General features: G+C 37.9%; 54 protein-coding genes, 1 pseudogene, 1 riboswitch and 2 other annotated features (1 of these 58 running past the window's edge). Of the genes and pseudogenes, 17 read left to right on the plus strand and 38 right to left on the minus strand.

Annotation, left to right across the window (positions count from 1 at the left end):
- Nucleotides 1-234: 234 nt before the first annotated feature.
- Nucleotides 235-687, plus strand: coding sequence for a hypothetical protein (locus tag RG571_RS04090; RefSeq protein WP_258430377.1), 453 nt, complete (start codon nt 235-237; stop codon nt 685-687).
- A gap of 482 nt (nt 688-1169) precedes the next feature.
- Here RG571_RS04090 and RG571_RS04095 read toward each other — a convergent pair whose 3' ends face one another.
- The 4 genes from RG571_RS04095 to RG571_RS04110 all read right to left on the minus strand — a co-directional run bounded on the left by RG571_RS04095 (nt 1170) and on the right by RG571_RS04110 (nt 3032).
- Nucleotides 1170-1736, minus strand: a complete 567-nt coding sequence (locus tag RG571_RS04095) for an N-acetyltransferase (RefSeq protein ID WP_002299952.1) — start codon at nt 1734-1736, stop codon at nt 1170-1172.
- 54 nt (nt 1737-1790) lie between these two features.
- Nucleotides 1791-1970, minus strand: coding sequence for a hypothetical protein (locus RG571_RS04100; protein ID WP_002291570.1), 180 nt, complete (start codon nt 1968-1970; stop codon nt 1791-1793).
- 76 nt (nt 1971-2046) lie between these two features.
- Nucleotides 2047-2556: a hypothetical protein gene (locus RG571_RS04105; protein WP_002323788.1), complete on the minus strand. Its 510-nt coding sequence runs from the start codon at nt 2554-2556 to the stop codon at nt 2047-2049.
- Between the two features lie 95 nt (nt 2557-2651).
- Nucleotides 2652-3032, minus strand: coding sequence for a VOC family protein (locus RG571_RS04110; RefSeq protein ID WP_002287076.1), 381 nt, complete (start codon nt 3030-3032; stop codon nt 2652-2654).
- Nucleotides 3033-3362: 330 nt separating this feature from the next.
- Between RG571_RS04110 and pnuC the strand changes: the two genes are divergently transcribed.
- Nucleotides 3363-4112 carry a nicotinamide riboside transporter PnuC gene (pnuC, locus tag RG571_RS04115; RefSeq protein ID WP_002339041.1) on the plus strand — a complete coding sequence of 250 codons (750 nt, stop codon included), beginning with the start codon at nt 3363-3365 and terminating at the stop codon, nt 4110-4112.
- A 183-nt stretch (nt 4113-4295) separates the two neighbouring features.
- Here pnuC and RG571_RS04120 read toward each other — a convergent pair whose 3' ends face one another.
- Together RG571_RS04120 and pcp are read right to left on the minus strand one after the other, a co-directional pair.
- Nucleotides 4296-5573 carry a hypothetical protein gene (locus RG571_RS04120; RefSeq protein WP_002323716.1) on the minus strand — a complete coding sequence of 426 codons (1278 nt, stop codon included), beginning with the start codon at nt 5571-5573 and terminating at the stop codon, nt 4296-4298.
- Nucleotides 5574-5651: 78 nt separating this feature from the next.
- Nucleotides 5652-6296: a pyroglutamyl-peptidase I gene (gene pcp, locus RG571_RS04125; RefSeq protein WP_002287081.1), complete on the minus strand. Its 645-nt coding sequence runs from the start codon at nt 6294-6296 to the stop codon at nt 5652-5654.
- A gap of 235 nt (nt 6297-6531) precedes the next feature.
- Between pcp and RG571_RS04130 the strand changes: the two genes are divergently transcribed.
- The 3 genes from RG571_RS04130 to RG571_RS04140 all read left to right on the plus strand — a co-directional run bounded on the left by RG571_RS04130 (nt 6532) and on the right by RG571_RS04140 (nt 9818).
- On the plus strand, nt 6532-6990 hold the full coding sequence (locus tag RG571_RS04130; protein ID WP_002323785.1) for a lactococcin 972 family bacteriocin: 459 nt from the start codon (nt 6532-6534) through the stop codon (nt 6988-6990).
- Nucleotides 6991-7078: 88 nt separating this feature from the next.
- Complete coding sequence (locus RG571_RS04135) at nt 7079-9124, plus strand: hypothetical protein (RefSeq protein ID WP_002339043.1); 2046 nt, start codon at nt 7079-7081, stop codon at nt 9122-9124.
- A 7-nt stretch (nt 9125-9131) separates the two neighbouring features.
- Nucleotides 9132-9818, plus strand: a complete 687-nt coding sequence (locus tag RG571_RS04140; protein WP_010829566.1) for a putative bacteriocin export ABC transporter — start codon at nt 9132-9134, stop codon at nt 9816-9818.
- Nucleotides 9819-10006: 188 nt separating this feature from the next.
- On the opposite strand, the pseudogene RG571_RS04145 reads toward RG571_RS04140, so the two are convergent.
- Nucleotides 10007-10951: pseudogene (locus RG571_RS04145) on the minus strand (DUF979 domain-containing protein).
- Between the two features lies 1 nt (nt 10952).
- A complete protein-coding gene (locus tag RG571_RS04150; protein ID WP_002287083.1) occupies nt 10953-11639 on the minus strand; it encodes a DUF969 domain-containing protein in 687 nt (228 codons plus the stop codon).
- 473 nt (nt 11640-12112) lie between these two features.
- Between RG571_RS04150 and RG571_RS04155 the strand changes: the two genes are divergently transcribed.
- From RG571_RS04155 to RG571_RS04165, 3 genes are all read left to right on the plus strand, one after another.
- The gene (locus RG571_RS04155; RefSeq protein WP_002287086.1) at nt 12113-12433 is read left to right on the plus strand and encodes a multidrug efflux SMR transporter; all 321 of its coding nucleotides are present in this window, start codon (nt 12113-12115) and stop codon (nt 12431-12433) included.
- Nucleotides 12434-12586: 153 nt separating this feature from the next.
- The gene (locus RG571_RS04160; RefSeq protein ID WP_002299964.1) at nt 12587-13492 is read left to right on the plus strand and encodes an ABC transporter ATP-binding protein; all 906 of its coding nucleotides are present in this window, start codon (nt 12587-12589) and stop codon (nt 13490-13492) included.
- Entirely contained in the window at nt 13489-14262 is a 774-nt protein-coding gene (locus RG571_RS04165) for an ABC transporter permease subunit (protein WP_002323780.1), read from the plus strand. Before RG571_RS04160 ends, RG571_RS04165 begins: the two co-directional genes overlap by 4 nt.
- Nucleotides 14263-14442: 180 nt before the next feature.
- Here RG571_RS04165 and RG571_RS04170 read toward each other — a convergent pair whose 3' ends face one another.
- Nucleotides 14443-15867 carry a basic amino acid/polyamine antiporter gene (locus tag RG571_RS04170; RefSeq protein ID WP_002323779.1) on the minus strand — a complete coding sequence of 475 codons (1425 nt, stop codon included), beginning with the start codon at nt 15865-15867 and terminating at the stop codon, nt 14443-14445.
- A gap of 210 nt (nt 15868-16077) precedes the next feature.
- On the opposite strand from RG571_RS04170, the gene nrdI reads away from it, so the two are divergent.
- Nucleotides 16078-16524 carry a class Ib ribonucleoside-diphosphate reductase assembly flavoprotein NrdI gene (gene nrdI / locus RG571_RS04175; RefSeq protein ID WP_002287091.1) on the plus strand — a complete coding sequence of 149 codons (447 nt, stop codon included), beginning with the start codon at nt 16078-16080 and terminating at the stop codon, nt 16522-16524.
- A gap of 64 nt (nt 16525-16588) precedes the next feature.
- On the opposite strand, the gene RG571_RS04180 is transcribed toward nrdI, so the two are convergent.
- The 6 genes from RG571_RS04180 to RG571_RS04205 all read right to left on the minus strand — a co-directional run bounded on the left by RG571_RS04180 (nt 16589) and on the right by RG571_RS04205 (nt 24226).
- Nucleotides 16589-18565 (minus strand): glucose PTS transporter subunit IIA, encoded by a 1977-nt coding sequence (locus RG571_RS04180; RefSeq protein ID WP_258430303.1) that lies wholly within the window; start codon nt 18563-18565, stop codon nt 16589-16591.
- A 13-nt stretch (nt 18566-18578) separates the two neighbouring features.
- Nucleotides 18579-19475 (minus strand): N-acetylmuramic acid 6-phosphate etherase, encoded by an 897-nt coding sequence (murQ, locus tag RG571_RS04185; RefSeq protein WP_002287094.1) that lies wholly within the window; start codon nt 19473-19475, stop codon nt 18579-18581.
- Nucleotides 19476-19477: 2 nt separating this feature from the next.
- Complete coding sequence (locus RG571_RS04190; protein ID WP_308947519.1) at nt 19478-20539, minus strand: MupG family TIM beta-alpha barrel fold protein; 1062 nt, start codon at nt 20537-20539, stop codon at nt 19478-19480.
- A 211-nt stretch (nt 20540-20750) separates the two neighbouring features.
- Nucleotides 20751-21278: a histidine phosphatase family protein gene (locus RG571_RS04195; RefSeq protein WP_002296174.1), complete on the minus strand. Its 528-nt coding sequence runs from the start codon at nt 21276-21278 to the stop codon at nt 20751-20753.
- 66 nt (nt 21279-21344) lie between these two features.
- The gene (eat(A), locus tag RG571_RS04200) at nt 21345-22847 is read right to left on the minus strand and encodes an ABC-F type ribosomal protection-like protein Eat(A) (protein WP_308947518.1); all 1503 of its coding nucleotides are present in this window, start codon (nt 22845-22847) and stop codon (nt 21345-21347) included.
- Between the two features lie 257 nt (nt 22848-23104).
- Nucleotides 23105-24226 (minus strand): glycerate kinase, encoded by a 1122-nt coding sequence (locus RG571_RS04205; RefSeq protein WP_002291594.1) that lies wholly within the window; start codon nt 24224-24226, stop codon nt 23105-23107.
- A gap of 124 nt (nt 24227-24350) precedes the next feature.
- On the opposite strand from RG571_RS04205, the gene RG571_RS04210 reads away from it, so the two are divergent.
- Entirely contained in the window at nt 24351-25292 is a 942-nt protein-coding gene (locus RG571_RS04210; RefSeq protein WP_002323776.1) for a 2-dehydropantoate 2-reductase, read from the plus strand.
- A 149-nt stretch (nt 25293-25441) separates the two neighbouring features.
- On the opposite strand, the gene RG571_RS04215 is transcribed toward RG571_RS04210, so the two are convergent.
- A complete protein-coding gene (locus RG571_RS04215) occupies nt 25442-26338 on the minus strand; it encodes a hypothetical protein (RefSeq protein WP_002339050.1) in 897 nt (298 codons plus the stop codon).
- Nucleotides 26339-26606: 268 nt separating this feature from the next.
- Here RG571_RS04215 and RG571_RS04220 point away from each other — a divergent pair, with 268 nt between their 5' ends.
- Nucleotides 26607-27947 carry an amino acid permease gene (locus RG571_RS04220; RefSeq protein ID WP_002296179.1) on the plus strand — a complete coding sequence of 447 codons (1341 nt, stop codon included), beginning with the start codon at nt 26607-26609 and terminating at the stop codon, nt 27945-27947.
- Between the two features lie 217 nt (nt 27948-28164).
- Nucleotides 28165-28608: a DUF305 domain-containing protein gene (locus RG571_RS04225; protein ID WP_002299975.1), complete on the plus strand. Its 444-nt coding sequence runs from the start codon at nt 28165-28167 to the stop codon at nt 28606-28608.
- Between the two features lie 75 nt (nt 28609-28683).
- Here RG571_RS04225 and nhaC read toward each other — a convergent pair whose 3' ends face one another.
- The 7 genes from nhaC to mgtA all read right to left on the minus strand — a co-directional run bounded on the left by nhaC (nt 28684) and on the right by mgtA (nt 38423).
- Nucleotides 28684-30102 carry a Na+/H+ antiporter NhaC gene (gene nhaC, locus RG571_RS04230; protein ID WP_002293307.1) on the minus strand — a complete coding sequence of 473 codons (1419 nt, stop codon included), beginning with the start codon at nt 30100-30102 and terminating at the stop codon, nt 28684-28686.
- Nucleotides 30103-30504: 402 nt separating this feature from the next.
- The gene (locus tag RG571_RS04235) at nt 30505-31728 is read right to left on the minus strand and encodes a M20 family metallopeptidase (RefSeq protein ID WP_308947776.1); all 1224 of its coding nucleotides are present in this window, start codon (nt 31726-31728) and stop codon (nt 30505-30507) included.
- Between the two features lie 30 nt (nt 31729-31758).
- Complete coding sequence (locus tag RG571_RS04240) at nt 31759-32598, minus strand: MetQ/NlpA family ABC transporter substrate-binding protein (RefSeq protein ID WP_002319047.1); 840 nt, start codon at nt 32596-32598, stop codon at nt 31759-31761.
- A gap of 16 nt (nt 32599-32614) precedes the next feature.
- Complete coding sequence (locus RG571_RS04245) at nt 32615-33295, minus strand: methionine ABC transporter permease (RefSeq protein ID WP_002293786.1); 681 nt, start codon at nt 33293-33295, stop codon at nt 32615-32617.
- Nucleotide 33296: 1 nt separating this feature from the next.
- Complete coding sequence (locus tag RG571_RS04250) at nt 33297-34370, minus strand: methionine ABC transporter ATP-binding protein (RefSeq protein ID WP_258430305.1); 1074 nt, start codon at nt 34368-34370, stop codon at nt 33297-33299.
- Nucleotides 34371-34425: 55 nt separating this feature from the next.
- Nucleotides 34426-34664, minus strand: a binding site (T-box leader).
- 42 nt (nt 34665-34706) lie between these two features.
- Nucleotides 34707-34940 (minus strand) — a binding site (T-box leader).
- A 76-nt stretch (nt 34941-35016) separates the two neighbouring features.
- The gene (locus RG571_RS04255; RefSeq protein ID WP_258430306.1) at nt 35017-35688 is read right to left on the minus strand and encodes an HAD family phosphatase; all 672 of its coding nucleotides are present in this window, start codon (nt 35686-35688) and stop codon (nt 35017-35019) included.
- Nucleotides 35689-35774: 86 nt separating this feature from the next.
- Nucleotides 35775-38423: a magnesium-translocating P-type ATPase gene (mgtA, locus tag RG571_RS04260; RefSeq protein ID WP_002329529.1), complete on the minus strand. Its 2649-nt coding sequence runs from the start codon at nt 38421-38423 to the stop codon at nt 35775-35777.
- Between the two features lie 341 nt (nt 38424-38764).
- Nucleotides 38765-38939: riboswitch (M-box (ykoK) riboswitch) on the minus strand.
- A 172-nt stretch (nt 38940-39111) separates the two neighbouring features.
- Between mgtA and ndk the strand changes: the two genes are divergently transcribed.
- The gene (gene ndk / locus RG571_RS04265) at nt 39112-39549 is read left to right on the plus strand and encodes a nucleoside-diphosphate kinase (protein ID WP_002293327.1); all 438 of its coding nucleotides are present in this window, start codon (nt 39112-39114) and stop codon (nt 39547-39549) included.
- 21 nt (nt 39550-39570) lie between these two features.
- Here ndk and RG571_RS04270 read toward each other — a convergent pair whose 3' ends face one another.
- The 5 genes from RG571_RS04270 to RG571_RS04290 form a co-directional block, all read right to left on the minus strand.
- Nucleotides 39571-40437 carry an Rgg/GadR/MutR family transcriptional regulator gene (locus RG571_RS04270; protein ID WP_002293329.1) on the minus strand — a complete coding sequence of 289 codons (867 nt, stop codon included), beginning with the start codon at nt 40435-40437 and terminating at the stop codon, nt 39571-39573.
- A gap of 159 nt (nt 40438-40596) precedes the next feature.
- Entirely contained in the window at nt 40597-42690 is a 2094-nt protein-coding gene (locus RG571_RS04275; RefSeq protein WP_002339051.1) for an LTA synthase family protein, read from the minus strand.
- A 474-nt stretch (nt 42691-43164) separates the two neighbouring features.
- Nucleotides 43165-43788, minus strand: a complete 624-nt coding sequence (locus RG571_RS04280) for a hypothetical protein (protein ID WP_002339052.1) — start codon at nt 43786-43788, stop codon at nt 43165-43167.
- A gap of 158 nt (nt 43789-43946) precedes the next feature.
- Complete coding sequence (locus RG571_RS04285; protein ID WP_002306082.1) at nt 43947-45344, minus strand: glycoside hydrolase family 1 protein; 1398 nt, start codon at nt 45342-45344, stop codon at nt 43947-43949.
- 31 nt (nt 45345-45375) lie between these two features.
- Nucleotides 45376-46347, minus strand: coding sequence for a LacI family DNA-binding transcriptional regulator (locus tag RG571_RS04290; RefSeq protein WP_002299983.1), 972 nt, complete (start codon nt 46345-46347; stop codon nt 45376-45378).
- Between the two features lie 373 nt (nt 46348-46720).
- On the opposite strand from RG571_RS04290, the gene RG571_RS04295 reads away from it, so the two are divergent.
- Nucleotides 46721-47146 carry a hypothetical protein gene (locus RG571_RS04295; protein WP_258430308.1) on the plus strand — a complete coding sequence of 142 codons (426 nt, stop codon included), beginning with the start codon at nt 46721-46723 and terminating at the stop codon, nt 47144-47146.
- A 487-nt stretch (nt 47147-47633) separates the two neighbouring features.
- On the opposite strand, the gene RG571_RS04300 is transcribed toward RG571_RS04295, so the two are convergent.
- The 3 genes from RG571_RS04300 to RG571_RS04310 are packed head-to-tail and all read right to left on the minus strand — an operon-like array spanning nt 47634 to nt 49366.
- On the minus strand, nt 47634-48335 hold the full coding sequence (locus tag RG571_RS04300) for a deoxynucleoside kinase (RefSeq protein ID WP_002293834.1): 702 nt from the start codon (nt 48333-48335) through the stop codon (nt 47634-47636).
- Between the two features lie 15 nt (nt 48336-48350).
- Entirely contained in the window at nt 48351-48791 is a 441-nt protein-coding gene (locus RG571_RS04305) for a nucleoside 2-deoxyribosyltransferase (RefSeq protein ID WP_002306079.1), read from the minus strand.
- The gene (locus RG571_RS04310; RefSeq protein WP_002293608.1) at nt 48791-49366 is read right to left on the minus strand and encodes a TIGR00730 family Rossman fold protein; all 576 of its coding nucleotides are present in this window, start codon (nt 49364-49366) and stop codon (nt 48791-48793) included. Before RG571_RS04310 ends, RG571_RS04305 begins: the two co-directional genes overlap by 1 nt.
- A gap of 240 nt (nt 49367-49606) precedes the next feature.
- Here RG571_RS04310 and RG571_RS04315 point away from each other — a divergent pair, with 240 nt between their 5' ends.
- On the plus strand, nt 49607-49816 hold the full coding sequence (locus RG571_RS04315; RefSeq protein WP_002296192.1) for a phenylalanyl-tRNA synthetase subunit beta: 210 nt from the start codon (nt 49607-49609) through the stop codon (nt 49814-49816).
- 397 nt (nt 49817-50213) lie between these two features.
- On the opposite strand, the gene RG571_RS04320 is transcribed toward RG571_RS04315, so the two are convergent.
- The 5 genes from RG571_RS04320 to RG571_RS04340 form a co-directional block, all read right to left on the minus strand.
- Nucleotides 50214-51311 (minus strand): PTS fructose transporter subunit IIC, encoded by a 1098-nt coding sequence (locus RG571_RS04320; protein ID WP_002339057.1) that lies wholly within the window; start codon nt 51309-51311, stop codon nt 50214-50216.
- 1 nt (nt 51312) lies between these two features.
- The gene (locus RG571_RS04325) at nt 51313-51639 is read right to left on the minus strand and encodes a PTS fructose transporter subunit IIB (protein WP_002293612.1); all 327 of its coding nucleotides are present in this window, start codon (nt 51637-51639) and stop codon (nt 51313-51315) included.
- A gap of 12 nt (nt 51640-51651) precedes the next feature.
- On the minus strand, nt 51652-52521 hold the full coding sequence (locus RG571_RS04330; protein ID WP_002339058.1) for a ketose-bisphosphate aldolase: 870 nt from the start codon (nt 52519-52521) through the stop codon (nt 51652-51654).
- A gap of 15 nt (nt 52522-52536) precedes the next feature.
- A complete protein-coding gene (locus RG571_RS04335) occupies nt 52537-52986 on the minus strand; it encodes a PTS sugar transporter subunit IIA (protein ID WP_002339059.1) in 450 nt (149 codons plus the stop codon).
- A gap of 94 nt (nt 52987-53080) precedes the next feature.
- On the minus strand, nt 53081-53302 hold the full coding sequence (locus tag RG571_RS04340; protein WP_016628078.1) for a CAT RNA binding domain-containing protein: 222 nt from the start codon (nt 53300-53302) through the stop codon (nt 53081-53083).
- Nucleotides 53303-54380: 1078 nt separating this feature from the next.
- Here RG571_RS04340 and RG571_RS04345 point away from each other — a divergent pair.
- Together RG571_RS04345 and RG571_RS04350 are read left to right on the plus strand one after the other, a co-directional pair.
- A complete protein-coding gene (locus RG571_RS04345) occupies nt 54381-54734 on the plus strand; it encodes a hypothetical protein (RefSeq protein ID WP_002306073.1) in 354 nt (117 codons plus the stop codon).
- Nucleotides 54735-55218: 484 nt separating this feature from the next.
- Nucleotides 55219-55395 (plus strand): hypothetical protein, encoded by a 177-nt coding sequence (locus tag RG571_RS04350; RefSeq protein WP_227413391.1) that lies wholly within the window; start codon nt 55219-55221, stop codon nt 55393-55395.
- Nucleotides 55396-55818: 423 nt separating this feature from the next.
- Here RG571_RS04350 and RG571_RS04355 read toward each other — a convergent pair whose 3' ends face one another.
- Both RG571_RS04355 and RG571_RS04360 read right to left on the minus strand, forming a co-directional pair.
- On the minus strand, nt 55819-56142 hold the full coding sequence (locus tag RG571_RS04355) for a hypothetical protein (protein WP_086324531.1): 324 nt from the start codon (nt 56140-56142) through the stop codon (nt 55819-55821).
- 586 nt (nt 56143-56728) lie between these two features.
- Nucleotides 56729-57671, minus strand: the 3' portion of a protein-coding gene (locus RG571_RS04360; protein ID WP_002291132.1) for a sugar kinase. The gene runs 71 nt beyond the window's last position; only the last 943 of its 1014 coding nucleotides appear in the window; its start codon lies off the right edge, out of view — the gene reads right to left on this strand; it ends in the stop codon at nt 56729-56731.

The following is a 57671-nucleotide window of genomic DNA, read 5'->3' on the forward strand; positions in this document are numbered from 1 at the left end:
ATAAAACAGCAACGGACAGCAAAAAACAGCTAGATAAAAAACATTTTTAATCATAAAAAACCTCCATTTATATTTTTATATCCTGATTATATATTGAATTTTTATGCACACCAAACAAAACTTTAATTATATTACTATTTTTTCGCAAATATGGTAAAATATCAGAAAAAAAGAAGGTAAAGGAGAGGGACATATGAAAAAAAGTTATTAAAAAGAACTATTTATACATCGCATTTGTTATTATTATTCATAATCAGCGGTTGCAATTCGAATTACAATAAAATAACTCATGTTACAATAGAAAAAATTACAGCTAATGGAACCTTACAAACTAGAGGAACTTATATTTTAGATAATGGGTATTTAGAAATCAGTAAAGAATTTAAACAAAATATAAATTTAAATACCTCTCCAACAAAATTGTTAAGCGAAACCGATCGACTGTTACTGGCTGAAATGATTAAAGAAGACTTTCCTTCCGAAACTATTTCTACTGAAAATCCAGAGTTACTGCAAAGTTTCAACAGGAAAGTCAAAAATGGAAGAGTGGAAATCGATTCTGATAATAAAAAAACTTATCTAATCGGAAAAGATTACAAAAAGGAATTTACATGGGTAGCTGATAACCAAACAAGATTGAAAGATTCATTCGGAGTCGAATATAGTTTTACAACGGATAGCAAATAGGACTGTGACAAAAATCGTGTCACAGTCCTTTATTTCGAATAAACGGTGTTCAAAAGCCAGTTTCTCGGTATTAAGCCAAATTTATGCAAAAATGTAGAAAGCCATTTTCACAAAATTTTTCTTAATACTCGAAACTAAGCGGCTTTTTCACAACCTCTTCCTTAAACGGTGTTCAAAAGCTTGCATCTGCGGTAATAAGCCCAACCAAACGAAAAATAGGAGGAGCTATTTTTATTTGGCTGTTCTTATTACTTGATGCAGGGCAGCTTTTTCACAACCTCTGATACACGGTGTTCCAGAAGTAGCTTCTTCGAAAAATAAGCCGAAATTTTACAAAAATTTGAGAAGCAATTTTCGTAAATTCCTTCTTATTTCTTGAAGCTGACCACTTCTGTCACAACCTTATTAAAACCTATTCAATTTTTAGTAACGTTCATTCTTCTTTACACCATTATTATTTTTTCACTATTTGACAATTTAAATCAATTTAATTTCTTTTGCATATGATCATAAAGATGACCACTGATCATCCGCTGACCGACAACTTTGAAGTCATGGCGTTCGTATAATTTTTTAGCCTTTGGATTTTTTTCATCCACACTTAGACCGATGACGGAGCGATTAGCTTTCTTCGCCAATTTAGGTAATGCTTCTAATAACCGTGAACCGATGCCTTGTCCTCTAAAATCTTCTGATACGCTGATAGAGTCCAAATACCATTCATCGGGAAACGTTTCTTTATCAATAAACAAACGTGTAGACGCATCTAGCTGATATTTCTCTAAGATAGGTACCAGTGGCTGATCGATGATTGATTCTTCTTCATCTGTATAACCGTAAGCAACTCCTGCAACTTTACCGTCTATTTCTTCTACGATACCTCGTGAATAACTGTAACGATAATTTGGATCAGTGATTGCTTCTTCTAAAATCTCTAAAGTCTTTTGTTCCCCTGTCTGCTTCAAAAATGGCAATTCCATGTCTTTTAGAATCACTAAGATCAATGGGGCGATTTCTGGAGCATCTTCTTTTCTCGCAAAACGAATCATAGTTTCCTCTCCTTTTCTCCATTCTAACATGCAGAAAAAGAAATCGCAAAATCGTTATTTTAAAAAATCTTCAATCTTTTCAGTAATGAAATAACCATGAGTAACGATTCTTGCCGCTTCAGTTCGGCAATAAGGGCAGACGACTGGCATTTCTTTATCATTATGTTCGACTACATTATTGACTTCTTCGTATGCAAATTTTTTTCCGCAATTAGGGCATTTCATTTTTTCCATGTTATCTCAACTTCCTTTCATCTTTACTCTCTTAGCTTACTCTTATATTGTAAAAAAGAGAAGCAATATCCTTCTTCTATGCAGATATCCATACCTGACGGTCCTGTTCTCCATCTATTAATCGGACTTTATAATAAGGACGTTCATCTTTGACTAGAAGTGTCCACTCTTTCACTTTTGCTTTTTTCCCGTAGTAGCTGACTGCTTCCTTCATCGCTGCTTGCGGTTGTTTGAACTCTTCCGTTTTTTCTATATCAAAAAGATGTTCTGCGGCCTTTTTCGTGTCATTTCGTACGGTTGTTTTCCCAGTGGATGGATTGACTGCTATGACTTGTCCTTCACAAAAAAACTGGTATTCATATGTTGCATTCGTAGGATTCTCCAAATCTTTTTCAACTGCAAAATGAATAGCAGATATGTTATGTTCTTTTGTTTCGTTTTTTACGATTGCTGCTGCTTTTTTCAATGAGATCCGATATTCCTGGTCACTAATATCATCCATGTGAAAAGCGGCATTGAGCAGTCCCGTCATACCGGTAATCCCTATTACGATGAGGGCAGCAACACCAAACATCATTTTTTTCATTCTTCATTCTCCTGTTTCTTTTTTTTAAAGAATATCAAGAAATGATCGAATGAAAAATCGAATGAAACGAAAAAAAAGTGACAATTTTGTTATCTTTATTCGTGCAATTCTAATGGCAATCCGTCTGGATCAAAGAAAAACGTCATTTTTTTTCCTGTAAAGGTATCTTCTCTAATCGGTTCTGATTCGATCCCTAAGGACTGCAATTCTGCAATTGTTTCTTCAATATCGTCTACTTTGAAAGCAAGATGACGCAAGCCACAAGCTTCTGGATAGTTTGGTCGTTGTGGTGCATTAGCAATTCCAAAAATCTCCAATTCAGCACTTCCTAGTTTCAGATCTAATTTATAGTCATCTCGTTCTTTGCGGTAATTTTCTCTGATTACTTCAAATCCTAATTTATTAACATAAAAATCACGTGATTTCTGATAATCTGAAACAATGATGGCTATATGATGGATCGTTGTAAGGTTCATATGAGCACTCCTATTCTTCGTTTAAGCTCGGATCTATATTAATCTCCAGTTCCATTGTAAATGTGTCAGATTGAAAAAAATAGCTGTTTTTCCTTTTTATAAGAAAAAAGGCAAAAAAAAACAGAAAGTAGGTCCTCCAAGACACTCTTCCTGTTCCCAATATAATAAATGAAAGTAAGAAATTATATTTTCAAGAAAACAAACAGAAAATTATCATAACACAAATTATTTATAATTGAAAGACTAGTTTTTTTTCAAGAAAAGCATACAATAGATTGTGTTAGTAAATACAGAACACACTACATTTAGTGTCTTAAGGAGTCCTCATACATGAAGTCATATTTTCAGTTTTTAGCTCATCAGCTAAAAGGCTGGCCGCAACAAAATTATTATCTTTTCTTTTTCAGTCTTGGCTGCCAGGTCATGACTCTTGTCAATAGTCCCATCACTTGGCTGTCCGTTATTACATTTATCGGTACCACGCTTGGTGTATTGTGTATTTTATCCATCAATGCGGCAAAATCAGTCAACGGTATTTTAGGTATTTTGTCTGCGATTTGTTTTATTATCGTTGGATTCTCAGCAAAGAACTATTTAAGTATCGGTGAACAGATTGCTTATATGATCACATTGGATATCCCCGTATTGTTAAGTAAAGAATGGAATCATAATATGGCTTCAAAAATCCGAAAATTCACTGGAAAAAGCTGGTTTATCGCAATCATCAGTACTTTCCTTGTCTATCTTGTTTCAGGATTCCTGATTGGTCGTTATACAGATGATCCTCGGCCGTGGGTAGATGCCATTGCTTTTTCTATTAGCTTGACTGCTGGTATCATCAGTTTCTTGCGTTACAACAACCAATATTACTGGTGGTTAGCTTCAGGGCTTGCTCAAATGGTCCTTTGGTATATTTCATTTACGCATGGATCTGCAAGTTTGGCGATGTTCGTGAACAGCTCTGTTTACTTGCTGAATGATGTCCTTGCATTTACCGTTTCACCTTGGTATAACCAAAAAGAACGTGAACGTATGCAAAAAATGGAAGAAGAATACTACAACGCACAACAACGCGCATAAAAAAACTGAGCGTGGGACAAAAGTAAAGAACACTTTTGTCTCACGCTCTAAACACGTATAAACGGCGGAAGCAGAAGCAACTCCTTCGGAAATAAGCTGAAATTCACAAAAATTTGAAAAGCAATTTTCGTGAATTCCTTCTTATTTCTTGGAGTTAAACGCTTCTGTCCCAGCCTCTATTTTTTATAGTAATTCCTTCAGATACTTTCTTGCCTCATCATTGAAACGCAGTGATTCTTCTAACTTCTGATAATATTCCAACGCTTGTTTCTGAGCTTCAGTAAAACGATAATGTTTTCCTTTCCATTTGTCGATTGTCTCTTGCACATTTCCAGATTGGATATCTTTCACTACTAGTTGCCATTTTTCTTTTGAGACTGTACGGTCTTTCTTATCAGCAGATTGTATAGCTTCTCGTTCTTTACGCAATACTTTTAAAAAACCATTTCTGACTATCCGAGGAATGCTGTCGAAGAACCCTTCTGTAAAACCATAGCGACAATATTGCTTCCAAATAAATAGATAGATTTTTGGTTGGATGAATCGTTGGTTTTTCGCAAAATATTCCATCTGAGCAGTGACTTCTGGTGTTCGTTGACGTTTTGTCTTTCTCAACACAGAAATAAATGTTTCAAAATAAGCATTAGGATGTACTGGCACTTCTTCATATACGATGGATTGCCAATCTTTACGTAAAAATGCGCGATAGTTGATCAAGAATTCTTCTACATCCTTTACTAATTCTTCTGCAAAGTCGTCAAATAGTTCTTTTTTTATCTGTCGCTTTTTTGGCTGCCCATTGATGTGTTCACTTATTTTCTTGATTTCATTTTCCAATGCTTGATAATCCGCTATGTAAATCGGCATTTCTACTTGGCGAAATTCTGCGAGCCGCTGAGCTAATTTTATATCCGGTAAATATGGCTGTTTCATCCGACGATTTTGGTACAAGACAAAACAGTATTTTTGCCATAGTCCTTCAGGAAAATCGATATTCTTCTGCTTAAGCCATAATAATTCGTCTAAGGCCAGATCAACTTTTGTCATTCCCTGATGGATCGAAGCTGCCACTGTCGGAGAGACATGCAGGTGATCGGCAAAGTGGTTGATGCCTAGTTTTAGGATCTTTCCGGTTTTTGGCGATTTAACGATGTATTGCACTTTTAATTCTCTACCACACTCACAATACAATTTTTGCTGGCTTCGTTTTGTTCGAAAAAACGGATTGATCTTGAAGTCAGAAAACACCCAATCTGTTGCAGCTAAATAATGTTCTTCCATAAAACGAGAGCTGATTAGATATCGGCGGTGCTTATCGACTAGTTCCCGCTGTTTTTTCGTTAATTTTGCATAGATTTCCCAACGTTGACTGCTTGTGTATTGTTTAGAAATTTTGATGGGATAGCTTTTGCTGATTTCTTTTGGAAACCATTCTTCAAAGACGGATTGCCATTCTTCCACGGCTGTTTCTTTCCTTTCTAATTACAAAAAGCTGGCTACTAACATAACGTTAGCAACCAGCCAGTGTTTCTTGCTAAATTAGTGAGTTGTTCCGGCATTTCCGGAAATATCTTCTTTATTTTCTACTGCTGCTTCAACTGCATAAGTCAAAGAAGAAGCAATGTCTTCTAAAGACATAGAAGGCGTACCCACTGGACGATCGATCACTTGATCGGGTGAGAATGGCACGTGGATGAACCCACCTCGAATTGCCGGGAATTGTGTTTCGATCAAATGAAGCAAACGATACATGATATCATTGCAGACAAATGTTCCTGCTGTATAAGAGATGTACGCTGGTAGACCATGATCTTGTACATTTTTTGTCATTGCTTTGATTGGCAATGAGGTAAAGTAAGCGGCTGGACCGTTTTCTTCTAAAGCCGTATCGAATGGCTGATTTCCTTCATTATCAGGGATTCTTGCTTCTGCTAGATTGATTGCGACACGTTCGAACGAGACTGCTGACCGTCCACCTGCTTGTCCGACACAGATCACGACATCTGGTTGGTGCTGTTGGATGGCTTCTTTGACTACTTGACTGCTTTTTTCGAATACGGTCGGTACTTCCACTTTGATGATTTCAGCACCGCTGATTTCATCTGGCATTTTTTTTACTGCTTCATAGGCTGGATTCACTTTGTCCCCACCAAATGGATCAAAACCTGTTACTAGTACTTTCATCTGTTGTTCCTCCGTCCGATTGATTTAACATATGGTTATCTTTTATCATACCATTTTCCTTGCACAGCGTAAATAAAGGAAACAATAGTTTAAATAACATAACAGATCAAACTTAATATATTCTTATAAAAAAAATAGTGTTCCACTACTTTGAAAACGGATTAATTTGCTATAAAATAAAGATTGTCTGATGTAAATATCACCTATACCATTTATTTAAGAAAGGAAGTAAGAAATGAAAAAAATAACGTTAGTTTGCAAAATAGGACTTCTTTTAGGAAGCACTGTCGTTACCATGGCACAAACAGAAGTCCACGCTGGCACAGTAACAGACTCAAAAAATGAAATACGGATAACCGAACAAATGCCTCGATCAGGCGGGGTCATTTTGGATGATAGTGGGAAAGTGATCGGCACGACAGATCCCTCTCTCATAACGGATGCCCCTTTAGAAAGCAGAGGATCTGTCCATATCCACCGCGGGCATTGGACATACGGGACGCATAGTTGGCCTGCTATGCCAATAGGACAAAAACGTGCTTGGTCAAATTTCAATCATTATGATTTCTATCACCATGCAACAGCAGTTGTTGGCGGTAACAGGCGAACAGCTTATGCTGGAGCGAACCAATATGCCTATGCCACTGTAGTAGGTGATAGCAGACACACTGGCTTAGCGTATTACGGCTGGTGATGAGTCACTTCTAAGTAACCACATCGATGTTTTCATCAGACGTCATTAAAAAGTTGCTACCTATTTTAACAGTAAAGGATCACGTTTCATGAACAATAAACTTATTCGGTTGAATTTATTTGTCCTTTTTCCTATCCTTTCATTTATGATTTTCTTTTATGTCCAAGAGATGGCACAAGAAAGGATCATCGCCAATAGCTATTCGCTCCCTAAACAATACCAATCGTTCGATCTACCTCGAATGATCCAAGACGATCGACAAAACTTTTCGAGAAATCTCACCATTTTGCTCGAAACGGCAGAAGAAGAACAGTTGAACGTACTTTTTCGTGAAACAAATTTCACACCCAAAATCACGAACGGAAAGCCTGATCCAAGTGTTGATCTAGTCGTGATCGACTATTATTCTAATGAGCCAGATTTGAGAACGCTACTGAATCAACCATCAGCAAAACACCTCTCAACCCAACACTATGTGATCAATTATGCTACGTTCAACAATCATCCATTGATAGAGCTGCCTTCCTTTAAAGAAGCAACGAAATTTGTGGAGAGCCAACATACAGAGAAGGTATCAGCGTTCATCGAAAGCTTAATGACTAAATATAATAAACTCTACCAACCTTCATTCACAGTACAGGATTTTCAATATACCGACCATCCAGAAACCATCATGTTGCTTGATTTTCGACCTGTGAGAAATCTGATCTTTATCAGTCTGGTCTTCTTCTTGCTATTCACTGCTCTATGGCTATTTGACAATGCAAGAAAGTTGACGATCCTTCGATTGAATGGGCTTTCTTGTGTGGTGATTTTATATAAAGTCCTGATAAAGCATCTGCTTTTCCTGTTCGGACTGTGTTGTTTTGTCCAGCTGGTTTTTGATCCATCGATCTTCCTTTTGAATATGAGCCACCAAGTTGCTTTTTTTACCGTATCTATCGTTAGTTTGCTATGTGTTGTTTATTTCTTATGTACCACTTCTTTTGTGGAGAATCTAAATAGGAAATCGTATGCCAGAACCTTTATTTTTTCACTTTATTTCTTCAAGACCATCGCCTTCGTCTGGTGCTTGGCAAGCGTCCTTACTGTTGTCGAATTGGTCAATCTGTCGCTTCTTCCTTTTACGTATCCGGATGAATTTTCTGAGTATGCAGTATTTTATAATACCTATTCAGGGAAAAACAACCATGAAGTCATCAGTATCGAAAACAATGTATTAAGTGCCCAACAAGACCGCTTGTACCAATATCTAGAAGAAAACGGGATGCTACTGATTGGTACCATCAGTTACTTTATGGAAGAAGAAGAGATCAACCGGAAAATTTGTGTAAATGTCAATTATCTGCAAAAATACCCGATCATCAGCGTAACTGGACAAAAAATAGCGATCTCTCCCGAGGAAACACAACGTGTCTTTCTAATACCGGAAAGATTGGAGAACCAGTTCCAAGAAATCAAAGAACATTGTTTGCATGGCTACTTTCTGGATGAATCGCAAGCTGATTTTTATCTTATTCGGTCCAAACAAGAGATCCATACATTCTATCCAGACGAAGAGATCATTCATTATCCGAATGTCATCGAAGTCCAAACAAGAAACAACAGTGCGGGGAACCTCCGACAAGTCATTACAGGTAATGGGTACTTTGATCCGGTGAAAGTTCCTATCACTCACTCGGTCGAGGAAACATTTGAACCGATCAAAAAGATACTGGAAGAAAATTATTTATTGGACAACTATCCAGTCCTCACCCCGCTTTCAGAAATCAAAAAAATAGATTTACAAAGAGGTTTTGGCGAAATCAAACGACGTAGTCTGGAAATTCTCTTCGCTCTTTATCTTTTGGTCACGATGATTGCCTATCTCGTGCTGATCTCTTTGAAAATCAAAAAACAGAAATATACGATTTGGCGCTTGAATGGTATGTCCATGATCAAAACCTATCGTATGATTTTCTTGCCGTTTTTCATACAGTATGGTGCATTGATTTTATATACAATTTTCACCGATATGCCTTTTGCTTGGATCCAGAGTCTGATTCTTTTTTCTATCTTAGAGATAGGGATGATTTTCCTCACTCTACACCGTTTGGGAAGAAAAGAAAAAGCAACTATATTAAAAGGAGAATGATGTCTTGATGCCTCTCATCCAATTAGATCATGTAACGAAAGCCTACAAACAAAAACTTGTCCTGGATTCTGTCTCCTTGTCGATCGATCAAGGAGAATTTTGGACGATCCACGGAAAAAGCGGTGCAGGAAAATCTACTCTATTGAACCTTTTGGGACTGATTGATTCATTCGATGAAGGAACGGTCTCGCTCTTTGGAAAAAATGCGCCGAAAATCAACAGCAAAGCAGCTCTTTTACTACGTAGAAATAAAATCTCTTATCTTTTCCAAAATCATGGATTGATCGAAGATGAAACGATCACGGACAATTTGAATATTCCCTTCATTTATCGAAAGACCAGACGAAGAGAAAAAATTAAACTGCAGCAAGAAGCTCTTGATCAGGTATCCTTAGACTATCCATTGAAAACAAAAGTCTATCGACTTTCTGGCGGAGAAAAGCAACGCCTAGCTTTCGCCAAACTTCTACTAGAAGATAAAGAACTGATCCTAGCAGATGAACCCACTGGTTCTTTAGATAACGAGAACCGTAACCATATCTTGGATCTGCTATTCCAACAGCATCGCGCAGGGAAAACAGTCATCGTTGTGACCCATGACCCTTATATCATCGAAAAAAGTCCACGCTCTTTTTCGATAGATTCGTGGCAGGAAACTAAAAAAAGAGGTTGTGAAATCAGCGCTCTGACCTGAGTATTAGAGAAACAAACAGGAGGCGTGACACAACTAGTGTCACACCTCCTGTTTCCTAATAAAAGGTGTTCCAGAAGTAGCTTCTTCGAAAAATAAGCCGAAATTCCACAAAAATTTGAGAAGCTATTTTCGTCAATTCCTTCTTATTTTTTGAAGCTGTCCACTTCTATCACAACCCTTCTCTTCTATTATTTAAATAGAATCATATAAGCAATTTGGAAAACTAGCATAAATAACGCAATAAACAACTGGTTTTTGATCACTCCGTATTTGTCTTTCATCTCCAGCATCGCTACAGGCACGATATTGAAGTTAGCAGCCATCGGTGTCAGCAGGGTCCCACAAAAACCGCAAGTCAATGCAACCATTCCTATTAACGCTGGATTCGCTCCATGACTAAATACGAATGGTGCACCGATCCCAACCGTCATCACGGTGATGGCCGCAAATGCATTCCCCATGATTACCGTAAATATCACCATGCCAAGAGCGTAAATGATGATGCCGATGTTCACATTTCCTTCTGGAACGATCGTACCTACTGCATTGGAAATCACTGTCCCAACTCCAGCGCTTGTAAATACCGCACCTAGAGAAGCTAAAAGCATTGGCAACATGCTTAACGGCCCTACTGTGCCCAGCATATCTGCTGCATCATCTAAAAATGTACTTGGTCGATTATCTCGAGAAAAGAACATCAAGATTAGCATGGCTGCAAAAACACCGACGCCCACGCCGACTAAAGCACCTAAATTGGTAAATAGAGCAAACAAGATCGCAAAGACACCGATACTCAAAGCTGGAATAAAGATTTTCATTCCTAGTTTGTCTGACATTTTTTCCATATATTCTTTTGATGGAAGCCGGCTTTATCCTTTGCTGACTTTCTTAGCAATTGCTGGTATGGTCATCGCAAAGATCAAGCCACCGTTCACGATTGCCGGAAGCCATCTTCCTCCTGCAATAACTACCCCTAAAACCGTCCAGAAAAAGGCTGAGCCGTAACGATGAGGATTGGTTTTATCTGTTAAGTTTCTTACTCCAGTGTAAATCAACACAAGTCCCATCACGATATAAAGGATCTCCAATAATTTATCACCTAACAAAATATCAGGATTTGTAAAAAAGTCCATCTTATTGCCCCTTTCCTGGATAATATTTCTTCGCTAATTTCTTTTCTTTAAGATAGAAGTAGACACTTGCCACAACTAAAGCCGTGATAGCCACTGGAACTTCCACTAAAGCAAGCTGTCCCAATGTTACGTCATATCCTAGATCTTTCAGTGTTGATTGGACTAGCAACGCCCCTGCTCCTCCGATGAATAGTACTTGGCCAAAGAACCAGCAGACATTTTCCATAGCCGAAGCCATACCTTTTAGTTCTTCTTCATGCTTAGGATGGACTTCTAATCCTTTTGATTCGATGGTCCCCAATGCCATCGGTAAAATGATTGGACGAACAAATCCAGCAACTCCACCAAAACTCACGTTAAAAGCCGCAAAGATCATTCGAAAGATCCCATAAATATCTACAATCATACCAGCAGATACTTTCTTGAATCGCTTGATCAAGGAAGCCGCTGATTCTTTCAGACCATTTCTTTCAAGCGTTCCTGTTGCCAACATAATGATGATAAAAATCGCCATCCCGCGATTGTTTACAAAACTTGTACCTAAAAGTTCTAACATTCCTTGAATGCCAAGACCGCCAGTCAAAGCTGTAACAACTAAAGCAACCATTACGATCAATATCGAGTCTAATTTAAATGCAAACCCGAGAATAACAATCAAGACGCCTAAAAGGCTAAGATAATTTTCCATATATTTTCCTCCATAAAATGACAATATTTTTTTAATTATAAAGCAAAACACATAAAAAATATAGTTGTTTTCTCACGAAATAGACACTATTTTTAAATATTTTTCGTTATTTTTTTATCACAAAAATTATCTTACTTATTGTAAGGTAAAGCTTTTTTTAATTTATTGCCCGCTAATATATAGAAATAAGGTCTAGTTACTGTTTTTTTTAAATGATTAATAAATAACAACTCCTTTCTGTGAAATTGCAAAGCATTCATCTTCTTTTCTGCTAACGATATATTCGTCAATGCTTGGTACACTTTACTAAAAAGTATGAGATTGCCGATATCTGGATAGGTGTGCTATACTACAGAAAAAGATATACGATCTGCCACCGGGTAGTAAAAAAGAGGATGATCATTCCATTAGGTCTTTGAAGGGATGATTCTCCTCTTTTTGTGTATTTTTTATATTGAAGGAGGAACGTATGTATGGCATGGATGGAATTAATCATAGCAGGAATTTTGGAAGTATTCTGGTCAACGATGATGAAATGGAGTGATGGTTTTTCTAAAATCAATTATTCTTTTTACACAGTGATTGGAATGATTGCTAGTTTTTATTTTTTATCAAAGGCAATCAAAAGTTTGCCGATGAGTCTCTCTTATCCTATCTGGACAGGGATTGGCGCAGTTGGTTCGGTCATAATTGGTGTGGTCTTGTTTCATGATAAGCTGAATCTTTCCACTTGGTTCTTTGTGGGGATGCTACTCATCAGTATCATTGGCATCAAGATTACTAGCGGCCACTAGACACTTGGAATAAGTACTGATCAGAAAAAATAAGCCTTTTTATTTAATATTCAATTTTTTTATGAAAAAATAAGAAATAAGTCCAATGACCTAGCGACTTCTCCACTCATCAGGTGTATGCTTGTACTATCTATAGAAAAGGAGTGAATATTTTTGAAAAGTCTTTCGGTCCAAGAATTATCCAAGAACTTTGGTCACAAACAAGCCCTCAGCGATGTCAGTTTTAGCTTATCTCCTGGCAAAATCGTTGGATTAGTAGGTCCTAATGGCGCTGGAAAAACAACGATCATGAAAGCTATTTTAGGACTGATCCATTACTCAGATGGAACAATCCGTATTGGGGAAAATGAGATTTCTCCCTCTAGTCATAAAGGGTTGGAACAAGTAGGAGCATTGATCGAATATCCGGGTATCTACCCATTCTTAACAGGCTATGATCATCTGAAGTTATTCTCTGAAACAAACGATGTATCTGCTATCGATACTATCGTGAATCAGCTCAAGATGGAAAAGTACATTCACAAAAAAGCGAAATCTTACTCGTTGGGAATGAAACAAAAGCTAGGGATTGCTCTTGCCTTACTGAACCATCCTTCTATCGTTATTTTAGATGAACCGATGAACGGGTTGGATCCACAAGCAACAAGAGATGTGCGAAAAATCATTACCGACTTGGCTACTCAAGGCACCTCTTTCTTGATCTCCAGTCACTTACTCAGTGAGCTTGAAAAAATGGTGGATGAACTGATCCTGATCAATCAAGGAAAGATCATCAAGCAATGTACAATGGCTGAATTGAACCAAGCAGCGCAAGATTTCATCATTATCTCTACAACGAATGATCTAGCTGCTCGAACGATCTTGACAGAAGCTGGATATACTTTGGAAGATTCTGATAAAATCAAGCTTTTAAAAGAAAACGAAGAATTATTAGGAACCGTGATCCAGTTATTGTCTGCACAAAATATCCATGTGACAGACGTCCAGCATCTGACGAATGATTTGGAATCTTCTCTATTGGAAATTCTGGATTCAGTAAAGGGGGAAGAAGAAAAATGACATTGATTGTAAAACAAGAATTATTTAAATTGATCAAGAAAAAGTCAACTGCTGTTTTATCTGTTCTATTAGTTGTTTTGCTCATAGGAACAGCACTTCTAGCCAAAAAATACACAACGATCATTGATCCAGTTGAAATGACTGCTCAGCTTTTTAGTGCCACATCTTGGATTGTCTTTATCATGATTGCAGCTGCAAGCACGATCATTTCGATGGAAGCACAATATGGTACATTGAAAAATCTCCTTTATAGAAAGTATTCTCGAGGAGAAATATTAGTAAGCAAATGGATCACATTAGTTATTTATTCTGTTTATTTATACCTTTTAGCTATTATTGTCACTGTGTTGATGAAACTGATTCTTTTCCCTTCGATTTCCTTCACGGAGAAGGTTTCTACTGGTCAAACACTGATCCAAAGCTTGTTCACTTATACTTTGGGTAGTTATATCGGTTTATGGCTGATTTTAAGTTTAGTGTTGATGATTGCTTGCTTTATCAATAGTTCCGGTGCATCCATCTCAGCAGGAATCGTCTTTTATTTTGCTTCGTCAATCATATCTGGTATCCTTATCGCACTCATCCAAAAATGGGAGTGGATCAAATGGAATCCGATCAGTATGTTGAATCTGCAAAACCAAATTGGAAACGAAGAGATCATGAAGCAATTGACTCATCTTTCTACTAATCAAATGCTGTTCGGTAATTTAGCTTACATCGTTTTGTTCTTAGCATTAGGATATCTCGTATTTAAGCGAAAAAATGTATGATGACTCATCAAAAAAGAGGTTGTGAAAGAGACGTTCAGCCTTATTGCCGATTGGCTGTCTCTTAAACACCGTTTATTCTGAAAAAGGAGCTGTGACAACATTTGTGTCACAGCTCCTTTCCTAGTATGTTTTTGAATAAACGACAGGCTCACAACCTCTCTTTATACTTCTTTTATACTTCTATACGTGAAGCATCCCAGTGGCAAATAAAACCATTGCAATCACTCCGACCATCGTCACACCTATAAGTAAAATCTTATCTAAGTGGATATGTTGTACAGGCTCGTTTTGCTCCTTACGTGCTTTGAGATAAAAATAAATGCCTGGCAAGAAAAGAACAAGAACAAGCATTACTTCATTAAAGGCTACGACTAGCATAGCCCATACTTGAAAGGCACTTGCTAAAAGCCCTACTAAAAATTGGACCCATTCTTTCCGCTGATAAGAAAGTTTCATTTGGTACAATCCTAAGAAAAGCCACGTGAAGAAAATAGCTGCTGTACCAAGTGTGTAAGCAAAGTTATAAGCACTGTCAGTGAATAATAATGAGAGTAAAAAGACATTCGTACATAACGTCGTCAATACGATAGCATAAGTTGGTGCCCCATTTTTGTTGAGTTTTCCCCATGCTTTAGGCAAAAGTCCGTCTTCAGCCATGTTTCCCATTGTTTCAATCGGTAAGATCGTCCATGAGAGCCAAACACCAACTAAAGAAATGATCAAACCGCCGTTGATCACGACTGCTCCCCATTTACCAACCATCATTTCAAACACATAGCCCATAGCAGGCTGCGCCTTGATCGTTTGCAGCTGATTCATCGTCATTGTCCCATATGGAAGCATGGAAACCAAGACGTAAATAATAATCAAGCCGAATATCCCTAGAATCGTTGCTTTCCCAACATCTGATTGTTTTTTTGCTCGTGAACCTACGACAGAGGCTCCTTCAATACCAACAAATACCCAAAGCATCACCATGATGCAACTCAATACTTGACTGGAAAACGTGATCGGCTGTCCATTCGCATTCAATATAATGTCGCTAGAAAAGTTATCAATGAATTGTTGGATCGAAAACGTGCTGATAGCTACTACAATAAATAAAAATAATGGCACTAATTTACAGAATGTGACGATAGCATTGACGAAACTAGCATTTTCGACTCCCCGATTCACTAGCCATGCATATCCCCATAAAAAGACTGTACTCATCACGATCGATGCCAGATTTTGCCCACCTTCAAATACTGGGAAGAAATATCCTAATGCGCTCATCAACAATGTTGCAAAAGCTACGTTGCCTAACCAGCATGTGAGCCAGTAACCCCAACCGCTGATAAAACCAGCGAAACGGCCAAAACCTTCTTCTGCGTAACTAAAGATCCCGCCTTTTAAATCTGGACGTTTTTTATTGATATTATTGATCGATAAGGAGAGCATCAACATTGCTGTTCCTACGAGTACCCAACTGAAAATAGCTGGGCCGCCAGCCGATCCGGAGATGTCCGTCATAATACCAAATACGCCACCTCCAATCGCTGAACCAATTACTAAGGCAGCAAGTGGAATTAAACCAATTCCTTTTTTCTGTTGCTCTGTATCCATGTAAGCATCCTCCAAAATAAAACCGCTTTTATCAAAAAGTATAACAAACCTTTTTTATTTTTACTTAATTAATAAAAACTTTAATAGAAATATAATTCTACCGGCTTTTTTCTCATTATACAAGCAAAGCGCCTAGTCCCTTTCCAAATTACACCACCAAAAAACTTAAAAAAGATGCTATACTAAAAGGAAAGAATTGGGGGATGATCCATGAACATTTTATATATATCGATTTCAGGAAATACGCGTGCCTTTGCCAAACATCTAGCAGAATATGCTGAAAAAATGCATGCAGAAGATCCTGTCAATCCTGAAGTTACTTTAAAAGAAATCCATGAAAATAGTGATTTTACGAAAGAAACAGAACCATTTTTTACTTTCGTTCCTACTTATTTAGACGGCGGAAATGGTTTAGATAACGGTGATACAGAAATCTTGACCGAAACGATGCGTGAATATCTGGAACATGAAGACAATCATAAACTTTGTCTTGGTGTAGTCGGTAGCGGGAATAAAAACTTCAATAATCAGTATTGTCTAACAGCCAAACAATATGCACAAACATTTGGCTTTCCTTTCTTGGCAGATTATGAATTACGGGGAACACCATCTGATGTGACACGAATTTATCAGATTTTAGCAGAAAACAATAAATAATAAAAAAGAAGAAGCTGAAAAATAGATTTCAGCTTCTTCTTTCGTTTCTATTGTTTCTATCATATTAAGCTTTGACATCCATCACAGGTGCTTTTGCTTTACCTGTTTTTTCCAAGACAAAGTTTTTTACACGATCCATATTGGTTACCAAGACGATCATGGATGTTTCTTTGCCTGCTGCTTTGATCGCTTCTAAGTCAGCTTCTGCTACAAGCGTATCAGGTGTCACTTGCTGCCCTTCTGTTACTTTCACATCAAATGGCGCACCGCCTAAGTCAACTGTGTTGATTCCCATATGAAGCAAGATTTCTAAACCATTTGGCGTTGTGATCCCAATAGCGTGTTTCGTTGGGAAGACAGAACTGACTACCCCAGTAACTGGAGAATGGATATGTCCGTTTTCTGGTTCTACAAAGTAGCCTTCACCCATCATCTTTTGTGCAAAAACTGGATCACTTGCTTTATCTAAAGAAACAACTGTTCCGTCAGCAACTGATGAGAGGATAGTCACACTTTCAGCTGAAGTTTGAGGTACTGCTTTTTCAGGCACTTCATTTACTGTGGCTGTTTCAGTCGCTAATTCTTCTTTTTCTAAACGGTCTTTAGGAATACCGAAGAAGAATGTAGCAACGAAGCCACCAGCATAAGCTGCCAATAATCCAAGGATGTAGCCTAACCATTTACCGTCAGAGATCAATGGGATCAAAGCGGCTCCTGAAGGTCCAATAGCGATAGCCCCGACATTTCCGATCATTCCGATCACTGCCCCGCCGATACCTCCACCGATACAAGCAGTAATAAATGGGCGTCCTAGAGGTAATGTTACTCCGTAAATCAATGGTTCGCCGATTCCTAGGATCCCGACTGGTAAAGCTCCTTTGATCATTTCTGTTAATTCTTTATCTTTTTTGCAGCGAATCCATAATGCCAATGCTGCACCCACTTGTCCTGCACCAGCCATCGCAAGAATTGGAAGCAATAGCGTACGACCAGTTTCATCAATCATTTGCACATGGATTGGAGTCAAAATTTGATGCAGTCCGAACATAACCATCGGCAAGAATAATGTGCCTAGAACGAAGCCGGCAAATGCTCCACCAACGCCAAGTACCCAGTTGATCCCACCGACCATGCCATCAGAAATGAAACCTGCTAAAGGCATGATGAAGAAAATTTCAATCAGACCGATGGCAATCAATGAAAGAGTTGGTGTAACGATGATATCTACCGCATCAGGTACTACTTTATGCAGTTTTTTCTCAACGATTGACAATAGCCAAACAGCGAAGATGACACCTAAGATCCCACCTTGTCCAGCTGCAAGAGCTTCACCAGTAAATAAGTTTTTCAGTGGTGCTTCCGGATTCATCCCTGTCAGCATCACAACGGCCCCGATAACTCCACCAAGAGTTGGTGTTGCACCAAAAACTTGTGCAGCATTGATACCTGTATAGATAACTAGGTAGCTAAACATCCCGTTTTTCAAGATGTTCATCACATCGATATATTGTTGCCATGTTGCTGCATCAAGTGTTCCGGCTGTGACTAAGTTTGCTAAAACTGCGGCAATCCCTGCCACGATCCCAGTACCGACAAATGCAGGAATCATTGGCACAAAGATATTAGAAATGTCTTTTAATACCGATTTGATTTTAGATGGTTTTTGTTTCGATTTTTGTGCCGCTTTCATTTCTTGTGCCCGTTCGTTTACACGGTCTTTTCCAGACGCTGATGAATTTGCTGTAGCTGCACTTACAGAAGGAAGTTTTTCTCCTAATTTCACGCCTGCCAAATCAACCATTTGCTGTGCTACTTTGTTCACTTTCCCAGGTCCGATGATGACTTGAAGCTGTTCATCTTCTACTACACCAAGCACTCCTGGAATCGCTTTTAATTCAGAGACATTTACAAGATCATCATTGATGATCTTCATACGCACACGAGTCATGCAGTGGACAATGCTTTCTACATTGCCCATGCCGCCTGCCCCTTTATAAATTTGTTTTGCCAGTTCTTCCAAAGTCAGTTCGTTTTTTGCCATGGTCTTTTCCCCCTCATAAGGTCCCTTTTACAAATCCGTTTGCTTCAGCTAATTTTGCTTGAGCTTCCTCTTTATCACTATTTGTCAAAATCATGACGATAGCCAGCTTAACATTTTGATCTGCTTCTTCAAAGTACTTTTCAGCTGTTTCGTAATCAGCTTCTGTCGCTTGCATGATGATTCGTTTTGAGCGTTCGATTAGTTTTTCATTTGTTGGTTTGACATCGACCATCAAGTTATTGAATACTTTACCTATACCAATCATACTGATAGTAGAAATCATATTCAAGATCAGTTTTTGTGCTGTTCCTGACTTCAATCGAGTAGAGCCTGTCAAAAATTCTGGACCTGCATCGACTTCGATTGGGAAATCCGCGTGTTTACTGATTTCGGCTTGTTTATTGCAAGAAATCGTTCCTGTGACAGCACCGATCGATTTTGCGTAATCTAATCCACCGATCACATATGGTGTACGACCGCTAGCTGCGATACCAATAACTATATCATTTTTTGTCAAATTCAGCTTGATTAGATCTTCTTGCCCTAGCTCATAAGAATCCTCGGCCCCTTCGACAGCTACAGTCATTGCTTCTTCTCCACCAGCAATTAGACCTATGACCATTTCCGGTTCTACACCGAATGTCGGTACGCATTCAGCAGCATCTAACACACCTAGTCTTCCACTTGTTCCGGCTCCCATATAAATCAGACGTCCACCTTTTTTAAAGGATTCAATCGTGTTAGCAATCACTGGTTCGATACTTGTCAGTTCTTTTTCAACCGCAGCGGCCACTTTCTGATCTTCTTTGTTCATTAGTTGAACGGCTTGAGAAATACTCATCTCATCTAATCCAAAAGTTTCTTGGTTTCTGCGTTCCGTTGTTAGGTTCTCTAAATTGATTTTGCTCATTTTTATCTTCCTTCTTTTCTTATAAATTGATAGTTCATACCAGCTTTGATTTGGTTGATCAATGGTAGCTCTTCTTTGATAACTTTGGCTACTACATTCACTTTTTCATCCGCTGGCAAATCATATTTAGTTAATTGGATCTCACCCATATAGCGCAAATACTTTTCGTTATCTAAAGTAATAGACCCTTTCATACGCGTAGCTGTATTTCTTGCTGGGATAGACGGAATCTCTCGAAAACGTGCATCTGCGCTTCGTATGACATCTCTTGCATCGTCTTGCCGATTCGTATGCTTCCCTAATATATATTCGTAAAATTCTTCATCTACAGGTTCTGTATGGAGCAAGACTGTCTGTTCTTTTTGGAAAGAAGCAAATTGCTCCTGAACGTTTTCTGACAGACCTGCATCTCCGATGTAAACAATATACGTGTTACTTGCTAATAGATCTAGAGCGCCTGCAAGAGGATGGACCCCGCGATGTTCTTCCAAAGTCGGCAATCCTTGATGTAGTGGGCCTCTCAACTCTGTATCTCCTGGTACAAAACCTTGGACAAGGAGACCTTGAATTTTGAGCCATTGATTTTTTTTCTGATACCATTCTTTGTCCAGCCCTGTTTCGGGACGTGGATAATAATTATGCCAAGCTTCAATCTGTGAGAAATCAGCTTCTGCTTCTTTCAATTCATCGATATCTTTAGGCGTGATCGTGCTAGCATTCAAACTGATTTTCAATTGATGTGACCAGTCGGCAATCTGCTGATTGGAAATATGATAATCCATTCTTAAACCTGTTACACCAATTGCTTTCAAAGGCGTGAGATCTTCTAATGAAAAACCCGCTCGTTCCAATGCCTCTCCTGAAATATCGACCATCAATTCTAGTTTATTCTTTTTCGCTTCGCTTCCTAGTTCGATCAATCGCTTTTGATATGCCGAAACATCATCTTCTGGTATATGCATGGAAGTGAAAATACCGACAAAGCCATTGGATGCCATTTGGCGGATATACTGTTTCTTCTCTTCTGACAAAGAATCGTTCATAAATATTGAAAAGCCAAACATATTATCCCTCTTTTTCTGTATCCGTCTTCATTTCTATGACTAGAGTATATATCTAAAGAAACAAAATTTCAATACTTTTATTAAAATAATTAAATTTCATTTCTAAAGGTTGAGTTTATATTACCAAAAGAATTGTCATAACCTAAAAAAAGGCACTGCTAAGCAAAAGCAGTGCCTTGAAATATTTTATTTAAATAACACAAAAACATAATTACTCATAAGAAACCAATTCTGTATTATCTACCATGAATGTAAAGAACCCCTCATTAGGCATCGGATGAAAATAAGCATTGATCACTCTTATCAAGGCATTATGGCAAACTAACAGATAGACATTTTCTTCGTCTTCGATGCATTCTTTCAATAAAGGAACGATCCGTGCATACACATCTAAGACTGACTCCCCATTTGGGAATCGTACAGCGAACGCTAAACGTGCTTTTTGAAAGTTCTCATCTTTGCTTGGCAGTCCATCATAATCCCCAAAATCCATTTCTACCAATCGTTCATCAACCGTCAGCGGCAAGCTGAGACGATCAGCAACTGCTTGTGCTGTATCTCTTGCTCGTTGAAGAGGGGAATGGATGATTTTCGTGATTGGAACAGGCAAATCTACTACCTTTTCTGCTAGTTTCTGTGCCTGCATCTGTCCTTTTTCAGTCAGCGGCACATCTGCCCGTCCGCAAACTAATCCTTGTGCGTTCCAAGTTGTTTCTCCGTGTCTCGTTACATAAAGCATGTGATTCTCTCCTTCGTTGGCAAAGTTCCCCTTAACCATACCTTGTTGTTCTTGAGATTACAAGGGTTAGATTTTCTCAAGAGAAATAATCTCAGTAGATACTTTATCCAGGAAGGTTTGATCATGTTCCACTAGTAACATGGCAGGTTTCACGTTCAAGATCAGTTGTTCTAATTGTTCTTGATTGAAGACATCCAAATAATTCAATGGTTCATCCCATATATATAGTTCAGCTGGCTGTGATAAAGATTTAGCCAATTCCACTTTTTTCCGTTGGCCCATACTCATCTGCTCGATCTTGTTATGAAAAACATCTCTTTCCATCCCAAGCTTTCGGAGGTTGTTCAAAAATGCTTGGTAGTCTACTTGGTTTTTCTCTGCAAATTCCGCCAACGTTCCTCGATTGTCTTCATAATTTTGGCGTACATAACTAATGCTCAGATGTTTTGGCTGGGATTTTTCTCCTATAACCTTGCCGTTGAATGCCCCCAGAAGATAATGGATAATGGATGACTTTCCTGCACCGTTAGGACCTGAAATCGCCACCCGCTGATGAGGCTCGATTGTAAAATGAATTGGCTCGAATAACAGATTCTCATACCCTAATTGAAGATCTTCTACGCTTAAAAGTCGCTTATGGTGAGACGCTTGGCTATTCATCGTCAAAGAATCGATATATTCGATATCTTTCAATAGTTTTTCTTTCTCGCTGATCTGGGTCTCCATCCGATTCACGATTGCTTTGGATCGTTTCATCGTCCGTACAGCATCAGCACCCACTGCTCCTTTATTCACTCGTCTAGATTCAGTATCGATGAATCCGACTTGTTTCTTTGTTTTATCTCCTTCTCGGGAACGAGACCATTCGGCTTTTTCAGCTGCTGTTTTCTTTAGCCTACTGACTTCTTTTTTCAATTTTTCATTTTGAGCCATTTCAAATTCATCACGAAGTTTTTTCTGTTCTTCATAGATAGAGAAATTCCCTTGATAAAGTTCCAGTTGACTTTTTTCGATTGCTAAAACATGGTCCACTACTTCATCGATAAATCCCCGGTCATGGCTGACCACGATGAAGCCTTGTTTTTTCTTTTTCAAATAAGCCGCTACTTGTTTTCTACCAGAGATATCCAAATGATTCGTTGGTTCATCGATTAACGGGAAATGAGTGTCATCCACAAATAAAAGTGCCAGTAGGACTTTTGTCTTCTCTCCCCCTGATAGTGTGCTGAATTCTCTCCATAAGATTTCAGGATCTGTTTGCATCAATTGGAGCTCTCTTTCGATTTCCCATATCTCAAAATCCGTAATATCATTTAACACGTAATAGGTTAAACGTTCTTTATCTTTTGTCTGTTGCGGGAAATAGACAAATTCTTGCTGATGGATTACTTGCCCTTGATAAGGTAGTTTGTTTTGTAGAATATTCAGTAAAGTTGTCTTTCCTCGACCGTTTCGTCCGATAAGTCCTAGTTTCCATTGTGTGTCAAAATTTAGATTTGCTTGTTCAAATAATAATGTGCCTTGGCTGTCGTAGCCGAATGTCAGATTTTTTATTTCGATTTTAGACATTTTCCATCACCTCGTAAAAAAAGACCAGTCCTATTTTCAGAACTGGCTAAAGAGGATGCAAGGGTTGGGTACACACAAAAAGACCCATACATCGAAAAAACCAAGCCAATCCCGAAAATCTGCACACTGCTTCCTTGTCTCCACAAGGTACAGTCTGAATGCAGCTTTCATCAATCGACTTAATTTTTCAATGCACGGATCCCTCACTTTGTCCTATATTTGAAATTACGATAGCATAAAGAAAATGATTTTGTCAACTACTTCGGGAGGATGGTGAAAAATCTGCTAAGTGTCTGTCCTAAGATTTTTGTTTTTTCTAATGTTTGCCTGTGTTCCATTGCTTCTTCTAAACCTATTGGACCCAAATGAATACTTAAGACAATTGGGAGAAAATCAGAAAGTCCTTCTAACTCTTGGTCTCTACTTCCGCAAATAGCGATGATTGGTTTTCGATATTTTTTTGCAAGCACTGCTACACCGTATGGAACTTTTCCGTGGATCGTTTGCTGATCGATCCGCCCTTCTCCTGTAATGATGACATCTGCTTGTTCGATCTTTTTTTCCAATCCAGTGATTTGGCTGACTAAATCGAAACCAGAAACCATCTTCGCTCCCAACAAAAAAAGGGCTCCACCAATACCGCCTGCTGCTCCACTTCCTGGAATATCATCTAAATCCACCTCCCAGAAATCTTTTATTTGCTGAGCAATCTTTCCTGCTTGTTTATCTAAGAAAGCTAGCGTCGTATCTATTCCACCTTTTTGTCTTCCAAATTGCCAAGCAGCTCCTTGTTGACCTGTATATGGATTGGTAACATCTGCAGCGATAATCAATTTTACTTTAGAAACAAGAACGTTTCTTCGATCAAAATGAAGTTTTTTAGTAGATAATAAAGGATTTCCTTCTGTGTACCCTTCTAAAGAAGCACCCAAGGATTGGAGTAATCCTAGACCACCATCGCTACACCCGCTTCCTCCTAAAGTGACAATAATTTGTTCTACTTCTTGAAGCAGTGCATCTTTGATAAGTTCTCCTAAGGCATAACTGGAAGCAAGTCGGATAGTTTGATCCGTTGGTTTATCAAGTAGATCTAACCCCAATGCTTGTGCAGATTCGATGACTGCGGTATTTTTTCCTTGCCAAGTTGTCAATAAATAGCTGATTTTTCGCTGACGGAATAAGAGATCCATCCCATCAATGGTACGCCATGTTCCCCCGAGCGCGTAATAGATTGCTTCTGCAGTATTTTCTCCGCCATCTGCAATCGGCACATTGATTTTTCTTCCTTTACGATCTTCCCAGCCATTTAGAACTGCCTGATTTAGTTCAAATGAAGAAGCACTTCCTTTAAATGAATCAATTGCCGCCAAAATATCCATCTGTATCCCTCACTTTCTTCTTAAGTAAGACACTTTTTTTCATTTTTTTCAAACAAAACAATGCTATTTTCTTCCATTTTTCTATATACTAAAAGGGAACTCATTGATAAAGGAGAGAAAAAACATGAAAATCGCAATAGCTGGAGCCGGAGCAATGGGCAGCCGAATCGGATTGATGCTACATCAAAGCGGAAATGAGGTCCTCTTGATCGATCGTTGGCCTGCTCACATTGAAGCCATTCGTACAAATGGGTTGATTGCTGACTTTAACGGTAAAGAAGTAGTCGCAAAACTGCCAATCTATTCACCAGAAGAAATCATCGAAAGCAACGAACACGTGGACTTGATCGTAGCATTAACAAAAGCGAATCAATTAGATGATATGTTTCGTTCGATCCAATCCATTATTACTGACAATACTTATGTTTTGTGTTTACTAAATGGATTAGGTCATGAAGATGTACTGGAAAAATATGTGCCAAAGAAAAATATCTTATTTGGGATCACGATGTGGACAGCTGGTCTAGCTGGTCCCGGAAAAGTCACATTGTTAGGTGATGGAGAAATCGAACTAGAGAACTTGGAACCAGAAGGCGAAGCATTTACAAAAAAAGTTGTAGAAGTCTTTCAAGAAGCAAAATTAAATCCGATCTATAGCCATAATGTTCGTTATTCCATTTGGCGAAAAGCTTGTGTAAATGGAACATTGAATGGTTTATGCACGATTTTGGATTGTAATATTGCTGAACTAGGCGCGCAAAAAGCGGCAGAGAGCATGGTTCGAACAATCGTATCTGAATTTGCTTCTATCGCAGCAAAAGAAGGAATCATATTAGATCAAGAAGAAGTGTACCAACATATTGCTTCTACTTATGATCCTGACAACATCGGGTTGCATTACCCATCTATGTACCAAGACCTGATCAAAAACCATCGTTTGACTGAAATCGACTACATCAATGGTGCCGTTTGGCGAAAAGGACAAAAATATGATATTGCTACACCATATTGTGCCTTTTTGACCCAATTAGTCCATGCAAAAGAAGGAATCCTTGGCGCAGAATAAAAGGCTCTCTGATGAGAATCAGCTGAATCAGCAGCTGGTTCTCTTTTTTTAAGCCCAATGAAAGATCAAAAAGAAAACACAACTCTCATGATGCCATAAGAATTGTGCTTGTTTGTTTCGGTACATAATCTCTTCAAAATGTAGGTTTTTTATTTATTTTCAACAGAGGAGAGGTCATATTCGTATTGCTCATAAATAGTGGAATCGTTAATGATAAATCGTTTTGCCCAATTTTCTGCATCATAAAATTCCAATAGCTCTGATGGGATTGGCTTAAAAGGTGTATGCAGAAATTCCGGTAATTCATCTAAATCACGTTCTCGAAGCAAAAAAATATTTTCAGGACGATAAAAATGATAATGAGCAATCGCTTGATTATCCGTCACTAGTTTCTTTTGAAAATACATAGATTCAAATGTCCGCAAAGTCACTCCTTGCTGACCCTCCCGCAACAGTTCCAGAATCCCGCGCGATTCCCCTGTTTTTTTCAGGTACTCTTCATAAGTAAGATATCCAGGTTGTTCATTCCCTCGATGTGGAAGAATGAAATAGTTGGTCGTAACATCTCTTTTTATAAATTCCTGCTTATAGCTTTCTGCTCGTTCTTTTCTCCCATTATTCGTTGCACCAAAAAATAGATCCGTCTTTGGTTCGCTAGAAGAAAAATTCATATGTTTCGAATAAAATGAACTATTATGTTTCAGCCCAAGTTCTTTTGCTTCCAAAAAATCAAAATGATAAATCTCATCGATTGCCGGTTCATCTTGTGCCTGCTTCAGCATCGCTTCGTGTTCTGCTTTGAAGTGATTCCAAAAAAATAACACAATTTTTGCATTGGTAAACGGGCGCACGCGTCGAGCCATCTCCATATCAAATCCATAATCTAAAAAAACGATCAGCTGATAATTTGCCAACTGTTGTCTAGCTGATTTAATGAATTCCGACTGTAGTAAATCTTTTCCGGACCAAACATCTAAAGAGCGGATGGAAGGCAAAAAATAAAGTGATTTATTTTTTGCAACTAGCAGTACGTCATTTTTGTTCATCTTTTCCGCCTCACTTTCTCTGTCACTTTTTCCTATGATAGCCTGTTTAAATAGTAAAAAGCCAGTAAAACGCTTCCTATATTTGTATGAAAATTTAACATTTGTATGAAAATATGATGAAATAAATCATTCTTCTATTAAAATTCGCCTAAAAGTTTTCTGAATAGTTGTAATTGTCTGAAAATTTGTTATCATTAGTCATTGTTAAATATTGCTATTTATTCTTAATATAAATTTTGATTGTGAATTTAAAAGAAAGAGGTCATTTATGGAAGATAAAAAATTGAAAAAACAACTTAGCTCCAGACATATCACCATGTTAGCTTTAGGTGGAGCAATCGGTGCAGGTCTATTTAAAGGAAGTGGCGAAGCGATTGGGATCGCCGGCCCTTCTGTATTGATTGCTTTTTTGATTGGTGGACTGATTTTATATATCGTGATGAAAGGTCTGGGAAAAATCGTTTTAAGCGGTGGCGACACGCATCACGGATTATCCGGTTTGATACGCCCTTATCTAGGTGCTCATTCTGCTGATTTTACTGATTGGGTCTACTGGTCTATGTGGATTATCAATATCATCGCTGAAGCTGTTGCAGCTGCTTCCTTTTTGCAGTTGTGGTTCCCGCACATTCCAGCCTGGGTATTTGTTTTTATGTTGGCTGTTTTGACTACGATCATCAATCTTTATTCGGTACGGTTATTCGCAGAAACAGAATATTGGCTGGCTTTTGCTAAAATCAGTGTCATTATCTTACTGATCATTTTTGCTACTTATCTTGTCGGTCAGCAAATGTTGGGCACAGGCGTTTTCCCTACCCTTCAGCAATTGACTGACCATGGTGGGTTTACTCCTCATGGTATGAAGGGAATCATCAGTTCTTTGCTTGTAGTTATCTATTCTTACGGCGGTTCTGAACTGATTGCTATCACGGTAAGCGAAGCAGATGATCCTAAACGTGCGATTCCTAAAGCAATCAAAGGTGTCATGGGAAGAATCATTTCCTTTTACATCATTCCTTTGTTTTTGCTTTTGATTCTTTTTCCTTGGAATACTTTAGCAGGCACGAATGTCAGTCCTTTTGTGATGGTATTTGAAAAAATGAATATCCCATTTGCAGCGGATATCGTCAATTTTGTTATTGTCCTTGCTTTGTTCTCATCTATCAATTCGGGTGTGTATGCATCTTCAAGAATTTTGTTCTTCCGTTTGAAGGATCGAAAAGGTTCCTCTAGAAAACTAGCTGTTTTAAACAAGCATCAAGTACCGCAACGTGCTGTTTTATTTTGTACCAGTGTTCTTTATCTTGGTGTAGCTCTTTCTTATTTTGTCGGTGACAAATTATTTGGCTATCTGGCAGGTTCCCTTTCGTATACAGTATTATTGATCTGGATCATTATCAGTGCGGCATCCTTTGTACTGGCACTAAGAAAAGGAACATTATGGGATAAAGGAATCAGCTTTTTTGCATTAGCTGTCTTAGGATTGATTTTCCTTGGTATCCTGTTCACGAACTCCATTGGGGTAACTGTATTGACTGGCCTGCTTTACCTGTTCATTTATTTCAGTTATCAAAAAAAGAATGATGCGTTCGTATTGACGAATGAATGAAATCGATAGAAAATTTTATTTTATTTATGTGGAATAGATGGAGCTATTGAAGAAAGGAGTTGTGACAAAAGTCTTGTTGCAACTCCTTTTTCCGAATAAACAGTCTCATGACCTCTTGGTAAACGGTGTTCAAAAACCCTCTGTGCAAAATAATTGATTGTTCTCCATGCTCATGACATGATAGAAGAAAGGAATGAAAAAAAGGAGTTTGTTTTAAATGAAAAAGTATTGGAAGTTTTTGTTGATGATCGGTGTTTCAACGGTAGTTATGTTTGGTATGATGTACTTGAATGTCTATGCGCTCGATCATATCTTCTTCAGTCGTACACGAGTATTCATGGCGTTGATGATGGGTGCAGTCATGGCAGTCATCATGCTGTTGTTCATGTGGAAAATGTATGAAAACAAAAAGATAAATGTTATGATCTTAGCCGCTAGTCTTCTTGTTTTTGCCGGTTCCTTGTTTATGGTACGAAGCCAAACTACTGTCAACGACACAGCTTGGATGAAGGCCATGATTCCTCATCATTCTATCGCTATCCTGACAAGTAAACGAGCTGATTTAAAAGATCCTGAAGTAAAAAAATTAGCGGAAGAAATCATTCAGGCACAAGAAGAAGAGATCGACAAAATGAAAAAAATGATCAAAGAAATGGAATGACCATTATCTATCCAAACAGAAAAACTGCTGGGAAACGAAAGTTTCTCGGCAGTTTTTTACATAAACATCCTGTTTTTATTGTTCTAATTGCGCTGTCTTGCTTACTGCTTCTTGCGGTTTCACAAATTTTTTTGAGATTCCCCAACCTGTGAAGGCACTGACCATCGAAAACACAGGAGAAAGCAAACTGAAAAATACGAATGGCAAGTAAGTGAGTGTAGGAATACCAAATGTACTTGCTACGAAACTTCCGGCAATTCCCCAAGGCACTAAGTAGTTGATTACTGTTCCACCATCTTCTAGCGTTCTACCTAATACAGTTGGATCAAATCCTGCTTTTTCATAAGTTTCTTTAAATGCATTACCAGGCAGAATAACAGATAGGAATTGTTCACCAATAAAAATATTTACTCCGATACTTGTCATCAATGTTGTAAAAATCAATTTTGGTGTGTTCGTCATCTTTCTTGATACTCGTTCCATCACGGTTGAGATCAAGCCAAATTCGATCAACAATCCACCTAATGACAAAGTTAGAATAATCAATGACACAGTAGGCATCATACTTTCGATTCCTCCGCGGCTAAGCAGTGAATCGATTTGTTGGTTTCCAGTATTTGAAACAAACCCTGATTCGATGACCCCAGCCAACTTCGTTAAGGAAGTTTGTGGGTTTTGAATAAAAATCATTCCTACTGCTACAGCGATATTCAACAAAATCGTCAAAATTGCCGGCACCTTTTTCCATGCACACAGTAACATTAAAAATAAAGGAATCAGTGACCAGATTGAAATAGTAAAGTTTGCTTCTAGAACATCAGTCACTTCACGAATAGATGAAAGACTTGCGGCTTTACTTGTGTGTCCTAAAATCATGAATAAAAAGAAAGAAACAACAAATGCCGGAACAGTTGACCACATCATATGCTTGATGTGTTTGAACAAATCGGCATCAACAATAGCTGCTGCTAGATTTGTTGATTCGGATAATGGAGACATCTTATCTCCAAAAACGGCACCTGAAACAATAGCTCCAACAACCAGCGCTGGATTTAGGCCTAGTGTTGTCCCAATACCGAAAAATGCAATCCCAATCGTTGACATAACAGTAAAGGCACTCCCTACAGCGCTACCTACGATTGCACACACAACAAATACAGAAGGGACAAACCACTGGACACTGATCAATTTGAACCCAATGACCATTAGAGTTGGAATGATCCCTGCTTGTATCCATACAGCAATCAATGAACCGACTAAAATAAAAATAAAGATTGGGATGATTCCTGGTTTGATGCCATTGATGATTCCTTCGTGCAGCCAATCTGTCGGGTATCTTTTTATCACTGCATACAACATGACCATTCCGATCGCTGCTAAGATCGTGATATTAGGTGAGACCTTTAATCCGACAACGCCAATCGCAATGCCTAAAACAATAACCATTAATACAAGTGTTGCTTCTAAAAAACTTGGTGTTCCTTTTTTTCCCATGATAATCTCTCCTTTTTTAGTTGTTCTTATGTTCTAAAAAAGTTAAGATATCGGATTACTCCGCCGCAATTCATCCGCGATTCCTCCTTTATAAAAATAAAAAGACCTGTTTTAAACTAAGGACGAATGACTCCGCGGTACCACCTTAATTAAAAACAGATCTGTTTTTCACTTTCAAACTTTTATTCAAATGTATGGACTTTCCATGTAATTCGTCAATTAGGCTTGATCGGTTCACAGCGACCACCGACTTTCTGAACAAAACACCTAACCGCTACTGCGTGAAAAGTTGACTTGTATGAAGTTTACCTTCCATAAGATCATTTGTCAATGAAAAAGAAAATATTTTTTCATTTTTCTGAAAATTATTTTTATAACTTTCACACACAAGTTTATTTTTTACTAGAAAGTAGCACCCTCTTGTTTTTTTCTTGCTACTATTTCTTGATGTTCTTGCTTGATTCTTTCTAATAGCTTTGGCTCTTTCAACAGATCAAGAGCTGTATTGGCGAGTAGTTCTGCTGCAATCGCAATAGAAGCAAGGCCTTTGTCACTTTTAGCAGCAGCTTTGAATTCTTCTGTGTGTCCGGCAATATATGTCTCAGAGATTGCTACCGTAGGCTGGATTGTTGGTATGACTTGGCTGACATTTCCTACATTAGAAGAACCGAGACTTGTTCTTTGTTCCGTTTCTATTTCTTCATCTGGAACACCTGCTTCTTTTGCATGCTGGAAGAATAAGTCATCAAAAGAAGGAGTAACGATGACATCATCAACTGCATTTTGGAACAATCCAAACTCAAAAGTCGTGCCCGTACTTATCGCAGCACCTCGTACGATATTTTCCACTTTTTCATATACCTTATCTAATGTTTGCCGATTTCCTGCACGTAAATAGAAACGTCCAGCAGCGTAATCTGGAATGACGTTGGCAGCTACTCCTCCGTCTGTAATGATCCCATGGATATTGACATCTTTTGGCAATTGCAAGCGTAGAGCGTTGATTCCATTAAACACTTGGATCAATGCTTCCAAAGCATTTACTCCTTTTTCAGGTGCTGCTGCTGCATGGGAAGCGACACCGTAAAATTTGATGTCGACTGGATCATTCGCTAAAGATTCTGTCGTTTTCCCATAACGAAAAGCTGGATGGACGCATAACGCTACATCGACATCCTCAAAAAAACCTTCTCGAACAAAGCTGCCTTTAGCTGATCCGTTCTCGCCCCCTTCTTCCCCTGGGGTGCCATATACACGGATTTCTCCACCAGTTTCATCAATAAATTGCTTCACTATGCTGGCGGCTAATACGGAGTAAGTACCAAACAAATTATGCCCGCATGCATGACCAATACCTGGTAAAGCATCGAATTCTGCCAAAAAGGCAATTGTGGGACCGGGTTTATTGGAAATATAACGTGCATCAAAGGCTGTTCGGTGTCCAGCTACTTCTTTTTCTACCCAAAACCCTTCTTTTTCTAATTGTTTAATCAACGCTGCTGAGGAATAAAACTCATAGTTACTTACTTCAGGATGTTCGTGGATATCTAGAGCAAGTGCTTGATATTCTGGTAAACGATATTGGATTAGATCCTTCAATTGGTTTGTTGAGATTGTTGTTGTCATAAAAAATCCCTCCTATGCTAGTCATTTTTCTTATTTTCTCCCGAATGTTTCCCATGCAGGTACGCTTGATCCTTTTGATGTTTTCTCGATTACTTTGACTGTGTCTTCTGTTTGATAAGCGTCTACTATTTTTTGATACGTTTTATTTTTTTCATCTTCTTTTCTTGCAACGATGATATTCACATAAGGACGTGCATGGTCATCCACTGGTTCTAAGAAGATGGCATCAGAAGCAGGATTAAATCCAGCATCTACAGCTACACCGCTATTGATCACTGAAATGTCTACATCTGACAAAGCACGTGCTGTTTGGGAAGCATCTAATTCAGAAATGTCTAGATTTTTTCTATTCTCGGTAATATCAGAAACAGTGGGCGCTTGTCCTTTTGCCTTATCCACTTTGATCAATCCAGCAGTTTGCAATAACAGAAGAGCTCTGCCGCCATTTGTAACATCATTAGGGATTGCTACTTTTGCTCCGTCTTTGATATCAGCTACATCCTTCAAAGTGTTAGAATAAATTCCCAGCGGTGCATTGACAGTATTTCCGATCGATACTAAATCAGTTCCGTGTTCTTTATTGTAATTGTCTAAAAAGAATTGATGTTGGAAAGAATTCAAATCAATCGATCCATCTGCTAAAGCCGCATTTGGTTGATTGTAATCTGTAAATTTCACGTATTCCAAATTAATGTTCTCCTTTTTCAAACGGTCTTTCACGTTGTCCCATACATCTGTATCTTCTCCAATAATCCCTAGTTTTACGGTAGTTTCTTTTTTGTCAGTTGTATCTGCTTTTCCTTGGCTACACCCTGCCAACCAAATAATTGCTACAAATGTAATGACTACAAAACGAATAATTTTTTTCATTTTTTCTCCTCCACTTTCAATGTGTAATTTTTTTAATCAGTTGATTACTGATAAATTGACTTAAAAAAACTAAGATTAGAATCAATAATGTAGCCACAATCGTTACATCTGTTTGGAATCGATTATACCCTCTCGATATAGCAAGATTCCCTAATCCGCCTGCACCTACTGCTCCAGCCATGGTAGTCAGTCCGATCACGTTGATGATAGTCAACGCCGAGACCCGAATGATACCAGGCAAACCTTCTAACAAATACACACGTAAAATAATACCGATTGGACTGGTTCCCATCGCTTCTGCCGCTTCGATCACCCCAGGATCAACTTCTAGCAGTGCGTTCTCGATTTGACGAGCAAAAAACGGAACAACTCCAAAAATCAATGGCACTAAAGCTGCTTTCGCACCAATCGTCGTTCCAACTAAGAAACGAGTAGTCAATGCTAAAAGAGAAAGCAAGATAATGAAAGGGATGGAACGAATGATATTGATCAGCTTATCAAGTATTTCAAATAGCAGACGGTTAGCTAGTAATCCATTAGGGCGTGTCACTACTAACGTCACACCTAAGATGATTCCGATCATCCCGCCAATGAATGCTGTCCAAAAAGACATATATAGTGTTTGCTTCGTCGCTTCGACAAATTCATCCGGAATCAAATAAACATTGGGCAAATATGTTTTAAAGAAATCAGTCATTTTATCTTCCTCCTTCGATCACTTTGATACGACTATCTAATTCGTTTTTTTGTAAAATATTTATTTTTACACCAGATTTGATCAAATAATCCAATGCTTTTTGCCGCTGTTTGGTTTCTCCAGCTAAAGTAACGATCAAACTCCCTAACGGCGTTTCTTGTAATAACTCTACATTGCCATATAAAATATTCGCTGTTACTTGATATTTGCTGTACAGATGAGCGATTAGAGGTTCGTTCGTCTGATTTCCAATATAACTTAATTCCACCAGCCATTTATTGGCGATCTGATCGGCAAAAGCAGAATGGGCAATGATCGTTTCTAATGCTTGGTCAAGATGAGTAGCTGTTCGAATAAAATCTTTGGTCAATTCTTCTTCAGGATTGCTGAAGATCTGGATGCTGCTACCTTTTTCAATGATTCTTCCATCTTCCATAACCGCTACCTTGTTGCAGATTTCTTTGACAACTTGCATCTCATGAGTGATCAGGACGATTGTTAAACCTAACTGGCGATTCAATTTTTTTAACAATGCAAGGATCTGAAGGGTCGTTTTTGGATCAAGTGCACTGGTTGCTTCATCACATAATAATACCTTAGGTTCATTCGCCAAAGCTCGTGCGATTGCTACTCGTTGTTTTTGTCCCCCCGACAGTTGTTTAGGATAAGCAGATGCTTTTTCTTCCAAACCGACAAGTTCCAGTAGTTCATTCACTTTTTGACGACGTTCCTGTTTCGATTTTCCAGAATACTTTAAAGAAAAATCAACGTTGTCAAAAATAGTTCGGCTTTCCATTAGATTGAAATGCTGAAAGATCATACCGATGGCCTTTCTTTCTTTTCGCAATTCTTTGGGAGAGAGCTGACTCAAATTCGTCTGATTGACAATGACTTCTCCTGCTGTTGGTTTCTGCAGCAAATTCATCACACGAACTAACGTACTTTTCCCTGCACCTGAGTAACCGACGATTCCATAAACATCGCCTTTTTCAATCTTTAAATCTACAGAATCTACTGCCTGGATCTCTTTTTCTTTTTGTTTGAAACATACAGAAACATCTCGCAATTCAATCATTAAAATTCCTCCTTATCTAAAAAAAGCGTCCTCAAGAAAATGAAAATGTCATTTTCTTGAGGACGCTTTTTTGCGTGTTACCACCTCATGTTCAAGCTGTGTTCACACACAACTCCTCTTCAAGTACGATCATACTCTAGCAAGATATCGGTCGCAGCCGTCATCGCCTTACATCTATGCTCGGGATGAATTGCTCGATGGCCATTTTCCAATAGTCGTTCCTTGCTTCTTCTCAGCTACCGAAGCTCTCTGTCAAAGGTTCTTCTATCGTACTTACCATTTCAATGCAAATAATATTCAAAAAAAAAGTCCTTTTACTAACATAAACTATGTCAGTAAAAGGACGACGTATCGCGGTACCACCTTTTTTCGGAAGTTTCCTTCCCTCAAGCCCAACATCTCAAAAAGAGAGATTGGCGTTCGTTTTAACGGTCGAACAGTTCCGAATTTGCCTACTTATCGACAAATTATTCTCCAAGGCCATTTTCAGCTTTTCTTACTTGACTCTTCTCACCAGCCAGAGCCTCTCTGCAAAGTTTCCAAACTTACTTTCCTTTTCAACGAAATCGATATTTTGTTGTTGGGATTAATCTACATGAGGAAAACTGAAAAGTCAAGTACGAAATTCAAATTATTTTTTCTATATTTATTTTTCTGTTTTTTTATTTAACATTTCAATAACAGTTCGAAGATCTTTTCCTTCCGCAAGAAGTTTCAATTTTTCCTTTTCTTCGACGGTATAATTTCGGACAAAACTGGAATCAGGTATCAAAACAACGCCTAATCCTGCTCGTGAAGCAGCTGTTGCTCCTACTAAAGAATCTTCCACTGCAAAGGCTGAACTAGCTTCTAATCCTGTTCGTTCCAAAGCTGTCAGATAAGGAATCGGTGAAGGCTTGTTCTCCGACACTTCGTCTCCGAATGTAAACGTGTCAAAGTAATCAGCTAATTTAAAGTGATCCAAGATATCTGTTGCTCTTTTCGTAACAGGGGTCGTAGCAATGCCTAGTTTCATATGACGTTCTTTTAAGTCTGCCAATATTTCTTTTGCATATGGTTTTAAGTGGATGGCTCCGCTTGTCAGCTGTTGATAAAAATATTCTTCACGCTTCGCTCGGACTTCCTGTACTTTTTCAGGGCTACCTGCTGCTTTCACTAAAATATCAAAACTTTGTTTCCAGTTTTTTCCGCCCCAAGCGTCAACGATTTCTTTTGGGATATGGATATCAAATTGCTGAAATCCCCAAAGCCAGCCATCACGATACGTTTTTTCTGTGTCAACTAACAAACCATCTAAATCAAATATTGCACCTTTCATCTATACATTAATCCTTTCCAAAACAATACACATAGTTTAGCACGACTGGTCCAAAAAGAACAGAAGCAAAGAACCAGCCTTCTCGTTTATAAGAGTTCTTGGAATCGACGGATATAGATTTTCTTCACAGCTGTCACAAGCGCCAGATAAGCGATGACTGTAGCAAATAACCATAACCAGTAATTGCCAGGAAGTGGCATCAAGCCTAATTCAGCACCAAAACTTGTAAAAGGAAGGACAGAACCGACAATAATTCCTAATGTAGTGATAACAAACATGGCAAATGTTGCGTTGCTTTGGATAAATGGTACTTTCGGTGTACGCAGTGCATGGAGCACTAAGGTTTGTGTCCATAGTGATTCGACAAACCATCCTGCATGGAATAATGCGATGAAAATCACTTGCTGTGAACTATCCAATGTATGGAAACTTCCGCCCACTACAGCAGGACAAATAACAAAATACATCAACAAGTAAGTAGTAATATCAAATATCGAACTTGTTGGGCCAAAGTAAACCATGAATTTCCCAATACTAGATGCATTCCATTTTTTTGGCTCGTCCAAATATTCTTTATCCATCCGATCCCATGGCAAGGAAATGCAGGAAACATCATAGATCAGATTCAAAAACAAAAGTTGTAAAGGCAGCATTGGTAAAAATGGCAGGAACGTACTTGCAATCAGCACGGAAAACATATTGCCAAAATTAGAACTTGCTGTAGCCTTGATATATTTCATGATATTCCCAAAAGTTTCTCGTCCAGAAAGAAGGCCTCTTTCCAAAATCGTCAAATCTTTTTCTAAAAGGATCACGTCTGCAGATTCTTTCGCAATATCCACAGCTGTATCTACAGAAATACCGATATCAGCCACTTTCATTGCAGGAGCGTCATTGATACCATCTCCTAAAAATCCGACAGTATGACCATTTTTACGTAAAGCTGTCGTCAAACGTGCTTTTTGCTGAGGATTCAATTTTACGAATACTTCATGGTCTTCAGCTACTTGTGCTAATTCATGATCACTCATTTCCGAGATTTTCTCACCGGTAACCAATTCATTGATCTCTAGACCTACTTGACGGCACACTGAACGTGTAACTAATTCGTTGTCCCCAGTCAGAACTTTTACAGCTACACCATGTTCTTTCAGAGCTTTCAACGCTTGTTTCGTTGTTTCTTTTGGTGGATCAAGGAAAGCAAGATAACCAATCAAAACCATGTCTGACTCATCTTTGACTGAAAATTCTCCAACGACGCTTGGATTGGTCTTTTGTGCGACACCAATCACTCGTAAGCCATCTTCATTAAGTGACTGTACTTTTGCAAGTACGGCTTCTTTTCGTTCTTTTGTTAATGGTGTAACAGTACCGCCAAGATCAATAAATTTAGAAATGTTCAGCATTTCTTCAATCGCGCCTTTTGTGATCATTTGTGTTTTACCAGCTGGATCAGCAACCACAACACTCATACGGCGACGTTCAAAATCAAAAGGAATTTCATCCACTTTTTGATAATTGATCTTATCTGTATCTAAAGTTTCTGTTGCTTCATCAATGATAGCCACATCTAACAAATTTTTCAGCCCTGTTTGATAGTAGCTATTTAGATACGCATGGCGCAAAACACGATCATCTTCATTTCCTTCACAATCCATATGATATTCAAGAATGATTTTATCTTGTGTCAATGTCCCCGTTTTATCCGTACATAACACATCGATTGCACCAAAGTTCTGGATGGCATTCAAATTTTTGATCACTGTTCCTTTTTTGGCCATCACACTTGCTCCTTTGACCAAATTCGTCGTAACGATCATTGGAAGCATTTCAGGTGTTAGACCAACTGCTACAGATAGTCCAAAAAGAAAAGCTTCTAGCCAATCCCCTTTTGTAAGCCCATTGATGACGATAACTGCTGGAGCCATCAATGACATAAATTTGATCAGTAGCATGGATGTTTTATGGATGCCTAATTCAAAGCTTGATTGAATTGGTTTTTCAGATAGCGTTTCTGCTACATGACCAAATAGTGTTTCATTTCCAACAGAAACAATGATTCCTTCCGCACTTCCACTGATGACATTACTTCCCATAAAGACAAGATTTTCGTAACTTGTTTCGCTTTGCTGATCGTCTTCACATACTTTCGCATGCTTTTCTACTGGATAGCTTTCCCCTGTCAATGCTGCTTGGGAAATGAATAAATCCTTTGCGGACAATAAACGCATATCCGCTGGTATCATATCCCCTGCTGAAAGCCGAACAAGATCTCCACAGACGATTTCTTCCATAGGAATCTCTGTGTACTTTCCATTACGTTTTACAGCTGCCGTTACTTTCACAAGTGATTTCAGTTTTTCAGCCGCTTGATTGGAACGTACGGACTGAATCAACGTCATTGTCCCGCTGACGATAACCATAGTGAAGATAATGGCTACACCGAAAAGATCTTTATCTCCAGGAGCTGCTAATACATATTCCGTGATGAATGAAATAATTCCTAATGCGATCAACACTAATGTAAATGGCGTGATGTATGCTTTCAATATTTCTACGATGAATGGTGTTTTTTTGCCATATGAAATCGCATTTTCCCCGTAATTTTCTCTTGAACGTTCGATTTGTTCTTCTGTCAATCCATTTGCTGATGCATGGAATAGTTCAAATAATTCTTGTTTCGTTTTTCCAGCAAAAGCTGCATAGATTTTTTGTGTATCTTTCTTTTTTTCCATCTCAATCTCTCCTTTGTGTCCAAAAGACAGCTGTTCTCGCTGCTTTTGGTCTTTAGCTATTCATCGGATCGATAGAGAAAAAACTGAAAGGGGCTGAGAACAGATAGATAATAGCCCTGGCCTTTCCTCTAGATCCTTGTTTTTCGAATGACTGTCATCCATTTGTTCTCATCTCCTTTACTAAGTAATTTTAATTCATGACTTCCAATCATTTTTCGAATAGTTATTTTCCCAATTAGACCACCTCCTTTTTATTTTTCACCGATGGGGATTTGCGGCAACAAAAAAACCTCTCGCCAAATACTCAGCGAAAGGTTTGAAAAAGCATATTAAAAAAAGCTTCTCAGATCTCATCGTTGAGTTTTGACACTGTACAACGTAAAAAGCAGATACCTGCTTTTAGCTACCTTATGAAAAGCCTTATCTCGACAATTCCTGTTCTACCCATTGGCGTCTCTCGACGTTTTTGGGCAGTAGCCTATGTTTGTATAGGAGCCTCACCTAACAAATCTTATTCGGTTTTCCTTCGTTAATATAACAACTAAAAAAGAGGATGTCAAATCAATTTTCCATGTTTTTCATACTTTTTTTAAAATACACACGTTATATTCCTGTCTCACGCGGTTTTATTTGTCTCATTTTCCACCTCCCGCTATAATAGAAATATAGTAGGAAACGAGGTGCTGTTATGGAAAGAACACTTGTTATTATCAAGCCAGACGGCGTGAGACGCCATTTAGTCGGAAGCATCATTCAACGTTTTGAAGCAAAGGGACTGGCCATTGCTGAAATGAAGTTTGAAACTATGACTCCTGAATTAGCAAAAGAACATTATCAGCACTTGACTGAGCGCAGTTTTTTTGATGAACTGATCGATTACATGACTTCCGGTCCTGTCGTTTATCTTGTGCTGGTCGGCGAGGAAGTGATCGATATCGTCCGTAAGATGGTTGGGGCAACAAAAGCTGCCGATGCTGTTCCAGGTACGATCCGAGGAGACTACGCGCTGCCGGGGACTGAAAACATCATTCACGCTTCTGATTCCCGTGATGCTGCGGTAAAAGAGATCGCCCGCTTTTTCCCGCCATTCGATATAAACAAACCGTCTGAAAAAGCGGCGAAGTGATACAAATTCTAAACTGCTGGTCTAGTTGCTGGGTTCAGCAATGGCCAGCAGTTTTTTCTCTAAGGACCTCCGTTGATTCTTTCCTAACATATATTCGAGCACTGTGAAGAATTCTTGGTAGTCTTTCGTCTTTTCTTCCCCTAAAGCAGCAGAAATCAATCTTTGATAATAATCTGCCATCAATGTTTCATAGATCACTGTACTTCTTTCTTTATGTGCTAAGCTCCGTTTCATATCTTCATTCACACTACGTGCCTTTTTCAACCGACCATTTTCTATATAAAACGAAGTCAGGTTCATTAAAAAAGTAAAGAGATACTGCTCATGATTGTTCAACTGTGCTAATCGTCGCATTCTTTTTTTGATTTTCAAATAATTGTTCTCAATGAACCGATCACTGAATATCCAAGGAAAATCAGCTAGAATAGATAGTTCAAATTGACCATAGTCTGGTATCTGCATCAAGTATTCTTCAATGATTCGGCATTCATAACGTAAAAATTCAAATTCTGTCTCAGATACTTCTGTTTTTTCGACCATGTGAAGATTCAAAACCAAATAATACAGATCTTCTGTTTTCTTAAAATGCCTACGGTTATTGCTGATCTCTTTATAAGGATCAAAGCTGTCTTCTTGTACCCGATCTAGCATTCGTCTTTTTTTCTTTAACTTTATTGGTTCATCCAGCTGGTTTCGCATCCATTCATATTCTGCAAGTGTCATGTTCATTCGCTCTAAAAATGATCTCAATGTTACAAATGACATTTTTTTCACTGAATTTGTCTCAATCCCGACTAGAGAAGTCTTAGAACAGATTCCTTCCGCTAATTGGGACTGTGTCAACTTCTTGTTGACTCGAAGTTTCTTGATCAATTCACCATCATACATAATAGTTCTCCTTTTTAATTTAAATTTTTCCACATTCAATAAATAGATACGTTAAAAAGGAAAAATACACGAAAAAAATAAAAAAATGTTTTTTTCATAAAAAATACCAACCTTCAAGCATTAGAATGTTGTCTAACTACTGAAGGTTGGTTTGATTGTTTATTGAGTATTTTTTTGCTGCTCCGCATGGGTTCCTGTTACTGGATATAGGTTAGTCGTTGTTTTATTGCCGTTTTTTGAAAAGACACTGGTCGAATGTTCACCTTTTTGCTTTTCGATTGCTTCATTACGTTCCGCTTCGTTTTTATAGTCATATTTTTTCGGATCAATCGTCTCAAATCCGTTTGGCACATAAAACCGCAAGAGATTTTCCTGATTCAGCTTATCTGAAAGACTTAACGCAGTCTTGACTTTTTCCTGATCTTTGGAGATTTCCTCGTCGATTCCTGCTGCTTTCGTATCGATGATTTCTCCTGTCTGATTATTGTAAGCTTTTCCTCCTAGAACGGTGTATTTGGGTGTCACAAAGTTCCCATTTCGAAAAGCAACTACTTGATCATGCTGAGAAGATAATAAGTCTGTACCAAAATGAAGGTAATCTTTATCATCGATTCCCAATAGATGTAGTAATGTCGGCAAAACATCGATTTCTCCACCGTATTCATGATTGACTGTCCCTTTAGTATAACCAGGCATATGGATCATCAATGGCACTCGTTGCATCTGTGCGTTGTCAAATTCATCCCATGTATCTGGATCTTTACCAAGAGCGCTTGCTAAATCTTTATTATCTGTATTCGAGATTCCAAAATGATCCCCGTAAATCACAAAGATTGAATTTTGGTAAATACCAGATTTTTTCAAATACGTAAAAAATTGTTCCAATGATTGATCCAGATAATGTGCCGTTCGAACATAATTATCTACTGTGCTATTGCCAGTATTCAAAGATGGAAAGTCGAAATTCTTGTCATCCGTATAATAAGGCGTGTGGTTGGTTACGGAAAGAAATTTCGTGTAAAACGGCTGTTGTAGATGTTCAAGATATTGGGCAGATTCTCTGAATAAATCTTTATCTAATATCCCATAACCTAACGTTTCGTCGGATTCATCAAAATAAGATCGATCAAAGAAATTGTCATACCCTAAATTTTTATATACATGATCTCTATTCCAGAAACTAGCTACATTCCCATGGAAAACAGCACTTGTGTAGCCTTGTGTTTGTCCAAGGATCGCTGGTGCTGCTTGAAAGACATTATCTGACCCAAGTTCTGTGAATAATGAGCCTTGAGGTAAACCAAATGTGCCAGTTTCCAACATGTTTTCAGCATCACTTGTCTTTCCCTGTCCTACTTCATGAAAGAAATTGTCAAAGCTGATCGTTGCTTGATTCTGGAAAATACTATTTAAAAATGGCGTGACTTCTTGTCCGTCTACCTTCATATTGATCAAAAACTGTTGAAAACTTTCTAAATGAAGGACAATCACATTTTTTCCTTTAGCGAGCCCAAATGTTTCAGGATTTGGCTCTGCGTAATGCTTCTTTGTATAATCTAAAACTTCATCAATTCCATTACTGCTTGCATGCGCGCGAACACTGCTAGTCATTCCTGTTTTGATCCCGTCATAAATAGTGTACGCATCGATTCCTAGATATTTGACAATATAGGAACGGTCAAATGTCCGCTGCAGCAATTGTGGACGGTTGGCTTCGCTCAACGCTAGATTTCCTGAAAAAATCAATCCTGAAAGACAGGTAACAGCGATAGCCATCGGTTTGCTGACAGGGTTGCTTTTGATAGGTATTTTCTTGACCTTCAACCAAAACAGTAGCCCAATGAACACAGCGATATCCAGCCAGTAGATGACATCATGGGGTTTCATCAAAGAAAAGGAGCTTCCTGACAACCCTTGCGACACTTTCGAAAAGCCTAATACAGATTTGACTGTAATGAAATCTGTGAATTCCCGATAAAAAATAATATTCAAGTACAACAAAAGCGTATTTAAAATATCAATGATCAAAAGAATAGCTAACGCTGGCTTTGGCTTTTTAATATACAAAGAAAGGCCAAAAAACAATAAGGTAGTCGCAATTGGGTTGATCCACAAGATAAAGTACTGGATCGTACCTTCCACACCTAATGAAAAATCTGCATAGTAGGCAATGATCGTCTTCAGCCAGAAAAAGAAAACAGCTGTCAAAACGATTGCTAAACGATTTTGGCACAATTTTTTAAGTTGTGTCACGTATATCACTTCTCTCTATTCACATTTTTTCTTATTTTGCTCCTGAAAAATGAAAATTTCCTAAAAAAGTTGTTATCTTAAGATTTTTTTATTCTTTCTAAAGATTATTCCGTCCACTTTTCCCAGCATAAAACCGCTGCGATGTAAGCGATTAAACTAATGAAGAGATAAAAGTCTTGTGGTGACCGCTTCACTCCATGGTATTCAAAAGCCAGTTTCTCGGTATTCGTACAAAAAAAAGAGGCTGTGACAAAATTCTTGTCGCAGCTTCTTATTTCTTGATGCAGGACAGCTTTTTCACAACCTCTCCACTAAACGGTGTTCAATCAGCTGATTTCACAACCTCTGATTCACGGTGTTCCAGAAGTAGCTTCTTCGGAAATAAGCCGAAATTTTACAAAAACTTGAGAAGCACTTTTCGTAAATTTCTTCTTATTTCTTGAAGCTGACCACTTCTGTCACAACCTCTGTTTTTCATTGCCCATAAGTTTGATATTGTCCTTCTGATGACTCATTCGTAATGATTGAGGCTTGATTTTCTTCATTTCCCGTTATCGTTTGCCCACTGCCAGAATCTGAAGGACTTGTTCCTGTCGATTCGTTTTTTTGAGAAGAATCTGTTGTTTTCTTGACTTGTTCATTGGTCTTTTTCCATTCCGCTAAACGATCGGCGACCACTTTTTTGTCTACTTTTTCAGAATAAGCGGTGATCACTTTTCCATTTTTCAAACGGGCTACTTTGTCGCCATCATGAGTCAAAAGCAAAACGGTCAAATGCTTGTCTTTAAATTGATATTGTCTGAGAGAAATCGCACTAAGTACGTCATCGATATTAATAAATTGATTTTCTTCTTTTCCTTTTGGCAAATAGATGTCCAATTCGCCTTTTTCGTAATTGGCAGTTATTTTATACTCCGCCCACCAATAAGTTGAGAATTCTTTTTTGAAATTATCTACTGATTCTTTGCTTGCTACGATTTTTTCTGTTTCTTTCTGAGCAAGATCTGCTGTCATTTTTCCTGAAAATGCTGCGGATAAAATAAGCAGTAAGAAAAAACCGAATAACCAAAAGAGAAGAAACGGTCTTTTTTTCCTCATGCTTTCCTCCACTCCTATTTAATTTTGACTATTCTATTATATACAAAAAATGAAATAGAAAGACAAAAAAGTTGAAAAAGATCGTAAATAATTGAACTTCTTTTTCACAAAATGGTAAGAATGGAGAATTTCACGCATTTGCTCTCAACTATTCTTTCTTAAGCCTCAAATCCGTTTTTATCTGATACGTCTTTGAACCAATGACCCGATTTTTTGATTGTTCTTTTTCCATCTTGTGCTAAGTCTACTGAAATAAAGCCATATCGATTCTTATATGCATTGGTCCACGACCAGTTATCCATACATGTCCACATATGATAGCCTAAACAATTGGCACCTTCTTGAATGGCTTGATGGACATATTTCAGATGAGATTGGACAAATTCGATCCGATAATCATCGTGGATCATGCCATCTTCTTTGATAAATCGTGCTTCGTTTTCTACACCCATACCGTTTTCAGAAATAAAGCAGTCGATATTTCCATAATGATCTCGTACATTGATCAAAATATCATAGATTCCTTGTTCATAGATCTCCCATCCGCGATAAGGATTCATTTTACGACCAGGCATTTCATAATTGTCGAAATAATCCTCAGGCATTGGACCGTTTTTAGTATCGATTGGTGTTTCTTTTGCTTTTACCCGGCGTGGCTGGTAATAATTGATACCTAAAAGATCTACTGTATTTTCTTTGATGACCGTCAAATCCTCTGGATGGATCACAGGCATGAGATCAAGTTCTTTTACTATCTCAATCAATTCACTTGGAAACTCGCCTTTTACAGCTGGATCAAGGAATGAACGATTGAAGAACGCATCTGCTATTTGCGCTGCTTTAACATCTTCAGGGTTTGATTCGTCTCTTGGATAGCTTGGTGTCAGATTCAAGATGATACCAATAACACCACCTTGCTCCATTTCATGGTAAGATTTGATGGCTAACGCTGAAGCCAACGCTTCATGATAGCCAACTTGGATCGCTTTTTTCATATCTGACTCTTCTGGATAATGCCATCGATATAAATAACCTGCTTCGACTGGAACGATTGGTTCATTATGAGTAAACCATTTTTTTACTTTCGAACCAAACAATTCAAAACAACTTTTGGCATATTTTTCATAGGCTTCAACCGTTTCTCGGTTCAACCATCCGCCTTTTTCTTGCAGATACATCGGCATATCGAAATGATACAGATTCACAAAGGGTTCGATACCGTTTTCAATCAACTCATCAAAATAACGATGATAGAAACGAACGGCTTCTTCGTTGATTGTTCCAGATTCATCAGGTATCAAACGGCTCCATTGGATAGATGTTCGAAATGAATTATGCCCAGTCTGTTTCATCAACTGTACATCCTCTTGATACTTCGTATAAACTTGTGAAGTTTTTTCAGGTCCTACTTGGTCAAAGAACTTTTGCGGTTCTTTTTTGTACCAATAATCAAAAATGTTCTCTCCTTTTCCATCACCTGAAATCCTTCCTTCTGTTTGTGGGCCACTTGCTGCAGAACCCCACCAAAAATTTGCTGGAAATTGATATTTTTTCATCAAAGCACCTCTTTTTCTTTTTTAGTTCGTTTTAGTTGATTCCATGTATGATATTTTCCATCACAATCACTTTTTCATTTTCTTCCTCTTCTTTTTTGATTCGTTTCAACAGCTGTTCTGCGGCTTGTTCCCCGATTTTATCTGTTGGTGGTGTAATCGTGATTTTCGGAAGGATGCTCAAATCGTTTTTATCCAAATAATCATAATGACTGAACGCAATGTCCTTCCCGATTCTGATACCTTCTTGATTGAAACATTCGATAGCACCGATCGACATATTATAATTGCTGACAAAAATCGCTGTTACTCCTTTTTCTAATAATTCTTTTGCCCCATAATAGCCACTTTTTCTAGAATAGTCTCCTGTAAAGACCTCTAATTGGATCGATGGATCATTTTGGACCGCTTCTTTGGCTCCTGCTAAACGTTCTCTTGCTACGTAGTCTGTTTGAGTGGCAGCAATAAATCCGATTTTTTTATGTCCTTGTTCACCATGATGAGCGATCACTTTTGCTACACTTTCTCGATCATTCACTAATATTGTATCAATACCTGCTGGTCCTTCTGGACAATTCAATGCGATAACTGGAATACTCATTTTTGTGAGCATTTCAAATCCAGACCACTCTTCTTCGGATAAGAAGACAATCAGCCCATCGATCACATGCTTCATCAGGTATTCAATTTTTTGTTCAATTTTTTCTGGCTGATCGGCAAACCCGCTTAATAATAAGCTATACCCATTTTCTTCAGCTACTCTTTCGATCCCTGAGACAACTTCCGACCCAAAACGGCTGGAAATCCCGTTTATCAAAAGTCCAATAGAGAAGCTTCGATTATTTTTCAACCCTTTAGCAATGATGTTTTCTTTATAGTCCAACGCTGAAATCGCTTCTGCTATTTTTTTCATGTTCTTTTCCTTCAGTTGCTGACCATTCAAGTAACGGGAAACTGTTCCCACTGAAACACCAGCCATCTTAGCCACGTCACGGATCGATGCCATACATTCTCACTCCTGCCAGTTACATTTGATTTCTCTTTCTTGTTGTTCGATTATGATGACCGCATTCTTTGCATAATGCCGCTTGTCATCAATATCCATATAACTAAAGTCTTCAGTAGAGCAACTTCCTCTCACTATTAATTATACTTAAACAAGCATTTGAACCGGTTCATTTTTAATATAGCATTTTTTTAAAAGATTGCAACACTTTTTTAAAACGCTTTCCGAAAATGGCGAATTTTTTGCCTTTTTAAAATTTTATTCTAAAATTTACTCTATTTGTGGGTGTTTTGTGCGTTTTTCTCTTCCATCCGTTTGAAGTTTTACTTTCCAATGGTATAATTTCTTTATCCTATCAAATGGGGGAAGTATTTTGAAGAAATTAATCGTACTATTTATTTTGTCTGCGGGACTTTTGACATTGACTGGCTGTGATTTGTTTGGCGGCTCTGACCAATCCTCGGACGAAACAACCGATTCTTCTGTCTTAAAAGCGGAAAAAGCAGATATCACCAACAGTGTATATACGCTAAAAGTACGTAAAGATATGGATTTATCCGCGGGACAGTTGACATTTACAGATAAAAAAATGGAATGGACACGCACGTATCAGACACAAGGAACTGATTCTTCTGAATCATCTGAAGAAAAAACGGTGCTGACAGACATCAAGATTACTACCAAAGATGACGAATATATTATTTCAGGAAAAGAAAATAAAAAAGAAACAACCATCACATTTACCAAAATCGGTAATTACCGTTTGAAGGATGAGGATGGCAACATCTACAGTCTATAGTGCCGTCTGTTGGATCTTCTTTTGTTTCTCCCCTTCTTTTCTGCTATAGTAAAGAAGCAAGATGATTGTAAAGGAGACGAAATGGATGATCGATAGTCCTGATTATTGTACATGTAATAACAACAAAAATATCCATACAGAATTTAATGACCAAGGAAGCTTGAGCATATGCGACAACTGTCACAAACTAGTCAAAGATTCATTTAAAACATTTGAATCTTATCCTGTTCAAAATTATGTAAAAAGTAGAAGAAGATAAACAAAATCAAGCAAAACTCACTATGGCTGATTTTTATGAACTTCAAACTCAGCTTCTTCCTTTGATCAAGCTTCATCAGTAAAACAAACAGTGGCTCATTTCAGTTCACAAATCAAAGAGTAACGTTTTATTTATTTCACATCTTTGAATATAAAATAACCAAACGATAGAAAGACTTATTCTACATCACGTAGTAATTTTTCTTTCCCGTCGTTTGGTTTTTTATTTTTAGCCTAATTCTTGACCTTTTGCATGCTGGTTATCCGTAAAATATTTTCCAGCAGGCTTTCCTTCCAATTCAGCTAATTTTTCTTGGATCTGACGGATCACCTTTTTTGCATCTTCTGGATTTTCTACAAAATCGAATTTATCCCCATCCACTTGTATTTTAGGACATACATCAAAATCTTCATACCATTGATTATAGCGGGTGTTCAACGTTTCATAATAGGTATATAACGTCTCATCGCTTTCTAGCTGTTCATAGTCACGCCCACGTTTTTTGATACGTTCTAGCATCGTGTCCAAAGAAACTTTGATATGGACCATCAAATCAGGCCGTTTTTTTGGAGCAACATCATCTAACTCGTTTAGCATCGTATCTAATAAGCTATCGTACTGCTGTACTTCGATATCCGTTACCCGACCTAAATCAGCGTTTAGATGGAACAACAGGCTATCTTCATAGATGGATCGGTCTAGCACATTGTCATCGTTCACTAAAGCATTTTTCATTGCTAAAAATCGCTTGTTCAAAAAGAAGATTTGCAATAAAAATGCGTACTGTTCAGGATTTGAATAAAAGAGCGGCAATACTTCGTTATCTTCGACATTTTCATAAAATGGTTTAGAATCAATCTCTTTTGCAAGCATATCCGTCAAACTGCTCTTACCTGCACCAATCGTTCCTGAAATCAAAATCACTGACATACAACCCTTCCTCTTCTATAAGTACTCGCCTACGTAAGTTTCAACAGGCAATGTTTTAAAATCATATTCACGTACAGCTTGGTCTGATTTTAAATACGTATGGAGACTTTGTGTAATCATCAAGTTCGTAGGCACCGTTTCTTCTTGTACAATGATCATCGGTTTTTTCAACATAGTTGCCACACCTAATTCGTAAGCCGTTCCTGGATCGATTGTTTGATGCTCAAAGTCAAGGATAGCAACAACAAATTCTGCATTTGTCAGTTCTTCCATATCTTTTTCGTATACTTCCTGCGCCCATCCAGCGCTGAATAGTTCATAATTGCTTTCTTGGTGATGACGTGGAGAGTAGAAACTTGTGACTGTTTTGTTTTCCTCCAACGCTTTTTCGATACGACTTACTCGATCGATTTGCTCCTCTGAAAAAAATGGTCCTGCTAAATATATTTGACTCATTATTTTGCCTCCTTCAATAATAACTGATTTTTAATAGATACTGCTCGTAATTCATTGACCAGTTCCAATGGATTGTTGGAAAAGATTACTTGATCCAACCATTTTTTATCCATAAAATCCTCTTTTGCAAAAGTTTCTAATAATTGTTGCAAGCCGCTGTAATAACCGCCAATATTCAATATTCCGATTGGCTTGTCAGGCGTCAGACCGATTGCTATCCAAGAAAGAAGTTGTGAGAATTCCTCCAATGTACCTAGACCTCCAGGGAAAACGAGGACAGCATCTCCCTTTTCAAATAATAATACCTTTCTTTCATCGATCGTTTCTGTAGGAATAAATGTAGTAACATCTTTTCCAGGCAATTCAGTTTCAAAAAGCCCATTCGGATAGATACCTGTGACTTTTCCGTTATTTTCCAGTACTGTTTTACTAATCACTCCCATAATCCCGGAGTATGAACCACCGTAAACCAGTTCTATTTCTTCTTGTGCCATGTATTTTCCTAACGTTTGCGCAATAAATTTGTAACTTTCTTTATTGCCAAAACGGGAACCGCAAAAAACAGTAAGTTTCATAAAAAAACACTCCCTAACTCAAAAGTCTATCTTCATTCTACACGTGTTTTTTTAAAATAAAAGACTAGATTTTGTATTTTTTTAGTGGTATATAGGATAGACACCACTATATATAGTATTTAGGAAAAAATCATTTTTCAGCTATTTTATAGATAAAACAAAAATAAATAACACGTTTTCATTGATATGAAATGACTTACTTATAGAAGATACTGGGATTTCGTCCTATATGCCAATAACGTGTATTATTTTAAACAACAAATACTTGTTTCTTTTATTAACGAAAAAATCATTTTGTTCTCGTGTTATGTTTCACTGATAAATGATGTTTCTCTAAATAAAAAAGCCGACGAACTAAACGATCAAAATTTGATCATTTTTGTTCATCAGCTTCTCCTAAAAATCTTTTTGTTAACGATAAATAGCTGGATTTGTAAAAATATCACTTGAATCGTCACTGCTGGAAGAAAATTCAGTGATAACCGCACCTGTTGCGCCTGCCTGGAACTAGTGTTTGATATTGGGCTCGATCGTGTACTGATCTCTAGCATGAAGAATAATTTCTTTTTTTACTGTATAATAACTTTCTTTCCTTTTTGGAATAGTACAGGAAAGTTTTTTTGTTTCCTTTCCTTCGACATAAGGTATACCAGACCTTTTCGACAACGAAAGATTCTCATTTTTCCTTCATCGTCATTTCAAGGAGGGTGCCGATGCTCTGGACAGTTTCGATCGCTCCTAAACCAAAATCTGTATATTCGATTCTTTCTAACTCTGATTCTTTCATACCATTCCTGCCTCAAGGTACATCTATTGTACTTTTTTCTTGTAATCCATTCTGCCTCTCCTAACTAATTGTCAAATCATCCCAAGATATGTCTTCTTCCTCTTTTTCTTCTTGGATGATTTCTGCATTCGGATCTACTGGTTTTTTCAATAATAAAATGGTTATTCCTGTGACAAAAGAACCAGCTAACAATGCACCAATGAATGCCCATGGTCTGGTCATCGTAGCGACTGCAAACATTCCCGATGCCGGAATACGGCTATCTGCGCCCCAAAGCATGCTTAATCCGCCACCTACTGCCCCACCGACTCCCGTTGCTATGACATTGCGTGCCAAGTCGTTCAATACGATAGGGAAACATCCCTCTGTGATCTGACAGATCCCCATAGGAAAAGCGGTCTTCAATGTATCGATTTCTTGACGATTGAATATATTTTTACGAATGATTTTCCCTAAGAAATAAGCGATCGTCAAGCCGAATGGGGTTACCATCGAAGCTAAAATCAATACAGTGATTGGTTCATAGATTCCTTCTGAAAACAAAGCAAAAACAAAAGCAAATACTACTTTGTTGATTGCTCCACCGTAATCGATTGATGATAATACTCCAATTACTGCACCATATAAAAATAACGAAGAAGTATCTAAATTACTTAGATAACCTGTAACCATCTCTGTAATCCAATTAATAGGTGTCCCTATCACGTAATACATGACCAATCCTCCAATGAAAGAACTGAGAAATGGTAAAACCAGAGTCGGCATTAGACCATCCATCCATTTAGGTACTTTGATTCCTGCCGTTAGTCCAATAACAACTAATCCAGATAAATATCCGCCAACCATTCCACCTAAAAATCCCGCTCCAATCCCACTAGCGGTCATCCCAGTAATCAAACCAGGGGCAATACCAGGCTTATCTGCTATTGAATAAGAAATGGCACAGGAAACAATCATTGGTAATAAACCTAAACCATATCCTCCCATCGTTGTCATCGTATCTGCAAAAGAAAACCCATCTGTGAATGATTCAATAGTGACTCCATCCATCATATTCCCGATAGCTAGCAAGAATCCGGAAGCGACGACGATAGGTAAAAAGAAAGAGATCGCCGTCATTAAATGTTTTTTGAAGCCTATTGATTTCAGTATCTCCATCTTATTCCCCTTCCATTCTTTCATTCAGCATCTCTTCTAATTTTTCGATCAGCTTTCTCGGAGATTTGACAACTAAACTAGTTGGTACCTCGACTACTTTTTTTCCACGAAAACGCTCTTTTCCGTTTACCTTGATATCTGCTGCAATAAGCACGACATCTGCAGCAGCAATGCACTTTTGCTCTAGTGGCTCTTGTGTTCCAGCAAGACCTTGTGTCTCAATCCAGATTTCATGTCCAAGGCTCTCTGCTGCTTGAAGCAGTTTTTCCTTTGCGATATACGTGTGTGCAATCCCCGCGGTACAAGCTGCGATTCCTACGATTTTCATTTTGTTGCCCCCTCACATATAGTATTTTGCTTTGCCATCTGATTGGAATAAATAAATTTTATCTAAAGCAACCTGTTTTGCAGCTTCCATACAAGGCGGAAACAGCATATTCGGTTCACGTATCTCTAAATCTCCTGAGTTCAAGATATCTCGGAGTTTTTCTGCGAATGCCATTTTGATATCACTGGAAATATTGATTTTATTTATTCCTAATTCTACTGCCTGACGAATCTCCTCATCTGGATTGTTTGATCCTCCATGAAGGACTAAAGGAATAGTAGTCAATGATCGAATCGATTCTAAAATATCGAAGCGAAGCTTGGGTTTGAGTTCTTTAGGATAGATCCCGTGGGCTGTTCCAATAGCGATCGCTAAACTGTCGATTCCGGTCTCCTCAATGAATGCTTGTGCTGTTAACGGATCCGTATAAATAATCTCGCTGACACCGCCTTCTACAGTATTACCTGTGTCTCCGATCGTCCCCAGCTCGGCCTCTACAGAAATACCAACAGCGTGAGCAGCTTCTACTATTTTTTTAGATAACATGACATTTGTTTCATACGATTGATGGGATGCATCGATCATAACAGAAGTAAAACCTAAGCGGATGGCATGAATAATTTGTTTGAATTCATCACCATGGTCTAAATGGATACATACGGGAATATCTGTCTGCTCAGCTGCATATTTCACTTGAGCGATGAAACTGTCTGCCAAAAATTTCAGTTCTTCTGGATGGATTGCAATCATAACAGGAGATTCTGCTTCTTCACAAGCTTCTATCACTGCGTTCAATAATTGCCCAGAACCTGCATTAAAGGCAGGAACGGCAAAGCTTCTCTCTTTCGCTACGGCTAGTATTTCTTTTCCTGTTACTAACATAAGTCATCATTCCTCCTAGTCATTTTGTGTCAATAATATATATAATTCCTCGATTGAAGCAGCTTTTTTCAGTTCTTTGATAAACCTCTCTCTTGCCAAAAGTACGGCAATCTTTTGCAAAAGCTGAAGATGCCCTTTATTTTTGTCACCTTCTTGTACAGCAAATAAAATCACGATTTCTACAGGACGATCATCTAATGTTTCCCATGGAATCGGATCAGCTAAAGTAGCAGCTGCGATCACTGTCTGCCGGACACTTGGTGATTTACCATGAGGGATAGCAATTCCTTGTCCGATTCCTGTTGCTCCTTCTGCTTCTCTTTGATAGACATCATCCAAGAAACTTTCTGTATCAGTTATTACGCCTTTATCTGTCATACGTTTTGTTAATTCTTTTAAGATTTGGCGTTTCGTTTGTGCTTTTGACTGAATGATCAGCAACTCTTCATAAATGACTTGAGTCAATTCCAGCGGTATTTCCTCCCTTCAAAAAAACAGGCTTGACGCATTCCGCTGAAGCGAAATGGGTCAAGCCTGTTGAACAGTGACTCCCCGATTTTTAAATTTTTTGATAGACACTTTCCACATCTCTTTCATTGATTGGATCCCCGATCTTGCGTCCAAAGCCTATTCCTTTTTTGATCAACACCCACTCCCCTTCCTCTGATTTCGCAATGATAGCATTGTGATTCAAAATAGCGATCACTTGCATCGGTTGCTCCTCTCCTTTCAGCGATAGAAAACAGCCAAATAAAATCTGCTTCCATAATAAGATACGCAAAGGCTAGTTCCTTTGACGAAAAAACATCTTTTTACACTGACCGATTCTGCTGACTGTAGCTCTATTAAAAGCACAAGAGATCTTCTAACAGAGCAGTTTTATCTTCAGGTGTATGTTCAGACAAAAAAGGTATTGAACACAAACGTCCAATACCTTTTGCTCAGCAAATAAAACGCATACATTTTGTTAAAATTTCTCCTCTAAAGGGTAGATTTCTCCTTTTAGATTCGATACAATAAACAAGGTTGATGTATTTACATTGACTATGGCAAACTTGGACGGTCACGTGTGATGACTTTTCAAGGTCTCTGCTTCTAGCTGCCACTAGAAGCAGAGGTGCCTTTTTTTATTTGGCTGTGTCTATCTGCCATTTATGATACTGATAGCGCCATCAGTAGTCAAGAAAAAACGAAAAAATACGAAAATGTGTACTGTTTTTCGGTCAGGTTTTTGTAAAAACAATATTTCTTATTCTTTTACGATCCATTCACGAAATACACTTGTTTCTAGTGCCCCTTCTCTTTTTTTCTTTCTTCTAACAGTCTCAAGATGAGAGGTACGGCATTTCATTCATCCAAAACTTCTGGTGATCATACTTTTTTAGCCAATCCTTTTCCTGATTCTTGGCTACACCTTAAGTCAAAGCGCTACTGATAAGGACCTGCTTTTTTTGCTACATAACAATTTTTCTCCTCTTAAGCAAATCTTATGCAAACACCGTAAACAAGGAAAAGTGTCGTGTGTTTAGCCATTTTGTTAGCTCCCCTCACAGTTTATAAAAAATTTATTCGCAAGAAACTTCAAGAGATACGTCTTAAGCTCCCTAAAGCTACTATTGTTAATGAAATTATAGAATTAGTGATTTATAGCTAGTCAGTACTCAACTCAGTATGTTGAAAAAGTATACTGGTATACGAACCACTTGATTATTTCCAAGAGTGGTCTATGATTAGGTTAAACGAACAGATAATGATCTTCTCTGCTAACTGAAGATAACTATCAAGTTCAAGAGTATTAAAGTATATACTACATTACTTATATTATATAGACACAATAAAAGTATTAAGGAGTGAAAGGTATGAAAAAGCTGGTATGGATTTATTCGGTAAACACAAGAGGGGGAATTCTTAAGAGTAGCGGAGCCGGTATGATCTGGAGTAGATCAAAGAAGCTTCAGGAACAATTACGTATAAAAGTTGAACCCGAATGGGACCTTTCAATCATTAGCTACGATATTACTACTGATATTCCCCAAGCTGATTTGATTATGTACAATGAAATGGATCAAGCTTATATGAATGATGAGATCAAAAAAAATGGGCTTTCCATCCCTTATCAGGATTTAGCAACAGCTGACGTAGATAGCATTTTCGATAAGATAGAAGCCTTTTCGAAATATAATCATTACAAATTGAATGATCCTGTGTTATAGATCTTTGAGTTTATTACCACCATAGCAAACAGCTATTAATTTTTAGGGAATATTTGCTACGTTACTAAAAAACGATTATTACCAAACTACTATTTAACAATCCTTATGTAAGTTATATTGACCAGATCCATATACTTATTTGAAAAGGAATATTGTTAGATACGGATTTTCTTTTTGAAAAATATAAAGAAAAAATACACTGCGTGAAAAAAGAAAAAAACCATTAACTACATTAAAAGAAATGGTAGATGTAAATGAGATCCCTATTTCCAAAATCTATAAAGATCATCTTGAAATGTTAAAAACCAATGTTGTTAACTCGATTTATGTTCGAAAAGAAAAAACAATAGAATTTCACCTATTTTATGTAGAAAACAACTCAAAAAGCAAAATATATTGTCAGTCATATGCAAAAAATCCAATCACACTCCCTAGGTTAAAGAAAGGAACAATTTATATTATATTCGAAGCGTCACTGGGGATCATGGAAACAAATTGCAGTTTATTAGCTATTGACTTTAGAATCCAACAAGGAATCGAACAGGAACATTTAGATAATAGAGATATTTATTTTTTAGATTATGTTTCAACTTTGAAAATCGACATCTCTTTGAATCATACAGAAGACCGTAGTTCTGCTTGCAGTGTTCTCCTTTCATAATGGATGGAGGTTGTGACAGAAGTGGGTAGCTTCAAGAAATAAGAAGGAATTTACGAAAATTGCTTTTCAAATTTTTGTGAAATTTCGGCTTATTTTTCGAAGAAGTTACTTCTGGAACACCGTGTATCAGAGGTTGTGAAAAAGCTGCCCTGCATCAAGTAATAAGAACAGCCAAACAAAAATAGTTCCTCATATTTTACGTTTGGTTGAGCTTATTACCGCAGATGCAAGCTTTTGAACTCCGTTTATTCGGAAAAAGGAACTGCGACAAGACTTTTGTCACAGTTCCCTCTTAGCGTCATACTTTACGTTTATCTTTAAATTGATTTCTTTAGATTACATACGCTATATATCTACATGGTTGAGTTTTGTATGCTCTTATTAATAAATGATTTACAATTTTTGGAGACTTAAAAGCTTACTTTATATAAAGTAAGGCAATATAGTTGCTACTAGCAAAATAATATAGAGAAACAGTCCAAACAGATTTCTAGGATTGATAGTATACCCAAATCCCAGGCCCTTTTCAACGAATACCTCATGTTTTTTCGAAGGTTCTACGTTTATGAAACTAACAATAAGAATCCCTAATACAACAATAAATGAAATCAGCGGAAGAAAATCAAATTGGCTGTTTTTGAATATTGTATGTCTTAGAACTAGCATAATGAATACAATAACAACCAAAATACCTACTAAAAGATCATTTGCTTTCATTCCTTTGAGTTTCTTTTTTTTATTTTTCATTTTTTCTCCTCTTTTAATTAAGAATTTTATATCTTACATGGATTGTTTCAAATGGTTTTCTATTCAAAAAGGGAATTTTAACACTTTCAATGATTTCATCATAGTTCTCTGCGTTTATTTGATGGCAGACTTAAATCTCCCCGTAAGATATGTGTGTTGATAAGTATATTCTAAGCTTACGATACTTTAAATCATTCCATTTATCCACCTCGATAATTTTTATAGTCCTCATTGTAACTATCAAACATTAATTACCCATAAATTTTGTTTAAGTTTACAAATAAGTTGGTTTGTTATCTGTATCGGTGTATATCAAAAATCTAACAGGGGGAAATTTGACTTTTTCCTATTTTAGTAAGATAGTATCAAACCTTCTCGAGTGTTTTCTTAGAATCTTCCAGCATACCTAGTGTAAAATTTTATGGTTACGGACCTCATGTGTCATGTCTCTTTTTCTGTACTCTTCGTTATATGATTTTTTATTTGCAAAGACTCAAATAAAAGAAAAAACCCATGACCAAAATTCGTCATGAGCTTTTTTGATACTCGATGTAAGATAGTTTTTCACCTTGTCTGATTGGTATACTTAACGGATCAAGTCTGTTTCAGGATCATTCAGCAGACGCTCGACTTGTACTCTTGTCGTTAACGGAACATCTCCTTGGATCGAATGAGCTAATCGAGCATTTCCTAAGGCAAAATAAACGGTCTTCTGTAAGGACCACTTCTCAGAGAAACCGAGTAAGATTCCAGCAGCAAATGCATCTCCTGCCCCGATTCGATCAAGTACATCCAAGGGATAAACTGTTGTTTTCTCTGCTTCTTGTTGTGTGATCAAGTAACCACTTAACTGTTTTCTTCCATCCACACTTTCTCGCCTCGTCCCAGCAAACCACTGGATATCGTAGTGATTCATAAAGGACTGGATATAAGAAATAGGATCATGTTCGTTTTCTACATTGTCTGTTTCCTCCCACTGCACCAGTTCTGTCAGATCTCTAACTGAGCCAAACAAGATGTCGCAATAAGGTAACATTGAATGATAACGCTTCTTCATCTGTTCTTTTTTTCCATCTTCTTGATTCAAACTAGGACGATAATTGAAATCAAAACAAACTTTTTTCCCTGCTTTATGTGCTTGTTCTGCTAACTGGATAGCTGTTTCAGCCGTCTCATCAGATAAGCTTAAACTGATCCCGCAGATATGGATCAAATCGATCTCATCAATAAATGCTGCACAGTCGTAATCCTCTATTACAGATAAACCAAATGAGCTATGTTTTCGGTTTTGATAAGTGACTTCTGTCGGACGGACACCATACCCCATTTCTGCAAAATAAGTCCCGATGTGTTGATATTGATGGATCACATACTTCGTTTGGATACCTAGTCCGTTCAAATTAGTGAGTGCTGCTTTTCCTAGACGATTGTCTGGCAGAGCCGTCAGTAAATAACTTTCAACACCAAAATGGGCAAGGTTCCCTACTAGATTTACGCCAGTCCCTGTGTAAGCCATGCGTAAGGTATGG

Origin of the sequence: Enterococcus sp. FR204 (genome assembly GCF_031143325.1) — a bacterium.
Taxonomy (GTDB): Bacteria; Bacillota; Bacilli; order Lactobacillales; family Enterococcaceae; genus Enterococcus_B; species Enterococcus_B faecium.

What these genes read in the sequence shown, in the direction of transcription:
- RG571_RS04095 (WP_002299952.1), bottom strand. Translation starts at nt 1,736, where the DNA reads ATGATTCGTTTTGCGAGAAAAGAAGATGCTCCAGAAATCGCCCCATTG.
- RG571_RS04100 (WP_002291570.1), bottom strand. Translation starts at nt 1,970, where the DNA reads ATGGAAAAAATGAAATGCCCTAATTGCGGAAAAAAATTTGCATACGAA.
- RG571_RS04105 (WP_002323788.1), bottom strand. Translation starts at nt 2,556, where the DNA reads ATGAAAAAAATGATGTTTGGTGTTGCTGCCCTCATCGTAATAGGGATT.
- RG571_RS04110 (WP_002287076.1), bottom strand. Translation starts at nt 3,032, where the DNA reads ATGAACCTTACAACGATCCATCATATAGCCATCATTGTTTCAGATTAT.
- pnuC (WP_002339041.1), top strand. Translation starts at nt 3,363, where the DNA reads ATGAAGTCATATTTTCAGTTTTTAGCTCATCAGCTAAAAGGCTGGCCG.
- pcp (WP_002287081.1), bottom strand. Translation starts at nt 6,296, where the DNA reads ATGAAAGTACTAGTAACAGGTTTTGATCCATTTGGTGGGGACAAAGTG.
- RG571_RS04130 (WP_002323785.1), top strand. Translation starts at nt 6,532, where the DNA reads ATGAAAAAAATAACGTTAGTTTGCAAAATAGGACTTCTTTTAGGAAGC.
- RG571_RS04135 (WP_002339043.1), top strand. Translation starts at nt 7,079, where the DNA reads ATGAACAATAAACTTATTCGGTTGAATTTATTTGTCCTTTTTCCTATC.
- RG571_RS04140 (WP_010829566.1), top strand. Translation starts at nt 9,132, where the DNA reads ATGCCTCTCATCCAATTAGATCATGTAACGAAAGCCTACAAACAAAAA.
- RG571_RS04150 (WP_002287083.1), bottom strand. Translation starts at nt 11,639, where the DNA reads ATGGAAAATTATCTTAGCCTTTTAGGCGTCTTGATTGTTATTCTCGGG.
- RG571_RS04155 (WP_002287086.1), top strand. Translation starts at nt 12,113, where the DNA reads ATGGCATGGATGGAATTAATCATAGCAGGAATTTTGGAAGTATTCTGG.
- RG571_RS04165 (WP_002323780.1), top strand. Translation starts at nt 13,489, where the DNA reads ATGACATTGATTGTAAAACAAGAATTATTTAAATTGATCAAGAAAAAG.
- RG571_RS04170 (WP_002323779.1), bottom strand. Translation starts at nt 15,867, where the DNA reads ATGGATACAGAGCAACAGAAAAAAGGAATTGGTTTAATTCCACTTGCT.
- nrdI (WP_002287091.1), top strand. Translation starts at nt 16,078, where the DNA reads ATGAACATTTTATATATATCGATTTCAGGAAATACGCGTGCCTTTGCC.
- RG571_RS04180 (WP_258430303.1), bottom strand. Translation starts at nt 18,565, where the DNA reads ATGGCAAAAAACGAACTGACTTTGGAAGAACTGGCAAAACAAATTTAT.
- murQ (WP_002287094.1), bottom strand. Translation starts at nt 19,475, where the DNA reads ATGAGCAAAATCAATTTAGAGAACCTAACAACGGAACGCAGAAACCAA.
- RG571_RS04190 (WP_308947519.1), bottom strand. Translation starts at nt 20,539, where the DNA reads ATGTTTGGCTTTTCAATATTTATGAACGATTCTTTGTCAGAAGAGAAG.
- RG571_RS04195 (WP_002296174.1), bottom strand. Translation starts at nt 21,278, where the DNA reads ATGCTTTATGTAACGAGACACGGAGAAACAACTTGGAACGCACAAGGA.
- RG571_RS04205 (WP_002291594.1), bottom strand. Translation starts at nt 24,226, where the DNA reads ATGGATATTTTGGCGGCAATTGATTCATTTAAAGGAAGTGCTTCTTCA.
- RG571_RS04210 (WP_002323776.1), top strand. Translation starts at nt 24,351, where the DNA reads ATGAAAATCGCAATAGCTGGAGCCGGAGCAATGGGCAGCCGAATCGGA.
- RG571_RS04215 (WP_002339050.1), bottom strand. Translation starts at nt 26,338, where the DNA reads ATGAACAAAAATGACGTACTGCTAGTTGCAAAAAATAAATCACTTTAT.
- RG571_RS04220 (WP_002296179.1), top strand. Translation starts at nt 26,607, where the DNA reads ATGGAAGATAAAAAATTGAAAAAACAACTTAGCTCCAGACATATCACC.
- RG571_RS04225 (WP_002299975.1), top strand. Translation starts at nt 28,165, where the DNA reads ATGAAAAAGTATTGGAAGTTTTTGTTGATGATCGGTGTTTCAACGGTA.
- nhaC (WP_002293307.1), bottom strand. Translation starts at nt 30,102, where the DNA reads ATGGGAAAAAAAGGAACACCAAGTTTTTTAGAAGCAACACTTGTATTA.
- RG571_RS04235 (WP_308947776.1), bottom strand. Translation starts at nt 31,728, where the DNA reads ATGACAACAACAATCTCAACAAACCAATTGAAGGATCTAATCCAATAT.
- RG571_RS04240 (WP_002319047.1), bottom strand. Translation starts at nt 32,598, where the DNA reads ATGAAAAAAATTATTCGTTTTGTAGTCATTACATTTGTAGCAATTATT.
- RG571_RS04245 (WP_002293786.1), bottom strand. Translation starts at nt 33,295, where the DNA reads ATGACTGATTTCTTTAAAACATATTTGCCCAATGTTTATTTGATTCCG.
- RG571_RS04250 (WP_258430305.1), bottom strand. Translation starts at nt 34,370, where the DNA reads ATGATTGAATTGCGAGATGTTTCTGTATGTTTCAAACAAAAAGAAAAA.
- RG571_RS04255 (WP_258430306.1), bottom strand. Translation starts at nt 35,688, where the DNA reads ATGAAAGGTGCAATATTTGATTTAGATGGTTTGTTAGTTGACACAGAA.
- mgtA (WP_002329529.1), bottom strand. Translation starts at nt 38,423, where the DNA reads ATGGAAAAAAAGAAAGATACACAAAAAATCTATGCAGCTTTTGCTGGA.
- ndk (WP_002293327.1), top strand. Translation starts at nt 39,112, where the DNA reads ATGGAAAGAACACTTGTTATTATCAAGCCAGACGGCGTGAGACGCCAT.
- RG571_RS04270 (WP_002293329.1), bottom strand. Translation starts at nt 40,437, where the DNA reads ATGTATGATGGTGAATTGATCAAGAAACTTCGAGTCAACAAGAAGTTG.
- RG571_RS04280 (WP_002339052.1), bottom strand. Translation starts at nt 43,788, where the DNA reads ATGAGGAAAAAAAGACCGTTTCTTCTCTTTTGGTTATTCGGTTTTTTC.
- RG571_RS04285 (WP_002306082.1), bottom strand. Translation starts at nt 45,344, where the DNA reads ATGAAAAAATATCAATTTCCAGCAAATTTTTGGTGGGGTTCTGCAGCA.
- RG571_RS04290 (WP_002299983.1), bottom strand. Translation starts at nt 46,347, where the DNA reads ATGGCATCGATCCGTGACGTGGCTAAGATGGCTGGTGTTTCAGTGGGA.
- RG571_RS04300 (WP_002293834.1), bottom strand. Translation starts at nt 48,335, where the DNA reads ATGTCAGTGATTTTGATTTCAGGAACGATTGGTGCAGGTAAGAGCAGT.
- RG571_RS04305 (WP_002306079.1), bottom strand. Translation starts at nt 48,791, where the DNA reads ATGAGTCAAATATATTTAGCAGGACCATTTTTTTCAGAGGAGCAAATC.
- RG571_RS04310 (WP_002293608.1), bottom strand. Translation starts at nt 49,366, where the DNA reads ATGAAACTTACTGTTTTTTGCGGTTCCCGTTTTGGCAATAAAGAAAGT.
- RG571_RS04320 (WP_002339057.1), bottom strand. Translation starts at nt 51,311, where the DNA reads ATGGAGATACTGAAATCAATAGGCTTCAAAAAACATTTAATGACGGCG.
- RG571_RS04325 (WP_002293612.1), bottom strand. Translation starts at nt 51,639, where the DNA reads ATGAAAATCGTAGGAATCGCAGCTTGTACCGCGGGGATTGCACACACG.
- RG571_RS04330 (WP_002339058.1), bottom strand. Translation starts at nt 52,521, where the DNA reads ATGTTAGTAACAGGAAAAGAAATACTAGCCGTAGCGAAAGAGAGAAGC.
- RG571_RS04345 (WP_002306073.1), top strand. Translation starts at nt 54,381, where the DNA reads ATGAAAAAGCTGGTATGGATTTATTCGGTAAACACAAGAGGGGGAATT.
- RG571_RS04350 (WP_227413391.1), top strand. Translation starts at nt 55,219, where the DNA reads ATGGAAACAAATTGCAGTTTATTAGCTATTGACTTTAGAATCCAACAA.
- RG571_RS04355 (WP_086324531.1), bottom strand. Translation starts at nt 56,142, where the DNA reads ATGAAAAATAAAAAAAAGAAACTCAAAGGAATGAAAGCAAATGATCTT.